The sequence below is a fragment of the Photorhabdus sp. RM96S genome (assembly GCF_042879335.1).
GTDB classification, from domain to species: domain Bacteria; phylum Pseudomonadota; class Gammaproteobacteria; order Enterobacterales; family Enterobacteriaceae; genus Photorhabdus; species Photorhabdus kayaii.
The window spans coordinates 1-40573 of record NZ_JBHFKT010000043.1 but is presented as its reverse complement, the minus strand read 5'-3'; the positions used below and the strand labels follow the sequence as shown (position 1 = coordinate 40573).

Below are 40573 nucleotides of genomic sequence, written 5' to 3'. Positions count from 1 at the left end.
TTTTTTTAAAGCAGAACGAGGCGGTATCATGACAGCGCTACCTTGCAGAGATGTACTGTGCCTACATTTTACTCAATTTTGTGGCTGTGAAAAGTTTTTAGAGGTTCCCATAGTTTGCTATGCTTCCGGGGATTCACGCCCTTTCCGTCACGATCCATCTGAAATCCATAGGGTATATAACTAAAATATTATACTACTGACTCACAACTTGATCTTTAGGGTCAAATGTAAATACAGCATCTGTTGCCTGTTTTACATTTATACCTTTAGGTAATTTGATTTTAACAACAGGTAAATTTTTGCCTATTGTTAAAATGCTACTACCAAGAACTTTAAATGAGGATGCATTATTCAAATTTAATATTAAAGATCAAGTTATTAAGCCATAAACGATTATTGGATTACTTTAAGCTCTATTTTTCATACTGAGCTTACTGTAATCCACTTATCCCAATCAATAAAAACAACCCTATTCATTACCACCGACTTGCCATACTTGAAATTGAATAATCAGAAAAAATAAACATCCATTAACAATCTCTGTTATTAATTAATGTTGTATATAAAAATCCCCCGCCCATAATTGTTTTGTTTCATTGGAAATTATTTAAATAACCATTGGTTAAATTTTTAAATATAAACAATAACATCTATAAATCATGTTATTGCGGTAGCTATACTTTTCAATAAAAACTAATGAAGGTAAAGAAATAAACGCTTTTTATATTTTAAATGCAAATAGTAAATAAAGGAAAAAATCATCAATTTCATTGATGAATAAAACAACTCAATATCATATACAAGGTGATAAAAATGGAAAAAGAATATAACCGGTCCACTTTAGAATCCAATATAGAGAATACCAATACTCTGGATCGCCATGAAATTGGTAAAACGCTTGGTCAGACTGATAATCCACATTCAGCGCTAAAACCGGGTGATGACTATACACAAACAATAAAAATTAACCCTGACGGCGGCTTAACAGCAGATAAAGATGGATTAAGTGTAAAAATTAAAGCGGGTGATGGTATTAAGGTAGACAGTAGCGGCATCAGTATTGATCCCAATAATGTACTGCCAAGAGGCATGATTATGATGTTCTCCGGTGAGAATGCTCCTACAGGCTGGGCTTTTTGTGATGGCAATAATGGAACCCCAGATTTAAGAAGCCGTTTTGTCATGTGTGGTGAAACTATTTCTGAGACAGGGCAAAGCAGTAGTAAAGCTAATGGTAGTGGCACCGAAAAAAGCTTTTCCAAGAATACAGCATCAACTGCGGTTTCGGTCAATGTTACTGTGGGAAATACAGTATTAACAGAGTTACAAATACCTAGTCATAAACATATTGGGGGTATGACTTATTATACTAGTTATGGAATGAAATATGGCTACGCCCCTGATAACAAAACCGAATATCAAATAAATAATAGCTATACTAGCTCAATATGGCTGAAACCTTCATTAGGAAAAGATCACTATGCATATACATCAAACACAGGAGGTGGACAAGGACATAACCATCCGGCAACAGCATCGTCCCCTTCACATAATCATAGCATTGATATCATTCCGCCTTATTATCTATTAGCTTTTATTATGAAACTTTAATTCCGTTGCACCAGAAAGATTTAAATTACCTCTTATTTTCTAATTACAAAGGATATATAACAATGAATATATCTAGTTATTTCTTCCTGAATGAAGAAAACATTAAGTTCAATAATCAGTGTTTAAATACATACATGGGTTACCCCCAACCCATCGGTAAAGATTGGCCCAACCTGCCTGCCGGGTTCCAAAGATATATTGACGATGTTATTAATTTAAATGGCTTTTTATATTTTTTTAAAGGTTCACTGTATCTTAAATTCGATATCGTGAAAGCACAAGTCTTTGATGGACCAAACTTCATTATAGATGGCTGGCCTGGATTAAAAGGAACAGAACTGGAAAATGGAATAGATGCTGCCATAGAATTGACTACCAACACCGTTTGTTTCTTTAAAGGCAGGCATTGTATAGATTACACCATTGATTCACACACAATTGAGATGAATACTATTTCAGACCGATGGGGAATGACTGGGAAATATGCAGCATTTAGTAGCAATCTGGATGCCATTATTTCATGGCCAGATATCGATGGAAATTTTATTTATTTTTTCAAAGGTGATTCTTTTATTCGGTTCGACCCAAATTTGAATGCACTTGATGCCGGGCCAATCATCATCTCCAGCGATAATCAGGGTTGGAGAGGGTTAACCTTCAAAAATATTCAAGCGGCAGTATCGGTCGATACCGATTTATTAGGCAGTCACCGAGACAATAGTGGAGGCAATAGTAAAGTCTGTAATGGAACATGTGGTACTAATGATACGGGTAAATATTGTTTCCAGTTACCTCACAGTATTCGATTCGGCTTGATAGCCTACACTAATACAAATATTCCGCAAACTGTAAAAGTATATATTGACGATTTTCTGGTAGATACATTAACCAGTACCAGTAAAGGACAAAATAATCTCATGGTAACTAAAGACTACACATCAGGTACAGGCAAAATCTGTATTGAGATTGAAGGGGATGGCAAACCATGTAAGCTACGTTATTTCGATAATATATTTGATGGAAAACCGGGAACAGCTATTATCAGCGCTGAAAATGGTACCAATAGTCATTACAATGATAGTGTGGTGTTCTTGAATTGGCCTCTGACATAAACTAAAAATACTCGGTTTCGAATAATTATTGCGCCCTCCGTGGCGCATTTTTTCCTACTCATATGACTACCGTAAAATAAATAGTAGTATTTGGAAGAAATACAGTAATTTTGTCGGACATTTATTCAAGCTCACTCTGGCTCAGACCGGTAGTTTTCATCACTGTTTCACGATCGATTCCGCTGTTCAGCAATGCATGAGCAATTTTTAACGTTGCTTCTTGACGCCCTTCCTGACGTGCTTTATGTTCCAATCTTTGTGCTATTGTCATCAGTACCTCCTCATACCTCGGGGACTGTTCTGCCAGTCGCCGTAAGATCCTCTTCTCACACGGATCGTTGAATGCTGATTGAGAACTCTCAAGACGAGTTAGTGGCGTATTTGCTCCAGTTCGTTCTGGCTCAGACCGGTGGTTTTCATCACTGTTTCACGATCGACTCCGCTGTTCAGCAATGCATGAGCAATTTTTAACGTTGCTTCTTGACGTCCTTCCTGACGTCCTTCCTGACGTGCTTTATGTTCCAATCTTTGTGCTATTGTCATCAGTACCTCCTCATACCTCGGGGACTGTTCTGCCAGTCGCCGAATAAAACCCTCTGGATCGGCGGTATCTCCCACCTGTAATAAGTAGTTTAGCACGCTTTTTAGCTGTTCATCCGTATAGTAATCATACGTCAGCAGTATAACCAACTCTTGCAGCAGCTCTGCCATATCTCGCTGTCGGATATGCTTTTGCACCATTTCCAGTAGCGCGACCCGTTTGTGCGTCAAGATTTCATCATCCGGGATTACCGTTACATCTACCAGCGGGAATTTATTGGAATAGATTTCCTCCGCCAGGGCCGGATCATCGAAACAGTTTAGCCAATTGGTACTCCAAGGATACGGCTGTATTTTACCGTGATAGAACAACACCGGAATGACCAGCGGCAATTTTTCATGTCCCTGCTCCAGATGCCGTTGCATGGCTGAAATACCGTAGCGCATTAATCGAAATGCCATCATTTTGTCCGGGGAACTTTGGTGCTCGATCACACAATACACATAACCGTCACCCTGAGCCGTTTTCAATGAATACAAAATGTCGGAATAATGCGCCCGCAGATTGTCTTCAATAAACGACCCTGATTCCAACCGCAGTGTATCCAGATCACAAACTGCCCGTAATGTCGCAGGCAAATGTATCTCCAAAAAGTCTCTGGCAGTATCAATATAACTTAAAAACTGTTTAAAAACAGCATCATGTGGCGTTGGTGTATTTTTTCTCTTCATTGGTGAATGGTAGCATACTTTCTTTTATATTGAAGGAATATTAAGCAAGAAACCAAGAGGACTGAGATGTCTTGAATTTTCTTTGACAAAAACTTTGATCGTATCTCAGATACTTTAATTTCCTTCTTAAGCGAAGTTCAGGTTAGTTACCTTTCCTGCAAATTTCCGCTATTTACCTGCTCCAATGATTTAAGTAAATGTTTTGCATTAGCGGATGAACGTAGTAAATAAGCAGTTTCTTCAAGGCTTGCATATTCTGCATTTGAAATAATAACGCAATCGCCACCGTTTTGTCTGGTGATCAATATTGGTGCACAATCCTGAACAACTTGATCCATTATCGAAGCAAGATTTCCCTTTGCAACGCTATATGTTGTCTTCCGCATAATATGCCTTTTTCACCGTAGTATAAATATCATACAAAGATTGCATGACAAAATAGTATAATATCAAGCTAAACATCTATACCCTATGGATTTCAAGATGCATCGCGGCGGCAAGGGAGCGAATCCCCGGGAGCATAGATAACTATGTGACCGGGGTGAGAGAGTGCAGCCAACAAAGAGGCAACTTGAAGGATAACGGGTATATATGTGCTATCCGTGGCCCAATCTCTTTATTCGCACGATCCCTATCCGCCCATATGTAAAAGTTGATAGCTTTATCTGATTGCAAATCACCTTTGATTTGCACTATGTTAATTGACCAATTCTAGTTGAAAGAATAAAATAATGGTCAAGAAACAGGAGATTTTATGAACACCGCAACCAAACAACGTAATTTGAATGAGCTACAAGTGTTACTGCAAAAACGCTTTGACATAATATTCGGCTCATTGATGCCTGAGTTTGCTGAAAAGGCGAAGGCCAGCAATGCTCTTGTTCTTCCGGATAGCGAACTTTTTGGGCTGCTGTACTCAACCGTACTTGAAAAGAGTGCGAGGACTCCCGATCGCGAACTCCGCAAACTAAAGCGTCGCGCTGAGAACCTGTCCAATTTTTATAAGGAAATTGAGCGCATGGGTGGCGTAATTAAAGCAGTAGATGTTGCTGATATTCTCGGTATCACGCGTCAGGCCGTTAATTTGCGAGTGAAGGGAAATAAGCTGCTCGCTTTCAAGAAGAACAGCGATCATGTCTTCCCGCTCTTTCAATTCAAAGAGGGAGGGCTGTTACCTCACTTTGAAAACGTCATGAAAGCAATGAGCAATGATATCGGGCCTATTTCCAGAATATCGTTTTTGACTACCCCCTTGAGCGACAAGAACGGTAAAGGGAAAACCCCTATTGAGATCATGAAAGAAGATAGCAGCATTGATGATGTTTCAAAAATGCTTCGTGCAGCGAAACAGATGGGCAAACAGATCGCCAGTTAAGAGAAGTCTCCTTTGTTTGCATTGTGAGGTACCCCCATAAATAAGTTTTGCCATAGGCTTCTCCTTAATGTTTTTTTGAAATGGTGTCGTGTGCTTGCCCACTGACACCGCTATGCCGTGATTGGCATCACAATTATACGACGATTAAAGTGGTTTTAAATTGATTGATTTTTTGGGGTTTATTGCATTAAAACTTGATTACAATGCTAGTCACACATAATTGCACATAAGGGTTGTAAGACGAAATTTCCGGCTTACAACCCCATTCAGGTGACTAAAATTAGTATGCCATTACACCTAGACGAAGTACGCCTAGTGAATAACGCGTATTTCTATTTGCAAAAGTGCCGTCAATTCAATCAAACACCGCTTGTAACACATTGTTTGGCCAATAAATATTATTTATGAGAGTAATATCTCGTTCAGATGAACAGGTATCTGCGGTCAATGGGGTAGTCTCAGAAAATGTCAATAGCCTTGGTTTTAGCTTAGAGGAAGTAGAAAAATCACAATATAATGCCAATGCGAGTACTCCATATAATCTATTTCTATTTATAGAATTAACTATATCGTCAAAATAGCCCGCATTTGAACCTGCATTATTCGACATTTCATATGCATAACTGCTTAGGCTTGACCACCGGTTGGTTAATCTGACCAAACCTCCTCCTATCTGCACATTATTATCATAATTGCTAGTTATAAACGAAGATATTCGGCTAAATCTAGCTGATTCAGCCACAGCGGTAATCAATGTCATAAAAGCTCTTGCTGCTAGAGGCTCTACTGTTCCTGAACCATTTTGCCGCCATAAAGTCGTAATGGCGCTATTGATGGTTTCATTGCTCACAATTGTTTCTTCTCTTGTACGGTTAGCCCGTCTAAATAAATCAATATAACTTGAAGAAATATTTAAATTTAAAAGGTTTGTCTCCGGAACTGTTATGTTGGAAAATTCAGTATCATTGAATCTGTAGAATATCCCAGCAGAGACAAATCCCACCATATACAAATTAGTATTTGATAATATAAGATCAATAACATCCCCATTATTACTTATGAGGTGAACCGATGTATATGGTTCAGTGGGATTAAGGACAAGTAATCCGGGAACATTAGGTAGGTGGCTCCCTACTATAGATCTAAGATTCTTAATGGATTTAATATAGTTTTGAGCATCTGAATAATCAAAATTGACGCTCTTAGAATATACTACGTTACTAAATAAAAAGAAAAATAAAATCAAGTACCTGTAAAAATTTTTCATTCCGCTCTCTTCTATGATTAGAACTTAACATTTCAATTAGTCTTAAAGTGTCAATTAAATGAAGAGCCCCGCCGCAAGCAGCGGGGTATCTTAAAACATTGAAACAGTACTACCCATCCCATTTACATTAAATTGAAAAACTTCTGCGGAAAGGATTCCCCTGAGCCGCTGTTTACAACAATGCCCTTTATTCTGGTATAACTTATTCACGGTAAAGTGTAACAGCATATAAAGGTTTGTACTCACTACCATCACCTTCGATGGTTATGTCTACTTTTGTACCAATAATTTGAGCTGTCCTTAACAAATGCATCATCTCCTGATTGCAGTCATCTAAATAGAAACCCTGTCCATATCCAATTGAATTTAAATATCCCCAGCAGTGTTTATCTGAATTAGCTTTAAGCCACTGAACATAGCCAGATATCGTGTACTGCCCCGAGAATGATGGTGCCGAAAATAAAGACAAGGCAATGAAAATAGCACTGATTTTTTTATTCATGAATATTCCATTAAAATAAAACTACTATAAGGTTAGTGAAAGGATATCGATTTACCCATCAGTCCAAAATTCTCCGCCCCAGAGTGTCCTTTTCATCTGAGGACAACGTTTGAATATTTCTCTTGTTGTCAAACTTTTTATCAGTGCGACAACCTTTGCCACGCTGTATATTGGTATTATACCCGTCATCTTTCAAGTTGCCTCTTTGTTGGCTGCACTCACTCACCCCGATCACATAGTTATCTATGCTCCCGGGGATTCGCTCCCTTGCCGTCGCGATCCATCTTGAAATCCATTGGGTATATTATGGCAGCTATAAAATTTGGATAGAAATCATCCATCCGTTCTATTTCAATCCTTTTTAATGGAGTAATTTGTTATTCTATCGTCTATATAAAATGGCAAATCCAGAACAAAAGCAATCTGTGCTTTCTGAACAGCATTATCATGAATTTCCACTTTTTTACCATCCTTAGTTAGGATGTAGTTATACTGGCCTACTACAATTCCCACCTCTTTCACTTTAACAAACTCCCCGTTAATAGATTTGCAGTCACTACAGTTGTTTGCCCAAGATTTATTTGCCAACAAGGAAAAACAAATTAGACTAAAAAAAGAAAGTTTCGAAAGAGTCTTCATACAACACCTCATCTCTGCTACATTTAATTTTAAAAAAAGAGTTTCGAAAGAAAATTATATAACACCTGTTTATGATATATTGAATATTAAAATTCAATATGTATATTTAACTACATTTTTCCTCGGTTTTTCTCCCATTGTACACTCAGGGCAAGATCGCGAATATTTTTAATCAAAAATAAATCCGAGTGTAGTGGTCAACTAATACCGAATCTAATAAGCAAAAAATAATGGTACAACCTCAAGCTAAATATCCATTGCGCCATCCGTGGCGCACTCTCTTTATTTTCCCTACTTACAATTACCGTAAAGCATCCATTTAATTAAGCGGTAGCATCTGAAATCAATTGGGTTGCCGGCACATCCTGTCCAAATCCTCGCAACCCTACCACATGCACATGTTCGTGGTTTTTAAACACTTTACGCACCAGTTTATAGGTGGTTCCTTTTTCAGGACTGATATTTTCCGGGGCAGCGATAATTAACTGCATTTGCAGTCGTTCGCATAGTTCAAACAGAGTGGCAATGGATTTGGCATCCAGACGCGCCGCTTCATCGAGGAATAGCAACCGACAAGGGGAAATATCTTTACCTCGCAAACGGCGGGATTCTTCTTCCCAACTCTGCACCACCATCACCAAAATGGACATGCCGGTACCGATCGCTTCACCAGTAGACAACGCCCCACTCTCTGCTTTTAACCAGCCATCAGATCCACGGTTAACTTCAACATCCAGTTCCAGATAGTTGCGATAATCCAACAACTCTTCACCTATGGTTTGCGGCAAGCGCTGCCCCATATCTACTTGCGGATTCAGACGCTGATAAAGTTTTGCCATTGCTTCCGAGAAGGTAAATCGCTGGCTGTTAAATAGATCCTGATGCTGTTCTTGCTGTTCAGAAAGCACATCCAGCAATATCGCGTGGCTTTCACGCACGTTTACATTCAACCGCACACCACGGACTTGTCCGAAGGAGACCGCTTGTAATCCTTGGTTTAGCATGCGGATGCGGTTCTGCTCACGTTGAATGGTTTTGCGGATAATATTCGCCACACTCTTCGAACTGATGGCTAATTTCTGCTCGCGAGCGGTCAGCTCTTCTGTCAAACGAGCCAGCTCAATTTCCATCTGTTCAATGGCATCAACCGGATCGTCAGTGCGGATAATATCTTGACGAATGCGTTCGCGCAGGTGCTGATAAACGGCAATAAAGAACTGAACTTTACGTTCAGGGCGTTTGGGATCTTCGGACAAACGCAAGGCATCACGCAGATGTTCGTTATCAGCCACCGCCAGACGCAATGCACCCAACGCCTTATCCGACATGGAACGTAACGCGCCACCGTCCATATAAGCCAGTTCACGGCGATGCAGACGACGCTCAACACCATTATCTTTCACCATCCGCATCACCGCGCACCAGCCCGCTTTGGCAGAAACCACCTGTTCACGGATTTGATGGTAATCGCGTTCCAGTTTACGCAGTTTCTTCTGCAAGCTATCCATTTCCGCTTCGCAAAAGGCGATCTGCTTCTCAAGCTGATTGACTCTGGAACGGTTAGTGCTGAGCGCCTCATGGAGCCGATCACGGCGCTCGCGGGCACGCATTTCAGCATTCGCATCCGCTTGAACACCAATCTCTTTCATCTCCTGTTCCAGCTCTTTCAGCATATCCTGTTTGGTTTCATAGGAACTTTTCAGGGATGCCAGCACTTGGTTAAATTGGGAATACTGCGCTTGCTGTTGACGCAGTTGTTCGCGGGCGCGGCTGCGATCCGATTCCGCGTGTTCCAGACGCTGACGCAGTTTGTCATTCAGATCCGCATTTTCACTGAGCATACCGGCAGAATCACTGTAGCTAAAATGCGCGCGACGCTGTACCACTTCCACCAGCGCAAAAGCCCGTTGTTTAGCCTGATGCTGGCTCTGTTTGGCCGTTTCATAGTCCCGTTGCAACTGTTCATGCTGCTGTGGATCGCTTTGCAGAACAGCAACCATCGGTTCCAACTTCGCTAATGACGAACCATGTTGTTGCAGGAAACGAGCCGCTTCCTGCGCTTCTTCCAGCTCTTCGCGTATCTCTTCTACGCGATCGATTAAGGTTTCATCCAGCAATAGCGTCACTTGAGGGATCAGGCGATTTAATGTCGTCAGGCTCTCTTTAGCCTGAGTATATTGCTGACGCTGTTGTTGGGTCTGCTCTTCAAACCGGGATAGTTCACGTTCGAGTTCTGTGTGACGCTGCCGCAGTTCGCGGATTTCGGCTTCCGGATCGGCATCAAATGCCACAGACAGGTGTTTACCCACAAACTGACTGAATGCTTGATGCGCACGTTGGATTTTCTGCACATCAAAAGAGAGCGTAGCATAACGCTCTGCCAAGGTATCTCGTTCCAGATTCAAGGCTTCTAGACGGTTTTCTCTGGCAGCACGGCCAAACAATGGCAATTCAGGATAACGGGAATAACGCCATTGGCGGTCAGAAGATTTGACCAATACCGCATTTTCCTGCTCTTCGGCACTAAATACGCTGTCATCAAAGGATTGCGGATCTCCTTCAATTAGATAGAGATCTTCCGGGCAATCTTCCAGCGCTTCAAGGTGTGGACGAACCAGAGAAAGATCGGGCACCACAATGCCATGTCGAGCTGGCCCATACAAGGCAGAGAAGTACGGTGCATCATCAATGGTGATGTCGTCATAAATTTCTGACAGCAAAACTCCACCGAAACGTTCCGCCAGCGCAATCATCCGGCTATCTTCCGCTCCGCTCGGTTGACTGAGGCGCTCGATCTGCTTTTCCAACTCACGTTTTTGCGCCGCAACTTCATCTCGCTCTACCGTGGCTTCACGTTCACGTTCAAGCAACTGCTGCATATATTCCGTCACGTCATTACTGCTCGCCAGCGCTTCACCATTCTGTTCACACAGTTGGCTCAGGGTATCCTGCGCAGCCAGCCAGACCGGGGCACGGGCAGTCAGTGACTGAATTTTCTGTTTCAGTTGTTCAAGCGCCTGACGCATCTCCATACGGCGTTCACCGCTTTCATTAACGCTTAGGCTTAGTGCTTCCTGACGAGCTTCAAGTTCATTTTGTAATCCTTCCAGATCTTCAACCTGATATTGCTGCCCCTGGCGTTTACAAAATTCGTTTAATAAAAACTCTGCATTTTGTTGGTTGGTCAGGCGCTGCTCCAGTTCAGCCAATCGCATTCGCAATGGCGGCACACGATCCGCAAGATGTTGCTGTGACGGCCAGTCACGCAGCAATTCACGAGCTCTCTGCCACGCTTCACTGCGGCTGATTTCACCAACCATGTTTTTCACCAGTTGATATGCCTGCTCAAACTGGCTATGAGCCGCATCAGCAACACTTAATTTCTGTTCCAGCGCCAACAGGGCTTCTGTCGCCTGTTGCTCTTTAGCCTGAAAGGTTTCCAGCCATGTTTCTGCATTATCAGCGGCAAGATCCGGTAACCGACAAAGCTCACGAGCACGTTCCAGCGCTTGTAACGCCTGTTGATACTGAATAGCGCGAGTTTGCTGAACATCCAGTGCTTGCTGGTAATCTGCCAACTGGTTTTTCAGCTCATCGACTTCCTGTTCCGCCGCTTCCGCTCTGGCTTCATATTCAGATTGAAGTTCCGCTGCTTCTTCAACAACCTCAGTTTGCTCTTCCAGACGGTAAGAAAGTTCTTCCAGATCTCCCTGATAACGGTCAATTTTTTCCTGCTGGCGCATGGCTGTCTGCACCAAATTCAGATGATCACTGGCGGCCTGATGATCAGCTTCTAAATCAACAGAAGCTCCACTCTGCTCCGCCAGTTCCCGCGCCATTTCGACATGGCGATACTGTTCGGTTGCCAGTTGCCTATGGCTACCAAATAGCTCTCCACGCAATGCCAGTGCCTGATCCAGATGGGTGCGACGCTCATTGGCATGGCGCATGTAATCAGCGGAAACGTAAGAAGTTGCTTCGGTAATCAAATGCTTAAACAGATCGCGATCAGATTGAGTTACCCGGATAGCCTCCAGTGTTATACGGTTTTCACGCAGCGCCGCTTCCATATCCTGAAATGCCTTGCGAACACCACTGTTTTCCGGCAACAGGTAATCGCGCAGGGAACGGGTAATGGCGCTGGAAATACCGCCATACAGGGAAGCTTCGATCAGACGATAAAATTTACTACGATCACTTGCTGAACGCAGGCGTTTGGGTATCACTCCCAAATCAAACATCAGCGCATGATAATCTGTGATGGAGTTAAATTGTTTGAACTGCACACCTTCCATCTCATCAAGGCGATCTTTCAGTTCATTCAGTGGCAATACCCGCGCCTGTCTTTCACCCACATTTTCAGTCAATAACTGCGTAGGTTGAATAGCGGTTGGCAACCCTTGAATCATAAAAGGTTTGATATCGACCTTACGGTCACGCCCCGCCACTTGTTGCAATCTCACCCCAACCACCACCCGCTGATGGCGGGAGTTAATCACATCCAAGGTTGAGTAACAGACCCCCGCCCGCAATTTGCCGTGCAAACCTTTATCACGAGAACCGGAAGTGGCACCGGCTTCGGTGGTGTTACGGAAATGCAACAAGGTTAAATCAGGGATCAGCGCAGTGACAAAAGCCGCCATCGTGGTGGATTTACCCGCCCCATTACCGCCTGATAAGGTGGTCACTAATTCATCAAGATCAAATGTTCTGGCAAAAAAGCCATTCCAGTTAACCAGCGTCAGTGAACGAAATTTACCGCGTTCAATCATAGTTGTTCATCTCCCGCACCTTCTGCTGAGTTATCCGGTGTTTCATCATTTTCACTGTCATCAAGCGACAAACCGCCTTCAATCGGCATTGCCTCACCGTCACGGATCATCCTCAGTTGTACTTCACGAGGATCGTCGCCACTGCGCACATCCGCACCAAAACGGAATACCGCCTCAGTAATGGTAAATTTGTTGTTGTCATTTGGCAGGATATAGACCATCCCCAGACGACGCAGACGGTTCAGTGTCGTGCGCACTTTTTCCTGCAATTTCTGTTTATCCAAATCGGAACCGGAGGAGCGTTGGTTGACAAACTTCATCAACTTGCCCTCATCGGCCAGTGAGATCAGCTCTTCGTACAGCTCTTGAGCAGTAAAAATCCCCTGATTAGCCAGACGTTCCGGGCTGAGATAGAGATAACAAAGAATTTTTCCTACCATCATATCCAGCTCTGATAATACCGAACGCGGGATCAATGTGGTTGAACGGGGCCGCAGATAGAAGAAACCTTCTGGCGCACGGATCAACTCCACATTATAGCGGGCGTAAAATTCCTCCAATTGCTCCTGAAAATCCATCAGATAAGCGTGATTATCAAGATCATCCATCCCGATATGACGACCCGCACGAAGCTGGCTATCCAGTTCCGGGAAAAGTGAATTGGCTAACGCCTGTGCCAGTTTAACTGGCATAAATTGTTCAATATGTGTCGATGACATGTGCCTGTACCTTGGCTCCGTAATCATTAATCGCTAACCATTCCGCTGGCAGCCCAGAGAAATCCGCTTCTGCCACACCCAATCGCACAGCCTGATCCACCAAAATACGCGCCACATCAAAGTGACGAGAGAGCGGATGCTGAGCAAGGTAATCCCTTAACACTGCACCTAAATCCAGTGGACGCTGTTCCTGCTGATATATCAACAGCGCTTTTTCAATCATTTCTGCCAGTCGTTCGTTTATTTCACTGAATTCTTCATATTCCAGCGCTAACGGCAGTTCACCCGTGACTTCTTCATTACGTAACGTCAATTCTTCGTCCCGCATATCCAGCAAACGTTCGGCGTTAGCAATGGTGAGGGTCCACGGGTTATCAAAATAGTGTTGAACTGATTGACGTAAGCGCTGAGAGAAAATACGGTTTTTATCCATATCAATCGCGGTACGGATAAATTTGTGAACGTGACGATCGTAGCCAATCCATAAATCAATCGCCTGCTGACCCCAACTGATAATACGATCCAGTTTGCTTTGCAGATCAAATACCAGTTTATCAACCAGTTCTGATCCACCACTGTCCATATTGGCTTCCTGAATGCGCAGCAAATTAGCCTGTAATTTGTCTCCAGCCGCTTCTAGTGTGTCCTGAAGTTCCCGCAACGTACCCGATGTTTCGGATAACAGTTGCTCACAGTTGGCAATCGCTGCCTGCCAATCTTGATTCAGCAACGCCGCAATATCTTCTTTAACCGAGCTTTGCTGCTCGTCCATTACGCGCTGAGACATGTCGATGCTGTCGAAGATTTCCGCCACAGAATATTTCAGCGGTGCAAAAACATTACGGTGCCAATGAAATTCATCTCCCTTTTCTTCTGCCGCTTCTGCTGCCCGGTGTAACTCACTCGCCACCACCGAAAGTTGCATCGAAAGACGTAAGGTAGAAAATTCCCGCTGACGAATGTAGTAGTCACTGATACTTATTCCAAGCGGGGTTAAGCGATAGATTGCATGGTTATCGGCCAATTCACTGGTGAAACGGTTAAGAAGTTTCTGACGCACCATGTCATTGATAGCATTGTTGGCCCGTACGGCGACAGATTCTGTGGTCTGCTCAAATCCTTTGCAAACTTCACGAAAAGCATCAACCAGCTCCCCTTCGCTCATCTCGCCATCCAGACGCTCGCTGTTCAACACCGCAATTGCCATCAGAAAAGCCAGCCTTTCTACAGGCAAGGAGATGGAAAAGTCGTTTTTCCTGGCCCAAGACACCAGTTCCGGGACAGTCTGGGAATATTCACTCATAATTTGTCCTTTAAACTGTTAAAGCTGGCTTGCGTGCCATAACATGAATGTAGCGCCCCAGGCTGATATAAGGCTCCTGTCGGCAATAACGCTGTTCTAATTCCAGCAACGCCGGAAAGTTTTCGCTCTGTAATTGGCGATTTTGCAAATAATCGTGAAAAACACGCACACCGGTTTTGCCGGTAATCGTCATATTTAATTCATCAAGCCATTGATATACCTGCTCTGGTGCCAATGGATTCTGAGGCGATAATGAACGTTTTCTGCGACGTTGTATATTGGGTGTCGCCAAATGAAAATTACCTAAAATAGCATTACGCATAACCAAACCATTGGCATTGTAAAACATTAAAGATAGAGCGCCACCCGGATTAATGATATTCATTAGCACTTCTATTACATATTTCTGATCGGTAATCCACTCAAGTACTGCATGGAATAATACCAAATCTACCGGTTGCTCTATATATTGGCTAATTTCTTGTACCGGACTTTGTATAAATTGCATATTTTGGCTGACCCCTTTCTCTTCCGCGGCCAGCCTTGCCCGCTGGATCATCTCTTCTGATAAATCACACAATATCACTTGATGACCCAATTCAGCTAATTGGCATGCTATATTTCCCTCACCACCACCCGCATCTAAAATACGCAGTGGACGTTGAGGTAATTGAGCCAGTAATTCGCTAATATCCTGCCAGACAACGGCTTGCCTGATTTTACCTTTGGTTGTGCCGTAAATATTACGAGAGAATTTGTCTGCAATATCATCGAAATTGCGATCCCGCATGAAAAACTGCCTCACTAATGGAATAGATCTGATTTATCTGTTGAGATTTCATTACGCTGACTGCTATTTTGGCACAGCATTCGTTGATATAACTACTTTTGACGACAAACTGTGAACCACATGGCTATAATTCAACCAAATTAAGGCAAATAGATGCAATTTTTATTTAAAAAGTACCTCGGTGCAATGGTGATGCCTCTGCCATTAATATTGCTAATTTCACTTGCTGCTTTATTACTGCTGTGGTTTACCCGTTGGCAAAAAACAGGAAAAATGGTTCTAACATTCAGTTGGCTCACGCTACTTCTGCTAAGTTTGCAACCTGTTGCCGATAAGCTGCTGTTACCACTGGAATCGGTTTATGCTAACAGCGACCAATCTGATCCCAATCACAATCCACCGGTTGATTATATCGTCGTTCTTGGTGGTGGCTTCACTTATAACCCAAATTGGGCACCCAGTTCAAACTTACTTAACAACAGTTTGCCACGAGTGACAGAAGGTATTCGCCTATATCGCCTGAACCCCGGCTCTAAAATGGTCTTTACCGGCGGTAAAGGGGCGAATGTTAAAAGTAGCGCTGAAGTTGCCGCTATCGTAGCCCAATCGCTCGGCGTGCCCGCAGAAGATACGATTGCACTAACAAAGCCAATGGATACTGAGCAAGAAGCCAATGAAGTTAAGAAACTGATTGGTAACCAACCCTTTATTTTAGTAACTTCCGCCAATCATATGCAGCGAGCAATCACTTTCTTTAAACAACATGGGTTGAACCCCATTCCCGGCCCAGCTAACCAATTAGCGATCACTTCACCATTACATCCTTGGGAAAAATATCTGCCCTCAGCTTACTTTCTATCTCATTCAGAGCGAGTATGGTATGAAACTTTAGGCATCCTCTGGCAACGCATTAAACCGTCGAAGGATCTGGAACACCCACAAAAGTCAGAGCATTCTCAGCCGTTAAATAATCCTCAAGCGACTTCTTGAAGCAAGAAGATGGATAGAGAAACGAAAGCGCGATAGAAATAAACAATATAGAAATAAACAACAATGAATGACGCGCTTTCGTTAATCAAAAAATAAGTTCAAACAACCAATCAGATTTCAGTAAACACTTTTCTGATTGCTGCCAAATCTTCCGGCGTATCAACGCCCACTCCCGGCGCTTTTAATGCAATCCCCACATGAATTTTTTCGCCATACCAAAGTACCCGCAGTTGTTCCAGCATTTCAATTTGCTCCAACGGGCTCGGCTTCCATTGCACATAGCGACGGATAAAACCCGCGCGATAGGCATAAATACCAATATGACGCAGGAAATTGTCCCCAATCGTTTCCCGTGATTGAATAAAACGGTCACGCTCCCAGGGAATGGTTGCTCTGGAGAAATAGAGCGCATAACCCTGTTTATCCATAACGACTTTCACAGCATTAGGGTTAAAAGCTTCCTCCGCATCATGAATCTGTACAGCCAACGTTGCCATTCCCGCTTTACAACCCGCCAAATTCTCTGCAACCTGTTTAATGATCTCTTCGGGAATTAATGGTTCATCCCCTTGAACATTAACGATAATTTCATCATCGGAAAATTGATATTTGTTGATAACCTCAGCTAACCGTTCAGTACCAGAATGGTGATTTTCCTTGGTCAGACACGCCTCTCCACCGGCAGCCACAACAGCATCAACAACGTCGTGATTATCTGTTGCCACAATGACGCGTGCAGCACCTGAACGCTTCGCCCGCTCCATAACACGGACAATCATCGGCTTGCCGTGAATATCGGCTAAAGGTTTACCGGGTAAACGGGTTGAAGCAAAGCGAGCAGGAATAATAACGGTGAACATCTCTTATTTTTCCTCATCCAGAGGTAATTCACGGGCTTCGTGCTCTAACAGGACGGGAATACCATCACGTACAGGAAACGCAAGTCGATCCAACTTACAAATGAGTTCAAAATTCTCTTTATCGTAACTGAGTTTTCCGTTACATACAGGGCAGGCAATAATTTCGAGTAAACGGTGATCCATACATCCTCCAATTATGGAGCTTTAATTTAGTGCAACTCAGAATAACATAAGCTTGGTATCATCGTTAACTCTTGTTATACCTGTTATCTTTCAAGTTGCCTCTTTGTTGGCTGCACTCGCTGACCCCGGTCACATAGTTCTCTATGCTTCCAGGGATTCGTCCTTGCCGTCGCGATGCATCTTGAAATCCATAGGGTATATTTACTTAATATTTTTATTCATCTCCAATAACGAACAAATCTTGTTCAGCATTATCTCTCCCTTTTCCTGAGGTAACCGAGCATCTACTGGTAAATACCACCAATTTGGCTGAGCAAAACTAAAACACTTAACCGCATCTTTTTCTGTCATCAGTAAATTCTGGTTGATATCAGCCAGATGACACAATTGATCTTCTGCGTACAGTTGATGGTCGGCAAATGCGTACTCCTTTTGTAGGTCAGCACCTAACTGCTGCAAGGTCGCAAAGAACCGAGGTGGATGGCCGATTCCAGCCATCGCAACAGCACAAGGTATCAGATTCACAGCTCGTTTTTCACCGCTCACCATATTCACAGCTAACTCGCCAGCTAATGTCATGGATAATTCACCTGGCTGAGGAGTACCACCGTTGGTGATAATAGCATTAACCCTGTTCAACCGCCCAGATAGTTCACGCATTGGGCCTGCCGGAAGCCACCAACCATTCCCAAAACGGCGCACGCCATCAATAACCGCAATTTCAAAATCCCGCTGCAAAGCATAGTGCTGTAAGCCATCATCAGTCACGATGATATCCAGTGGCGTGTCTGCCAGTAATGCTTTCACTGCTGCAACCCGTTTTGGCGCAACAGCCACTGGTGCGCCAGTACGACGATGAATTAATACCGGTTCATCACCGGCTTGAGCCGTAGTGATATTTTCAGTCACCAACAGAGGATAACTTTCCGCTTTACCCCCATAGCCGCGGGAAACAACACCAACCCGATAACCTTTTTTCTGCAACTGCTCCACCAGCCAAATAACCACCGGCGTTTTACCATTACCGCCGGTAGTTAGATTACCCACCACCACCACAGGCACAGGCGCTTTCCAGGCTTGCCTCAACCCTGTTTTATAACTCAACCACCGTAAGCCACTTATCAGCCCGTAAAGGGCTGAAAAAGGTAATAACAGCAAATAAAGCCATGAGCGGCCTGACCATATGCGCTCAATCATTGACCAAATTGCATCCGATGTAGTTGTGAGTAAACACCATTTCGCTCCAACAGAGAGAGATGGTTACCCCGTTCAACAATATGCCCATCTTCAATCACCAGAATTTCATCCGCGTTTTCAATGGTTGATAGACGATGTGCAATAACCAGCGAGGTTCTGTTTTTCTGCAATTCATCCAGTGCAGCCTGAATTGCCCGTTCAGATTCCGTGTCCAGCGCCGAGGTTGCCTCATCAAGAATCAAAACCGGAGAATCACGCAACAAGGCACGTGCGATAGCAATACGCTGACGTTGGCCGCCAGAAAGCAGTACACCATTCTCACCGATCATCGTATCCAAGCCGTTATCTAACTTCCTGATGAAGTCCATTGCATAAGCCATCTCAGCGGCTTTCTCAATCTCTTCACGGCTGTATCGGTTTTCACTGGCATAAGCAATATTATTCGCTACCGTGTCATTAAATAGATGCACATTCTGCGATACCAGAGCAACCTGTCCACGCAAGGAAGAGAGCGTATATTCCCGCAAGTCATGCCCATCCAGCAAAATATTACCTTCGTTGACATCATAAAAACGGGTCAGCAAATTCGCTATTGTGGATTTACCAGAACCAGAACGCCCTACCAAAGCAACAATTTTTCCCGCCGGGATATAAATGGAAATATTTTGTAACGCCGGTAATTCCTTGGTTGGATAGCAGAAAGTCACATTACGGAATTCAATATCACCGTTCGCTTTTTTCAGCTCCAGCTTACCGTCATCTTTTTCCTGTTCCATATCCAGAATCGAAAACAGAGTCTGACAGGCGGCCATGCCTCGCTGGAATTGCGCATTAACATTAGTCAATGATTTCAATGGACGCATCAACGCAATCATTGATGAAAATACGACCGTAATTTTACCCGCTGTCAGTGTTTCCATAATATCCGGGAAACTTGCTGCATACAGGACAAAGGCCAAAGCAAACGAGGCAATAAGCTGAATGATGGGATCAGAAATTGATGAAGCAGAAACCATTTTCATGCCTTGCTGACGCATATGGTTACTGACTTTATTAAAGCGCTCAGTTTCTACGTTCTGCCCGCCAAAAATGAGCACTTCTTTATGCCCTTTCAACATCTGCTCAGCACTGGCTGTGACTTGCCCCATGCTATTCTGCATATTTTTACTAATACTGCGAAATCGCTTCGATACCACGCGAATCACCAATGACACAATCGGCGCAATCACAATCAGGATCAGAGATAATTGCCAGCTATAGTAAAACATCAAAATAAACAGGCCGATTATGGATGCCCCTTCCCTGACCACAGTAATCAGTGCACTGGAAGAGGAGGAGGCCACTTGTTCAGAATCATAAGTGATACGGGAAAGCAGCGTCCCTGTAGATTGCTGATCAAAAAATGACACCGGCATCCCCATCATATGGCTGAACAGACGGCGACGCATCTGCATTACCACTTTACCGGAGACCCAAGATATACAATAACTTGATACAAACCCGGATAGCCCTCGCATAATCATTAAAGCAATCACAATCAGTGGCATCCATTTCAGTACATCACTGCTTGCTTTGCCGAAACCTTCATCAAGTAAAGGCTTAAGCAATGAAAGCATTAACGTATCACCGGCAGCATTAAGGATCAGTGCAACCGCAGCAACTATCAGCCCAATTCTGAACGGAGAGACAATTGGCCATAGTCGGCGAAACGTCTGCCAGGTAGAAAGGTCTTTATCATTCATTATTGAGTTACCAACACAAAAAGAAATAGCGGGTTATTCTACTCATGATCACTACGAATACCAAACCACTGATGATACCAACGTGACATAATTTGTTGCCTATAGCTCATCATTTCAACATGATCGCCATAAAAATAACCCGTTATCTGCCCGGATACCGCGGTACTACGCCATTCTGCCCCAATTTTACGATAACGTCGCTGCACTTTAACCGAAGGAAGTCGCCACGGGCTATAACGTGCAACAGAGGCCAGTGCATATTGTGGTGAGACGGTATGAATAAAAGCGGCTGTAGATGACGTGTTACTACCATGATGTGGAACCTGCAATACGGTCGATCTTAAATTCTCTTTTTCTATTCCCAATAGCTTATATTCCCCTTGCTTTTCCAGATCTCCGGTTAAAAGCAAGCTATGTTTGCCATCTTCTACCCGAATGACACAAGATTCGTCATTACCTGCGTGTAATGATCTTACCGGCGGCCATAATACACGGAAGCTCAACCCCTGCCAGAGCCACTGTTCACCGCGTATACATGGCAGATGTTGCTGATTAATTAAAGAACTTCTCACAGCAATACCTGGATATTTTTGTTGTAAGGATTCTAACCCACCGGTATGGTCAAGATGATCATGACTGATAATAATCTGTTCTGGCGTTAATCGATGCCAACGCAAATAAGGGATTATCACCCTTTCTGCCATACTGCCAGTTTCCCAACGATTAGCGGTATCAAAAATCAGCGCCTTGCCATCTTTTTCAATGATAACCGCAAGCCCGTGCCCAACATCCAGCATAGAAAATCGCCACAGATATTCTTCGTTGCGCCTCAGATAGCAGAGCATTATCCCTAAAGAAATGCCAATCAGTAACTTATATGATTGCCACCAAGCAAATCGCCAAATGATGACAACAAACCAGCCAATAAACGTTATTAATAGAGGAAAACGACCCGTTTCATTCCATGACTGTTGCAAAACTGGCAAAGGAATTAAAGAGAAGGTTACAGAGTAATCGACTAATTGCCATAATAACGCATGAATAAGAGAACAAAAATGACTTATTAATGCCAGCATAATCAACGGAACAGTAATAAAAGAGATGATTGGCACAGCCCAGAAGTTAGCAAATAACGCGGCAAAATTGACACCATGAAATAATAATAGCTGGAGAGGAATAAGCATCAGCATCATACCCATTTGCATATATAACCCGCGCAGCCATAGCCATTTCCAACCATAACGAAATGGCTCAATCAACGGCGCCCAAAAGAACCAGAACATTATCGCCATCACAGCAAAGAAGGAGAGCCAGAAGCTGTCAGAAAGCACAGTCAGGGGATCAAATAAGAGAATCATTGCGGCTGTCCACAATGCCCACTGCCAAGGGAAACAGAGAATATTTCTGTAACGTAAATATAGCCAGAGCGTTAAACCCAGTAATGCACGAATAGCCGGAATGCCCCAACCCGATAACCAGACGTAATTTATTGCCACTATCCAACCGATAATCAATGGAAATCTGTGCCCTATCCAGTGTACGGGAAAGAAGAGTTGTAATAATCTTGCCATCCACCAACCAAACATACTGGCAACAGTAATATGCAACCCTGAAATAGCCATAAGGTGAGCCGTACCTGTTTGTTGTAATAATAAATTATCCTCCTTACTTAACCACTGACGCTCTCCGAATGCTAATGCCATCGCAATACCACTATGCTTCAATTCACGAATATCCGGTGCAATATGACTGACCAATCGCTGACGTAAGTTACATTTCCCGTCAATTAATTCAGCATGAATGACTTTCCCTGTTAAAGGTCGGCGGATAGCTAATGCCCTACGCTGGCTATCATATCCACCTTGATTTAGCTGACTATGAACTGGCCGTAATTTCATTTTCAGCCGCCATTCTTGACCAGCACACAGAGATTCAGGCGAAATATCCCAATAAGCGGAAACATACAGTGGCGGAAAAATAACTTTGTTTTCATTCTCAATAATACGCAGGATAACCCTGCCTTTCTCTTCATTATCTAATGATAAACTTTCAATAATAACCCGTGATAAATGCGCTTTTTCACTAAAATAGATTATCTGTTCGAGCAAATGATTTCCCTGCCAGCACCCAATAAGAAATGCCAGTAACGAAATTGAAACTATCCGGCAAAGGCAAAATGGTAAGAATAAGCAGAATAGAGCCAGTAATAGCAATGTCATAACCTGCCATTTCTGTGGTAACTCAGGCAGAAAAAGCAAGGGTACAATACCGACAATAATAGCTATTGCGGCCTGATTCACGCTAATGATTGGTATAGGTTGTTTCCAATTTGTTGTTATCTTATTTATCACAACTGAAAACCACATCCTTATTCATCCTTACCCTTTTATTTTTCCAGCAGAGTATTCCTTATTTTTTACAAAGCAGCCAGAAGCACAAGAAAAATTATCAAACACCTTCGCAGATTAATTTCAGGTTAACAATCATTTCAAAAATATATGCGAACAGCTTCGCAAATACAGAAACTGCCACCTGCTAATTTTTGTTTTGTGATTAAGATCGCATTGATTAAATTTAAATAATACTAAATTAATATTTCCATTCTATTTTTATATGGAAAATAATCAAAAAATCATGTTAAATACAATAAGGTGGTTTTTATGAAAAACAAAATAATTGTATCTGACTCTCTGCAAGAACATCATCTTACTAAATTATTTAATAATGAAGTGTTAGCAATCCATATAAAGAAATATGTTGATAGTCCTATTGCAAACAAGCTCTCTGATTTTTTTCTCTCTCACGAAAATCTGGAATGTCATCCTCATGATTTGAAAAAAGGAGATGAAGTTGTTTTAGTTGATTATGGTGTTGATAGAATTGGCCAGTCTTACAACACAACTTTTGGCAAATCCAAAGATAGCGATAGCTATAAAAAATATTTTGAAAATGCGTTACCGGCCATCAGAAATGTCAGAAATTTCTGTGCTCCAATGTTAGCTCCTTTCGATAAATTTCGTTTAGAACTGGACGAGATATGGTCCGCCGGAGCCAGCATTGCAAACTTTGAAGGTAAAAAGATGCATGCGGGTATTGCCAGAGTGATGAGCAGGCCGGAACGCTCTTTCATGGTTGAAAAACAACCCCATTTTGATGGCCTTCAACAACAATCGGTCAATTTGTTGGGGCAATTCTCAGTGAATATCTATATAAAAATACCTGCAAATGGAGGAGAACTTGAGCTGTGGGATGTTCCTGAAATCCCTATTACCGAGTTAATCGAAGATAATGCAGAAAATGATTGGCGAGGCACACTTCCGCCATCCATCCTTATTAAACCAGAACAAGGAGATTTGATTATAATAAACACCAGGAAACCCCATGCTATTCGTAGTTTTTCTGAAGGGTGCAGAATATCATTACAAAGCTTCATTGGATTATCACTAAATAAACATCTCATGTTATGGAATTAATTATATGGTTGGTGTAATCAGTACATTAGGAACATTTTTTATTTTAGGATTGGGAGCTGCGGCTCCCGTTGGCCCTATAAATATAGAAATTATGCGTAGACACTTGAATATCAGTTGTCTTCACGCAGTAATTTTTGGCTTAGGTGCTTGTTTTGCCGATATAATTTATTTGTTACTTTTAGGTTTTGGTATATTACAATTGTTTTCCAATACTATTTTCATGCCTATTTTTGGGTTTTTAGGAGCATTGATGGTCATTTGGTTTGGTATTACCAGCTTCATAAATAAGAAAAATGAGGAAAATATCAATATCATCTCCAAACCCTATCATAGGCAATTTTTTGATGGTGTATTGTTGACACTATTAAATCCATACAATGTTATTTTTTGGCTGTCTGTCAGCGCACAACTCAACAATATTACATCAGGTAAATATAGTTTAGCTATTGGTGCAGCAGGGACAATTATTGGCGTCATTGTTTGGGTTGCCTTTATTAATACTGTGATATTCTTCTCCAGGAAAATGTTCAGTCATCGTGTTATCAAGTTTATTAATTACACCAGCGGTATCATTCTTATTATGCTTGGAATCTATTTCTTTTCATATTCAATAACATTATTTAATCTGAAATTTTCTTAAGTCAGGAAATGCTATGCCTGAAGGTCCAATAACGTTTTTAATCAAACAAAAAGTACGCATCTGGTAAGCAAACGACAATGGCAATTCAGGGTTAGCAACAGCGAAATTGGGATAATGCTTCCCAATGTTATTACTGGCCTCGCCGATGATCTCGAAGTTGCGGATCATGGCGTCTTGCACCAACCGGTTGTTTAGGAACGCCACACCACCGACAATGATGTAAGTGCCGGGATGTTTACCACAAGTAACCTTATCTCCTTCACGAGCCGTTGCTCGCCCATCAAATGTCATGGTGTGGTCACCAGTAATAATCTGGCCGCCACACGTTGTTTTATCACCAACCAGCAGGAAATACCCTATTGCCATCTATTCACTTCTCCATTGATTTATAGCATGAAGAGTGGTTCTAACTGAAATCATCATGTTTTCACCACTTATGGATTAATAAATATTCAATGATGCAATGGATTTCACCTAAAAATATATAGGAATATTCCGAAATTTATCGAAATTAAGTGGCTTGATGCCGGTATTACCTTATATTTTTAACAATTTTTATACATTTATTTATCAAAAGCGAATATCACGAATAAATTTAAAACCAATGACGATATTAATTTTGCATACGAGTGATTTCTGGAGACACAACGTCAGATTGACAGGATTATGGGGAAGGTTTTCTCAATATAAAATTCAGCTCTATTTTTATATGAGCCTTGATTGATCAAAAAAGTGCTGACCAAAAGGCCAGCACTTTATTACTAATCTAAAACAGCACCAAAGACACTGTTTAGAATAAGCAATAACTTGTATCTTCAAACTTAATCGTAGATATTCACGCGATCACGCAACTCTTTGCCAGGTTTAAAATGGGGAACGTATTTACCTTCCAGCTCCACTTTATCACCGGTTTTAGGGTTACGACCTACGCGCGGAGCACGGTAGTGAAGAGAAAAACTGCCGAATCCGCGCACCTCTATACGTTCACCATCTGCCAATGTTATTGCCATATGGTCGAGTATTTCTTTCACTGCATCTTCAACGGTTTTGGCCGAAATATGAGATTGCTGGCCAGCAAGTCTTTCAATTAATTCAGACTTGGTCATGAGTACCTCCCTAAACTACCGTACTTGGATAACACTTACGTGTTATCCACCGTTATTCACTCGAATTATTCGCCTTTCGCTGCTTTGAAAGCTTCAGCCATTGCATTGTTTGCAAAGTTTGCGTCTTCTTGTTTGTTCACAGAAGCGATAGCGTCTTTCTCGTCAGCTTCGTCTTTAGCGCGAACAGACAGGTTGATAACGCGGTTTTTGCGATCAACACCAGTATATTTAGCTTCAACTGCATCACCCACGTTCAGAACCAGCGTTGCATCTTCAACACGGTCACGAGAAGCTTCTGATGCACGCAGGTAACCTTCAACGCCGTCAGCCAGTTCTACTGTCGCACCTTTAGCATCAACTGCGGTAACTTTACCAGTAACAATAGCACCTTTCTTGTTTACAGATAGGTAGTTATTGAATGGATCTTCTGCCAGTTGTTTAATGCCCAGAGAGATACGCTCACGCTCTGCATCTACTTGTAGAACAACAGCCGCGATTTCATCGCCTTTTTTGTATTCACGAACGGCTTCTTCTCCAGCAACGTTCCAGGAGATGTCAGACAGGTGAACCAGGCCATCAATGCCGCCATCCAGACCAATGAAGATACCAAAGTCAGTAATAGACTTGATCTTACCTTCAACACGGTCATTTTTGTTGTGAGTTTCAGCAAATAGCTGCCAAGGGTTAGATTTACACTGTTTCAGACCTAAGGAGATACGACGACGTTCTTCGTCGATATCCAGAACCATAACTTCCACAACGTCACCAACGTTAACCACTTTAGATGGGTGGATGTTTTTGTTGGTCCAGTCCATTTCTGAAACGTGTACCAGACCTTCAACGCCTTCTTCGATTTCTACGAAGCAACCGTAATCAGTCAGGTTAGTTACGCGGCCAGTCAGTTTAGTACCTTCTGGATAACGCTTAGCGATTGCTACCCAAGGATCTTCGCCCAGTTGTTTCAGGCCCAGAGATACACGGGTACGCTCACGGTCAAATTTCAGTACCTTAACTGCGATTTCATCGCCCACATTGACGATTTCACTTGGATGTTTAACACGTTTCCAAGCCATATCAGTAATGTGCAGCAAGCCATCAACGCCGCCCAGATCAACAAATGCGCCGTAGTCAGTCAGGTTCTTAACGATACCTTTAACTTCCATACCTTCTTGCAGGTTTTCCAGCAGTTGATCACGTTCTGCACTGTTTTCAGATTCGATAACAGCACGACGAGAAACCACGACGTTGTTGCGTTTCTGATCCAGTTTGATGACTTTAAACTCAAGCTCTTTACCTTCCAGGTGAGTTGTATCACGAACTGGACGAACATCAACCAGAGAACCAGGCAGGAATGCGCGGATACCGTTCAGTTCAACAGTAAAACCGCCTTTTACTTTACCGTTGATGATGCCGGTAACTGTTTCTGCGTCTTCGTAAGCTTTTTCCAGCATCAGCCACGCTTCATGGCGTTTTGCTTTCTCACGAGACAGAACAGTTTCACCAAAACCATCTTCAACAGCGTCTAGCGCAACATCAATTTCATCACCGACCTGGATTTCCAGCTCACCCTGAACATTTTTAAACTGTTCTACAGGAATAGCGGATTCTGATTTCAGACCTGCATCAACCAATACAACGTCTTTATCAATAGCAACAACGATGCCGCGAACGATAGCACCTGGACGAGTTTCAATAGATTGCAGGGATTCTTCAAAGAGTTGAGCAAAAGATTCTGTCATGTTAATGATCTTCAAGATTTTAATTTAACGTCCATTATAGCTTCCCGCCGAATGGGGTTGTTTTACATGCCCTGCTACTATTCCCTGTAACAAGGTTGTTTGGTTTGCGGAAAAATTCGATACCCGCGTACCTAATTTTTAGTACATCGTCATCAATTATAAGCTAAAAACTTAAAACCGCTCAGGTAATTGAGAGAATTTTTTTCGCATAATTTAGCGCCTTGTCGATAACTTCTTCGATAGACATATTGGTTGAATCCAATATTAATGCATCTCCAGCCGGCGCTAACGGCGCTACTGCCCGGTTACGGTCGCGGTAATCACGTTCCTGTATCTCGGACAAAAGACATTCAAAGTTAACACTAAAGCCTTTTTCCTGCAACTGTAGCATACGTCTGCGCGCACGTTCTTCTGCACTGGCATCAAGAAATATTTTTACCGGGGCATCAGAAAACACCACAGTTCCCATATCACGGCCATCTGCAATCAAGCCCGGTGCAACCCGAAAAGCACGCTGACGCCGTAACAAGGCTTCACGAACTCGTGGGAAAGCAGCCGCCTGCGAGGCAGTATTGCCGACCGTCTCAGTCCGGATCTCATTACTGACATCCTCGCCCTCAAGCATCACACTGAGCTTCCCTTTTCTAGGGACAAAGCGCACATCAAGATTAGCAGCCAGAGGAACTAACGCGTCTTCAGACTGGATATCCACCTGATGATGAATCGCTGCCAGTGCCAACACTCGATAAATAGCACCTGAATCAAGCAGTTGCCAGCCTAAGACCTCTGCCAGTGCCTGGCATAATGTCCCTTTACCTGCACCGCTTGGCCCATCAACAGTTATTACTGGGGCTATCGCCACCATTATTGTTCTCCTTTAACATGGCAGGTTAACACTTCACCAGATGCTGAATATTTATTCAATAAAATAATCAATATCTGCCGTTTATTATACGCACTCACAGAGTGAACGAAATAAGCGCATGCCATGTAGATATACCCGTTATCTTTCAAGTTGCTTCTTTGTTGGCTGCTCTCGCTCACCCCGGTCACATAGTTACCTATGCTCCCGGGGATTCACTCCCTTGCCGTCGCGATGCATCTTGAAATCCATAGGGTATAGATTTTGATCAAAGAAATACGCTTTATTAAATCATAATAATCGATAATTATGACTTTCGCTGGCTTAATCTCTCCAATTGATTGAAATAGTCAGGAAAGGTCTTTGCTGTACAACCTGGATCGAGAATGGTAACCGGTGTATCGGACAACGCCACCAACGAGAAACACATCGCCATTCGATGATCATTATAGGTACCAATTTCAGCAGGTAACAATCTTGGTGGTGGTGTGATGCGAATGTAATCACTCCCCTCTTCCACCTCGGCACCGACTTTACGCAATTCAGTTGCCATCGCATGCAGCCGATCCGTCTCTTTTACCCGCCAGTTGTATATATTGCGAATGACGGTCTCCCCTGCCGCAAACAACGCAGTGGTTGCAATGGTCATAGCTGCATCAGGAATCTCATTCATGTCCATATCAATGCCAGTGAGAGAGCCTCGTTCACATTCAACAAAGTCATCACCCCAACGAATTTTCGCCCCCATTTTCTCCAGCACATTGGCAAATTTGATATCCCCTTGAAGGCTATTTTTACCAACTCCGGTCACCCGCACAGTACCACCTTTAATTGCCGCCGCCGCCAGAAAATAGGAAGCAGAAGAGGCATCACCTTCAACCAAATAGTGGCCCGGAGAAACGTATTGCTGTTGGCCTTTAATATGGAAAATCTGATATTGATCGTGATTTACGGTAATACCAAAACTTTTCATCAATGCCAGAGTGATATCAATATAAGGTTTGGAAACCAATTCCCCTTGAATATGAATCTCAGAATCATTTTCTGCCAATGGCGCAGCCATCAGCAATGCGGTCAGAAATTGGCTGGAAACACAGCCATCTACCGTCACTTTGCCACCAACAAAACCCCCTTTGATGTGTAACGGTGGATAATTTTCCTGTTCCAGATAATCAATTTCCGCTCCCCCTTGACGCAAAGCATCCACCAAGTGACCAATTGGACGCTCTTTCATCCGAGGTTCGCCGGTAAGAACGACGTCATTTTTTCCCAAGCATAACGCGGCGGTTAGGGGACGCATCGCTGTGCCGGCATTACCCAGAAACAGTTCTACCGGCCCTTTATGGGTAATCAATCCACCAATACCGTCAACTTCACAACGGGTACGATCATCAGATAAACGATAACTGACACCCAGCGCAGCCAAGGCATTGAGCATATGACGAATATCATCACTGTCCAACAAGTTAGTTAAGCAGGTAGTACCTTTAGCCAAGGCTGCCAGTAATAACGCACGGTTGGAAACACTTTTTGATCCTGGCAGGTTAATAGTTCCACTAATGGAAGAAATAGGTTGTAGCATCAGGGATTGCATAAATAACAGGCTCTCCGATTCTCAATTAGGTTATTTTTAATTATAAGTGAGTCATTGTTACGTTTGAGGAAATATTTTTTTCTACCCTGAGATAGGCCGGGAACCATTGTTCCCGGTAAAGTTGACAAATCAGCCGTTACGACGCTCAAAATCAGCCATAAAATCAACTAAAACCTGAACCCCTTCGACAGGCATTGCATTATAAATAGAAGCACGCATACCGCCGGAAACCCGGTGACCTTTCAATGCCTGCAACCCTTGTGCATCTGCTTCTGCCAGAAATTTGCTATCCAGTAAGGCATCAGCCGTCTTGAACGGCACATTCATCAGGGAACGATTTTCAAGGACGACTTGGTTATGGTAGAAATCACTGTTATCAATGGCATTATAAAGTAACTCAGCCTTAGCACGGTTACGTTTTGCCATCTCTTGTACCCCGCCTTGCTCTTTCATCCACTTGAAGACCAAACCAGAGAGATACCAGGCAAACGTTGGCGGCGTGTTGAACATGGAGTCATTCTCTGCCAGCACCGTATAATCAAGAATAGACGGGGTTTCTTTACGGGCTTTGCCTAATAAATCTTCACGAACAATAACCAGTGTGAGCCCCGCCGGACCAATATTTTTCTGCGCTCCAGCATAAATCATACCATAACGGCTAACATCTAACGGCCCGGAAAGAATAGAGGAAGAGTAATCCGCAATAATAATTTTATTATCATCAAAATCTGGATCTTTATGAATTGCGATACCGTCAATGGTTTCATTCGGGCAATAATGGACATAAGCCGCATCATTACTTAATAACCATTCACTCATTGGCTTAACGCCTTTCAAGCCATTAATTTCGGTTTTGATATTAATCACATTCGGCGTGCAATATTTTTCTGCTTCTTTGACTGCACATTCAGCCCAGTAACCGCCATCAATATAATCAGCTTTAACATTATCACCCAGCAGGTTCATTGGGATAGCGGCAAATTGACCACGGGCGCCACCATGGCAGAACAATACCTTATAGTTTTCAGGCACTGACAATAGATCTCGCAGATCATTTTCAGCTTCCTTTGCCACTGCGACAAATTCCTTACCTCGGTGACTGATCTCCATAATTGAAGTCCCAATACCATGCCAGTTACAGAGCTCTTGTTCAGCTCTACGCAATACTTCGACCGGTAACATAGCGGGACCTGAACTGAAATTATATACCTGATTCATTTACCTCACCTTATTCTGATTATTCTGACGAAATAACAATGATTGATAACAATAAATAATCTGATATATCGGTTGTACCATTCCCATTTCATTGCTGCAATGGTTATTCAAACGTTGAACAAAACTATCGCAAAAATAGCCAATAAACTTGTTCATTCAGCGCTATTACAGGTGAACCGCTTATTTTTTACCTTTTTTATCTACAGCTATGAGAGGAAGGAATAATGTGAATGGCGAATTGGGTAAAACAATAAAGCCATGATGTCGGTAAAATCGCACTGCATTATCATCTTTTGCGTCAACAAGCAGCGCATAAGACGCAATTTCGGCACGAATGGTCTCTCAATAGCATCAGCTAGCAATGCTCCACCGAGTCCCTAATTTCTAATTGCCTGATCAACGGCCAACCTCCCCATCCGTACTGCCGGCACTGTTGGGTATCGTGGCAGTTTCTTAATAGTAGCCGTAGGGAGGTTGGTCAACTGGATACCGGCAGCAGCCAGAGTATAATATCCCACTACCCGGTGATCATGAAGCGCAACAAAACAAGCTGCTACGCGGCGCCTAACATCCTGACCAACCTGCACCTGTGCGCTCTATTGTTATCCCTGAATCACAAATCAATATTTCACAAACATCTCGTGAATTTTTACTGGATCACGCGTTTCAGTCAGAGCTAATTGTAAAAGTACTCTGGCCTTTTGTGGGTTCAGACGTTCAGAAGCGACAAAGCCATGCTTGCTATCATCCACTTCCGCATCCTGAGTAATATATCCCATCGGTACACGACTTGATCTGACGACCACAACCCCATCTTTAGCCGCTTGAGCCAAAGTATCGAAAATCGCCTTATACATATTACCGTTGCCCACACCAGCGCTGACAATACCTTGGTAACCCGCACTCAAAAACGCTTTTGCTGGCAAATCAGACGCATTGGCATAGTTATAGACAATGCCTACTTTAGGCAGTTTATCCAGTTTACTGACATCAAAAATCGCCTTACTCGCTCTCGGTTTAGCGTCAGCGTAATAATTGACTTTGCCATTATGAACAAAGCCCTCAGCACCCGCATTAATTGGTTGGAATGCCTGAACTTCAGTGGTGCTCATTTTCACCACGGTGCGACCACTAATAACCGCATTATTCATTGCCATCAATACACCACGTTTGGCTGATGCTTTATCACCCGCAACAGCCACAGCGTTATACAGATTTAACGGGCCATCGGCACCAAGCGCCGTAGACGGGCGCATCGCACCAACCATGACAATCGGTTTCTGGCAGTGGGTAGTTAGATCGAGGAAGTAAGCGGTTTCTTCCATTGTGTCAGTACCGTGGGTGATAACAAAACCATCGGTCTTGCCACAATCCGCGTTGATTCTTTTCGCGAGTGTCAACCACACCTGATCATTCATATCCTGCGAACCAATACTCACCACCTGCTCACCTTTTAGGTTGGCGATATTTTTGATCTCAGGAATAGCATTGACTAATTCATCAATAGCAACTCTTCCAGCAACATAGTTGGATTGGATTGCAGACTTCCCACCACCCGCAATCGTCCCTCCCGTCGCCAAAAGCGTAATATTTGGTAAAGCAAAAGCAGAACCACTAATTAATGCTAATAAACTGGCTAAAGCTGTGTGTTTCATCTTTTTCATGCTTCTTCCTTAATAAAAAATATCCTATTAGATTATGGATCATGATAACAATAAATCTGTGATACATACCAGACTTTAGCTACTGAAAAAAAACTCGTATGATGAGCGCCCCATAACGCGCACTCATAAGTGAATACCATGACGCAAACCTTTATTCCCGGCAAAGACGCCGCACTGGAAAACTCAATCAACCGTTTTCAGCAAAAACTGCAACACCTTGGTTTTAATATCGAAGAAGCCTCATGGCTGAATCCGGTTCCCAATGTCTGGTCAGTTCATATCCGTGACCGCGATTGTCCTCTCTGTTTTACCAATGGCAAAGGTGCAAGCAAGAAAGCCGCTTTAGCTTCTGCTTTAGGGGAGTATTTTGAACGCTTGTCAACTAACTATTTTTTTGCTGACTTCTATTTAGGCGAAGCTATCGCTAACGGTGATTTTGTCCATTATCCGAATGAAAAATGGTTTGCTTTACCGGAAGATGATTCTCTACCAGCAGGCATTCTGGATGACCGGTTACACCAATTCTATAATCCTGAAAATGAGTTATGCGCCAGTCAGTTAGTCGATTTGCAATCAGGTAATGAAGAACGTGGTATCTGCTCGCTGCCATTTACTCGTCAGTCTGATCATCATACCGTCTATATTCCGATGAATATTATTGGCAATCTTTATGTTTCCAATGGTATGTCAGCCGGCAACACTATGAATGAAGCCAGAGTTCAGGGATTATCTGAAGTTTTTGAACGCTATGTGAAAAATCGTATTATTGCCGAAGGCATCAGCCTGCCAGAAATTCCCCAGGAAGTGATGAACCGTTATCCCGGCGTTGTTGCCGCAGTCAGCAAATTACAGGATGAAGGTTTCCCACTCTATTGTTATGACGCCTCTCTCGGTGGACAGTTCCCGGTTATTTGCGTAGTGCTGTTTAATCCTAATAACGGGACTTGTTTCGCCTCTTTTGGTGCGCATCCTGAATTTGGTGTAGCACTGGAACGTACTGTGACCGAACTATTACAAGGACGCAGTTTGAAAGATCTGGATGTGTTCAATGCGCCGACTTTCGATAATGAAGAAGTGGCAGAACATACCAATCTGGAAACTCACTTTATCGATTCGAGCGGTTTAATCAGTTGGGATTTATTCAAACAAGATGCTGATTATGCGTTCGATGACTGGAATTTCAGCGGCACAACAGAAGAAGAGTTCGCCACTTTGATGGCAATCTTCAAACAATTGGATGCCGAAGTTTATATTGCTGATTACGAGCACCTTGGTATTTATGCCTGCCGTATTTTGGTTCCGGGAATGTCTGATATTTATCCTGTGGAAGATTTACATCTTGCTAATAACACGATGGGAACGCATTTGCGGGAAGCTTTATTAGCATTACCGAATAGCCAGTGGCAAGCCGAAGAATATCTGGCACTGATTGAGCAATTAGATGAAGAAGGTTTGGATGATTTTACCCGTATCCGTGAGTTGCTTGGCATTGCGGTGGGTAAAGATAATGGCTGGAGCAATTTACGGATTGGTGAACTGAAATCCATGTTGGCGCTGGCTGGCGGTGATTTGGAACAGGCTTTAATTTGGGTAGAATGGACCCAAGATTTTAACGCCTCAATCTTTACGGCCGAACGCGCTAATTATTATCGTTGTTTGCAAACACTACTTTTACTTGCTCTGGAAGCGGATAAAGCGCCTACACAATATTATCAAGCATTCGTAAAAATGTACGGGCAAGATGCTGTTGAAGCAGCATCAGCAGCTATTTCTGGTGAACACTGTTTTTATGGTCTGTGGTCAGTTGATGCAGATTTAAAATCACTGCCCGCTCATCAGACTTTATTGGCTGCTTATGAGAAGCTGCAAAAAGCAAAATGCGATTTCTGGAACGCAAAATAAAATTGTAGAAAAGACAATTCATAATTAAAAGTAAAATTCAGGTTAAATTAAATTTATTTGCAACAACAAGTAAACAACAATTTGGCCTGTAATTTTACTTGTCAAACTTCCTACCAATGGTTAAATAAAAAAATATTATAAATTTTAAAATTTTTTTATTTCATTAAAATCAACATGTTAAGTTTAATTTGAACCGTTTTCACTCTCCAAAACAGAGTCCACTCTTAGGGAATTATGATCTATATCAAATTCTCCCCTTCACGCCTTTGTTACTATCATTACATACCGTAACTTATTAATGATAAAGAGAATGTTGGTATGAAAGCTGACAACCCCTTTAACCTATTACCACCTGCGGTAATGACACAAATCGCCAATGACATTGGTGTTTATAAAACCACTAAACCTGTTGCCATTACCTATCTGTCAGCAATAACTGCCGGGATTTTTATTTCCATTGCATTCGTCTTTTATATTACCGCGACTACAGGAACCACATCTGTCCCTTATGGGCTAACTAAATTAGTCGGCGGCATCTGTTTTTCCCTTGGATTAATGTTAGTAGTCGTTTGCGGAGCAGATTTATTTACTTCTACTGTGTTGACGATTATTTCCAAAGGCACCGGGCGTATAACCTGGTATCAAATGATTAAAAACTGGATTAACGTTTATCTCGGTAATTTGATTGGCGCACTATTTTTCGTCGCCATTATCTGGTTTGCCGGTCAATACCGCGTTGCCGACGGATTATGGGGCTTGAATGTCTTGCAAACAGCAAACCATAAAATGCATCACTCTTTTATTGAAGCGCTATTTTTAGGCATTCTCGCCAATTTAATGGTTTGTCTCGCTGTTTGGATGAGTTATGCCGGACGTAGTTTAATGGACAAAATATTCGCCATGATTTTGCCAGTAAGTATGTTCGTTGCCAGCGGTTTTGAGCACAGTATTGCGAATATGTTTTTAATCCCGCTTGGCATTGCTATTAAGCATTTCGCACCAACTGAATTTTGGATTAACGTAGGGGCAACGCCTGAACAATTTTCTCAACTCACCATTGCACACTTTATTACTAACAATTTAATTCCAGTCACTATTGGTAACATTATCGGTGGCGCCATTTTGGTGGGGTTAACTTACTGGTCAATTTATCTGCGTAGTGAGCAGAAACATTAATTAGCTCTCTCGCCTGATTTCTTAAAAGTTCGATTATTACAAAGGTAGAAGTATCATGACTGAATTAAATAAAAAGTTCTCTGTAGCATGGCAAGGTTTTAACCTGGGTGATTGGCAAAGCGCCGTCAATGTTCGTGACTTCATCCAAAAAAACTATACGCCATATGAGGGTGATGAATCTTTCCTGGCAGGTTCGACAAAAGCGACCGATACCTTATGGGAAAAAGTCATGGAAGGTATCAAAATCGAAAACCGCACTCATGCGCCGGTTGATTTTGATACTGATGTTGCTGCTACTATTACCTCCCACGACGCAGGTTATATCGAAAAAGATCTGGAAACCATTGTTGGCCTGCAAACGGAAGCCCCATTAAAACGTGCCCTAATCCCATTTGGCGGCATCAAAATGGTAGAAGGATCATGTAAAATTTATGGCCGTGAACTCGATCCTAAATTGAAACAGATTTTCACTGAATACCGCAAAACGCATAATCAAGGCGTTTTCGATGTTTACACACCAGATATTCTTAAATGCCGAAAATCTGGTGTTCTGACAGGTCTGCCTGATGCCTATGGCCGTGGTCGCATTATTGGTGACTACCGTCGTGTTGCAGTATACGGTATCGATTTCTTGCGTGATGATAAATTAGCTCAGTTCAATTCATTGCAGGAAAAACTGGAAAGCGGTGAAGATCTGGCAATGACTATTCAATTGCGTGAAGAAATCGCTGAACAGCACCGCGCTCTGGGCCAGATTAAAGAGATGGCGGCTAAATACGGCTATGATATTTCTGGCCCCGCCACTGACGCTAAGGAAGCGATACAGTGGACTTATTTCGCTTATCTGGCGGCGGTTAAGTCTCAAAATGGTGCCGCAATGTCCTTCGGTCGCGTTTCCAGTTTCCTGGATATCTACATCGAACGTGACCTGAAAGCGGGTAAGCTGACAGAAGTTGAAGCTCAGGAATTAATTGACCATCTGGTGATGAAACTGCGTATGGTTCGTTTCCTGCGGACACCTGAATACGACGAACTGTTTTCCGGTGACCCAATCTGGGCAACAGAATCGCTGGCAGGTATGGGGATAGATGGTCGCACGCTGGTGACTAAAAATAGTTTCCGTTTCCTGAACACCCTATACACAATGGGTCCATCACCAGAACCCAACATGACCATCCTATGGTCCGAAAAACTGCCGACAAATTTCAAAAAATTCGCGGCAAAAGTTTCCATCGATACCTCATCTTTGCAATATGAGAACGATGATTTGATGCGCCCCGACTTCAACAACGATGATTACGCTATTGCTTGTTGCGTCAGCCCTATGATTGTGGGTAAACAGATGCAATTCTTCGGTGCCCGCGCAAATCTGGCTAAAACGATGCTGTACGCCATTAACGGCGGTGTAGATGAAAAGCTGAAAATGCAGGTTGGCCCGAAAGAAGAGCCAATAAAAGATGAAGTGCTGGATTACGACAAGGTTATGTCCCGCATGGATCACTTTATGGATTGGCTGGCAAAACAGTATGTTACTGCACTAAACATCATTCACTATATGCATGATAAGTATAGCTATGAAGCTGCACTGATGGCACTGCACGACCGTGATGTTTACCGTACTATGGCCTGTGGCATTGCCGGTCTGTCTGTCGCCGCTGACTCATTGTCTGCCATCAAATATGCCAAAGTGACCCCGATCCGTGATGAAAATGGTTTAGCGGTTGATTTCAAGATTGAAGGTGAATATCCACAATTCGGTAACAACGACTCACGTGTTGATGATATCGCCTGTGATTTGGTTGAACGTTTCATGAAAAAAATCCAGAAACTAAATACTTATCGCAACGCGGTACCGACACAATCCGTTCTGACCATCACTTCTAACGTGGTATATGGTAAGAAAACGGGTAACACTCCTGACGGACGTCGTGCTGGCGCACCATTTGGGCCCGGTGCCAATCCAATGCATGGTCGCGATCAAAAAGGTGCCGTCGCCTCTTTGGCCTCTGTGGCTAAATTGCCTTTCGCCTATGCAAAAGATGGTATCTCTTATACCTTCTCTATCGTACCAAACGCGTTAGGCAAAGATGATGAAACACGCAAAACTAATCTGGCTGGTTTGCTGGATGGTTATTTCCACCATGAAGCAGAAATTGAAGGTGGTCAGCATTTGAACGTCAATGTGATGAACCGTGACATGCTGCTCGATGCCATGGAAGACCCTGAGAAATATCCTCAGCTCACCATCCGGGTATCAGGTTATGCCGTACGTTTCAACTCACTGACTAAAGAGCAACAACAGGATGTAATTACCCGTACTTTTACCCAATCTATGTAATAATTTGTTAGCAAAGGCCCTGAATTTTAGGGCCTCTATTTGTTTATCCTGCCAGTTTTGGAGTAAACCTGTTATGTCCGTACTTGGTCGTATCCACTCTTTCGAATCTTGTGGCACCGTTGATGGCCCCGGTATCCGGTTTATTGTTTTCTTTCAAGGTTGCCTGATGCGTTGTCTCTATTGCCATAACCGCGACACATGGGATACCCACGGCGGCAAAGACGTGACTGTTGAAGAATTGATAAAAGAAGCGACAACCTATCGTCATTTTATGAACGCATCCGGTGGCGGGGTTACTGCATCGGGTGGTGAAGCCGTTCTTCAAGCTGAATTTGTACGTGACTGGTTCCGAGCCTGTCGTGCCGAAGGTATTCATACTTGTCTTGACACTAATGGATTTGTCCGCCGCTATGGTCCGGTTATTGATGAATTAATGGATGCCACAGATCTCGTTATGCTCGATTTGAAGCAACTTAATGATGAGATTCATCAGAAATTAGTCGGTGTCTCCAATCATCGCACCTTGGAGTTTGCCCGCTATCTGGCTAAACGTAACCAGAAAACCTGGATTCGTTACGTTGTGGTTCCGGGTTGGTCCGATGATAATGAATCCGTTCATAAGCTAGGTGAATTTACCAAGGATATGAAAAATATTGAAAAAATCGAGCTTCTACCTTATCACGAACTGGGTAAACATAAATGGACAACTATGGGGGAAAAATATCAGTTGGAAAGTGTAAAACCGCCAGCAAAAGAGACAATGGAGAGAGTGAAAAACATTTTGGAAAGTTATGGTCATAAGGTTGTCTATTAATTAAATTAGTTAACTTCCATCTCTGAAATGACGTTTAAAAACAGTAGGAAAAACCATCTTAAATATCAAACTCTGGCTTGCCAGGATCAAACTATATATCCGTTATCTTTCAAATTGCCTCTTTGTTGGCTGCTCTCGCTCACCCCGGTCACATAGTTTGCTATGCTCCCGGGGATTCGCTCCCTTGCCGCCGCGATGCATCTTGAAATCCATAGGGTATAGATTAACTTCTCAGGTAAGAAGGAATATGCAATAGAAATAATAACTACTACAGAAGATAAAACCATATAAAAACCAATCATATTCTCTGTAGAAAAATAGGGCAATACTATTCATATAATAAACAATGAAACAAAAATCAATCTATAAAACCTATTCCCTAACAAATTAATTCCATCATAATATAAAAAGAAAACAATCCACATAATCAGAAAAATATTTATCACGATGATGCTATATTTTTATATTTCTTCATAAATATAAATGAGTTAACTGGCATCAAGAAAAGTGCAATAGGCATTGAAATAACCACAGCAAATAAAACTCCATAAAGATTAATCACAGTCTCCATTAAAACAATAAGGGGTCGCTTCAGAAGATAAAGCTAATCACCCCACTCTTTCATTCCAGAAGTGACATTTTAAAGTCGTAATAACAACTTCAGAATATCATGGCTTTTAATATTGCATTATGTGGCAAATTCCCCGGTACCAGAATTTGTAAATTTTGATACCTTACAACAAAGGAGTTCATGAACTCTGTTTGGATACCAAAATCAGTAATAAACGGTCATATCAGGCACATGAACATTAAGGTTTTAACGAAACAGAGCGAATCATTTGTTTCCGCAAACAACTCACTTAATCGCGCTCCCCATGTTCTTAGGGTGTCATTTCGCCCCCGATAAAGTTGCTTCCGTCTGATAGGTTTCAGCTTCGCCGGACAAACGTAAAAGTCCCTTGTATAGCTATCATCCTGTAAGAACAAAAATGCCGATCTTGAATATCGGCATTTTGCTGTAAAAGAGAAGATTAATTTAATGCTTTAACGCTTCAATTTTATCCCGGCTCAGTCCGGTACTGGTGACAATAATGTCCAGACTCACGCCATGCCGTAATAAGGCACGAGCCGTTTCCAGTTTACCTTCCTCTCTACCTTCAGCTCGGCCTTCTGTTCGGCCTTCTGTTCGGCCTTGCTCAATACCTTGCTTGATACCTTGCTCGCGCCCTTTTTGTTCAAGCTCTTCTGCAATAGTCATCAACATCGTTTCATGCTCCGGAGATTGTTACTTCAGTCTGACCGGTTTCAGCTTCGCCAGGCAAACGTAAAAGTCCCTTGTATAGCCACCATCCTGTAAGAACAAAAATGCCGATCTTGAATATCGGCATTTTGCTGTAAAACAGAAGATTAATTTAATGCCTTAACGCTTCAATTTTATCCCGGCTCAGTCCGGTACTGGTGACAATAATGTCCAAACTCACGCCATGCCGTAATAAGGCACGAGCCGTTTCCACTTTACCTTTCTCTCGGCCTAGTTCAATACCTTTCTCTCGGCCTAGTTCAATACCTTCCTCTCGGCCTTCAGCTCGGCCTTCTGTTCGGCCTTGCTTGATACCTCGCTCAAGCCCTTTTTGTTCAAGCTGTTCTGCAATAGTCATCAACATCGTTTCATGCTCCGGAGATTGTTCAATCAGTTGATGGACAAATTGTGAG

General features: G+C 42.7%; 36 protein-coding genes and 4 pseudogenes. 11 read left to right on the top strand and 29 right to left on the bottom strand.

Annotated features, from left to right (window positions below; translation table 11 throughout):
- From ACGF49_RS20490 to ACGF49_RS20480, 3 genes are all read left to right on the top strand, one after another.
- Nucleotides 1–184: hypothetical protein (locus tag ACGF49_RS20490; RefSeq protein WP_387492508.1), on the top strand; the 184-nt coding region annotated here is incomplete at its 5' end.
- Between the two features lie 629 nt (nucleotides 185–813).
- The gene (locus ACGF49_RS20485; RefSeq protein ID WP_113043174.1) at nucleotides 814–1611 is read left to right on the top strand and encodes a tail fiber protein; all 798 of its coding nucleotides are present in this window, start codon (nucleotides 814–816) and stop codon (nucleotides 1609–1611) included.
- Between the two features lie 62 nt (nucleotides 1612–1673).
- Complete coding sequence (locus ACGF49_RS20480; RefSeq protein WP_387492505.1) at nucleotides 1674–2723, top strand: fucose-binding lectin II; 1050 nt, start codon at nucleotides 1674–1676, stop codon at nucleotides 2721–2723.
- Between the two features lie 121 nt (nucleotides 2724–2844).
- On the opposite strand, the gene ACGF49_RS20475 is transcribed toward ACGF49_RS20480, so the two are convergent.
- The 3 genes from ACGF49_RS20475 to ACGF49_RS20465 all read right to left on the bottom strand — a co-directional run bounded on the left by ACGF49_RS20475 (nucleotide 2845) and on the right by ACGF49_RS20465 (nucleotide 4381).
- On the bottom strand, nucleotides 2845–2994 hold the full coding sequence (locus ACGF49_RS20475; protein WP_387492501.1) for a hypothetical protein: 150 nt from the start codon (nucleotides 2992–2994) through the stop codon (nucleotides 2845–2847).
- 98 nt (nucleotides 2995–3092) lie between these two features.
- Complete coding sequence (locus tag ACGF49_RS20470; protein ID WP_271859619.1) at nucleotides 3093–3995, bottom strand: Rpn family recombination-promoting nuclease/putative transposase; 903 nt, start codon at nucleotides 3993–3995, stop codon at nucleotides 3093–3095.
- A 146-nt stretch (nucleotides 3996–4141) separates the two neighbouring features.
- Nucleotides 4142–4381 (bottom strand): type II toxin-antitoxin system prevent-host-death family antitoxin, encoded by a 240-nt coding sequence (locus tag ACGF49_RS20465; RefSeq protein WP_262978308.1) that lies wholly within the window; start codon nucleotides 4379–4381, stop codon nucleotides 4142–4144.
- 368 nt (nucleotides 4382–4749) lie between these two features.
- On the opposite strand from ACGF49_RS20465, the gene ACGF49_RS20460 reads away from it, so the two are divergent.
- Nucleotides 4750–5370 carry a DNA-binding protein gene (locus tag ACGF49_RS20460; RefSeq protein WP_113043178.1) on the top strand — a complete coding sequence of 207 codons (621 nt, stop codon included), beginning with the start codon at nucleotides 4750–4752 and terminating at the stop codon, nucleotides 5368–5370.
- Nucleotides 5371–5725: 355 nt separating this feature from the next.
- Here ACGF49_RS20460 and ACGF49_RS20455 read toward each other — a convergent pair whose 3' ends face one another.
- The 8 genes and pseudogenes from ACGF49_RS20455 to cmoM form a co-directional block, all read right to left on the bottom strand.
- The gene (locus tag ACGF49_RS20455; RefSeq protein WP_113024945.1) at nucleotides 5726–6637 is read right to left on the bottom strand and encodes a ribosome-inactivating family protein; all 912 of its coding nucleotides are present in this window, start codon (nucleotides 6635–6637) and stop codon (nucleotides 5726–5728) included.
- Nucleotides 6638–6839: 202 nt separating this feature from the next.
- Nucleotides 6840–7139, bottom strand: a complete 300-nt coding sequence (locus tag ACGF49_RS20450) for a hypothetical protein (protein WP_113024944.1) — start codon at nucleotides 7137–7139, stop codon at nucleotides 6840–6842.
- A gap of 54 nt (nucleotides 7140–7193) precedes the next feature.
- Nucleotides 7194–7316, bottom strand: a pseudogene (locus ACGF49_RS20445) (transposase); the annotation flags it as partial.
- 174 nt (nucleotides 7317–7490) lie between these two features.
- Complete coding sequence (locus ACGF49_RS20440) at nucleotides 7491–7778, bottom strand: hypothetical protein (protein WP_113024943.1); 288 nt, start codon at nucleotides 7776–7778, stop codon at nucleotides 7491–7493.
- Between the two features lie 323 nt (nucleotides 7779–8101).
- Nucleotides 8102–12550, bottom strand: a complete 4449-nt coding sequence (mukB, locus tag ACGF49_RS20435; RefSeq protein WP_262978309.1) for a chromosome partition protein MukB — start codon at nucleotides 12548–12550, stop codon at nucleotides 8102–8104.
- Nucleotides 12547–13269, bottom strand: coding sequence for a chromosome partition protein MukE (gene mukE / locus ACGF49_RS20430; protein WP_262978310.1), 723 nt, complete (start codon nucleotides 13267–13269; stop codon nucleotides 12547–12549). Before mukE ends, mukB begins: the two co-directional genes overlap by 4 nt.
- Nucleotides 13250–14572: a chromosome partition protein MukF gene (gene mukF, locus ACGF49_RS20425; RefSeq protein WP_113043181.1), complete on the bottom strand. Its 1323-nt coding sequence runs from the start codon at nucleotides 14570–14572 to the stop codon at nucleotides 13250–13252. Before mukF ends, mukE begins: the two co-directional genes overlap by 20 nt.
- Before the next feature lie 10 nt (nucleotides 14573–14582).
- Nucleotides 14583–15362, bottom strand: a complete 780-nt coding sequence (gene cmoM / locus ACGF49_RS20420) for a tRNA uridine 5-oxyacetic acid(34) methyltransferase CmoM (protein WP_112894781.1) — start codon at nucleotides 15360–15362, stop codon at nucleotides 14583–14585.
- A gap of 153 nt (nucleotides 15363–15515) precedes the next feature.
- Here cmoM and elyC point away from each other — a divergent pair, with 153 nt between their 5' ends.
- Nucleotides 15516–16352: an envelope biogenesis factor ElyC gene (elyC, locus tag ACGF49_RS20415; RefSeq protein WP_113043182.1), complete on the top strand. Its 837-nt coding sequence runs from the start codon at nucleotides 15516–15518 to the stop codon at nucleotides 16350–16352.
- A 110-nt stretch (nucleotides 16353–16462) separates the two neighbouring features.
- On the opposite strand, the gene kdsB is transcribed toward elyC, so the two are convergent.
- The 5 genes from kdsB to ACGF49_RS20390 form a co-directional block, all read right to left on the bottom strand.
- Nucleotides 16463–17212, bottom strand: a complete 750-nt coding sequence (gene kdsB, locus ACGF49_RS20410) for a 3-deoxy-manno-octulosonate cytidylyltransferase (RefSeq protein ID WP_262978311.1) — start codon at nucleotides 17210–17212, stop codon at nucleotides 16463–16465.
- Nucleotides 17213–17215: 3 nt separating this feature from the next.
- Nucleotides 17216–17395, bottom strand: a complete 180-nt coding sequence (locus ACGF49_RS20405) for a Trm112 family protein (RefSeq protein WP_011145924.1) — start codon at nucleotides 17393–17395, stop codon at nucleotides 17216–17218.
- Nucleotides 17396–17596: 201 nt separating this feature from the next.
- Nucleotides 17597–18592: a tetraacyldisaccharide 4'-kinase gene (lpxK, locus tag ACGF49_RS20400; RefSeq protein WP_113043184.1), complete on the bottom strand. Its 996-nt coding sequence runs from the start codon at nucleotides 18590–18592 to the stop codon at nucleotides 17597–17599.
- A complete protein-coding gene (gene msbA / locus ACGF49_RS20395; RefSeq protein WP_271859623.1) occupies nucleotides 18589–20337 on the bottom strand; it encodes a lipid A ABC transporter ATP-binding protein/permease MsbA in 1749 nt (582 codons plus the stop codon). The genes lpxK and msbA overlap by 4 nt, the downstream gene beginning before the upstream one ends.
- A 35-nt stretch (nucleotides 20338–20372) precedes the next feature.
- Nucleotides 20373–22700, bottom strand: a complete 2328-nt coding sequence (locus tag ACGF49_RS20390; RefSeq protein ID WP_113043186.1) for a ComEC family protein — start codon at nucleotides 22698–22700, stop codon at nucleotides 20373–20375.
- A gap of 294 nt (nucleotides 22701–22994) precedes the next feature.
- Between ACGF49_RS20390 and ACGF49_RS20385 the strand changes: the two genes are divergently transcribed.
- Entirely contained in the window at nucleotides 22995–23807 is an 813-nt protein-coding gene (locus ACGF49_RS20385; RefSeq protein WP_113043187.1) for a 2OG-Fe(II) oxygenase, read from the top strand.
- 4 nt (nucleotides 23808–23811) lie between these two features.
- Complete coding sequence (locus tag ACGF49_RS20380) at nucleotides 23812–24447, top strand: LysE family translocator (protein ID WP_113043188.1); 636 nt, start codon at nucleotides 23812–23814, stop codon at nucleotides 24445–24447.
- Here ACGF49_RS20380 and ACGF49_RS20375 read toward each other — a convergent pair.
- The 10 genes and pseudogenes from ACGF49_RS20375 to ansB form a co-directional block, all read right to left on the bottom strand.
- Complete coding sequence (locus tag ACGF49_RS20375; protein ID WP_262978315.1) at nucleotides 24424–24651, bottom strand: DUF86 domain-containing protein; 228 nt, start codon at nucleotides 24649–24651, stop codon at nucleotides 24424–24426. The genes ACGF49_RS20380 and ACGF49_RS20375 overlap by 24 nt on opposite strands.
- A pseudogene (locus ACGF49_RS20370) lies at nucleotides 24646–24813 on the bottom strand (PAAR domain-containing protein); the annotation flags it as partial. The pseudogene ACGF49_RS20370 and the gene ACGF49_RS20375, both read right to left, overlap by 6 nt.
- A gap of 455 nt (nucleotides 24814–25268) precedes the next feature.
- Nucleotides 25269–25553 (bottom strand): integration host factor subunit beta, encoded by a 285-nt coding sequence (ihfB, locus tag ACGF49_RS20365; protein ID WP_011145915.1) that lies wholly within the window; start codon nucleotides 25551–25553, stop codon nucleotides 25269–25271.
- A gap of 65 nt (nucleotides 25554–25618) precedes the next feature.
- Nucleotides 25619–27292 (bottom strand): 30S ribosomal protein S1, encoded by a 1674-nt coding sequence (gene rpsA, locus ACGF49_RS20360; protein WP_113043189.1) that lies wholly within the window; start codon nucleotides 27290–27292, stop codon nucleotides 25619–25621.
- Between the two features lie 181 nt (nucleotides 27293–27473).
- Complete coding sequence (gene cmk, locus ACGF49_RS20355) at nucleotides 27474–28157, bottom strand: (d)CMP kinase (RefSeq protein ID WP_113043190.1); 684 nt, start codon at nucleotides 28155–28157, stop codon at nucleotides 27474–27476.
- On the bottom strand, nucleotides 28157–28345 hold the full coding sequence (locus ACGF49_RS20350) for a hypothetical protein (RefSeq protein ID WP_146748108.1): 189 nt from the start codon (nucleotides 28343–28345) through the stop codon (nucleotides 28157–28159). Before ACGF49_RS20350 ends, cmk begins: the two co-directional genes overlap by 1 nt.
- A 116-nt stretch (nucleotides 28346–28461) precedes the next feature.
- Nucleotides 28462–29748 carry a 3-phosphoshikimate 1-carboxyvinyltransferase gene (gene aroA / locus ACGF49_RS20345; protein WP_113043191.1) on the bottom strand — a complete coding sequence of 429 codons (1287 nt, stop codon included), beginning with the start codon at nucleotides 29746–29748 and terminating at the stop codon, nucleotides 28462–28464.
- A 129-nt stretch (nucleotides 29749–29877) separates the two neighbouring features.
- A complete protein-coding gene (serC, locus tag ACGF49_RS20340) occupies nucleotides 29878–30966 on the bottom strand; it encodes a 3-phosphoserine/phosphohydroxythreonine transaminase (protein WP_228900627.1) in 1089 nt (362 codons plus the stop codon).
- A gap of 377 nt (nucleotides 30967–31343) precedes the next feature.
- Nucleotides 31344–31553, bottom strand: a complete 210-nt coding sequence (locus ACGF49_RS20335) for a hypothetical protein (protein ID WP_262978312.1) — start codon at nucleotides 31551–31553, stop codon at nucleotides 31344–31346.
- Between the two features lie 33 nt (nucleotides 31554–31586).
- Nucleotides 31587–32630: an L-asparaginase 2 gene (gene ansB / locus ACGF49_RS20330; RefSeq protein ID WP_262978313.1), complete on the bottom strand. Its 1044-nt coding sequence runs from the start codon at nucleotides 32628–32630 to the stop codon at nucleotides 31587–31589.
- Nucleotides 32631–32768: 138 nt separating this feature from the next.
- Here ansB and ycaO point away from each other — a divergent pair, with 138 nt between their 5' ends.
- From ycaO to pflA, 4 genes are all read left to right on the top strand, one after another.
- On the top strand, nucleotides 32769–34532 hold the full coding sequence (ycaO, locus tag ACGF49_RS20325) for a 30S ribosomal protein S12 methylthiotransferase accessory factor YcaO (protein ID WP_113043194.1): 1764 nt from the start codon (nucleotides 32769–32771) through the stop codon (nucleotides 34530–34532).
- A 318-nt stretch (nucleotides 34533–34850) separates the two neighbouring features.
- Nucleotides 34851–35708, top strand: a complete 858-nt coding sequence (focA, locus tag ACGF49_RS20320; protein ID WP_113043195.1) for a formate transporter FocA — start codon at nucleotides 34851–34853, stop codon at nucleotides 35706–35708.
- A gap of 55 nt (nucleotides 35709–35763) precedes the next feature.
- Nucleotides 35764–38046 carry a formate C-acetyltransferase gene (gene pflB / locus ACGF49_RS20315; RefSeq protein ID WP_113043196.1) on the top strand — a complete coding sequence of 761 codons (2283 nt, stop codon included), beginning with the start codon at nucleotides 35764–35766 and terminating at the stop codon, nucleotides 38044–38046.
- Nucleotides 38047–38119: 73 nt separating this feature from the next.
- Complete coding sequence (gene pflA / locus ACGF49_RS20310) at nucleotides 38120–38860, top strand: pyruvate formate lyase 1-activating protein (protein ID WP_113043197.1); 741 nt, start codon at nucleotides 38120–38122, stop codon at nucleotides 38858–38860.
- Between the two features lie 86 nt (nucleotides 38861–38946).
- Here the strand turns inward: pflA and ACGF49_RS20305 are convergent, their stop codons facing one another.
- From ACGF49_RS20305 to ACGF49_RS20295, 3 genes and pseudogenes are all read right to left on the bottom strand, one after another.
- Nucleotides 38947–39147: a hypothetical protein gene (locus tag ACGF49_RS20305; RefSeq protein WP_271859621.1), complete on the bottom strand. Its 201-nt coding sequence runs from the start codon at nucleotides 39145–39147 to the stop codon at nucleotides 38947–38949.
- 749 nt (nucleotides 39148–39896) lie between these two features.
- Nucleotides 39897–40145: pseudogene (locus ACGF49_RS20300) on the bottom strand (ISNCY family transposase); the annotation flags it as partial.
- 127 nt (nucleotides 40146–40272) lie between these two features.
- Nucleotides 40273–40573: pseudogene (locus tag ACGF49_RS20295) on the bottom strand (ISNCY family transposase); the annotation flags it as partial.

Bases quoted from the DNA above. Each gene is read 5' to 3' on its own strand.
- ACGF49_RS20475 (WP_387492501.1), bottom strand. From the start codon at position 2,994: ATGACAATAGCACAAAGATTGGAACATAAAGCACGTCAGGAAGGGCGT.
- ACGF49_RS20485 (WP_113043174.1), top strand. From the start codon at position 814: ATGGAAAAAGAATATAACCGGTCCACTTTAGAATCCAATATAGAGAAT.
- rpsA (WP_113043189.1), bottom strand. From the start codon at position 27,292: ATGACAGAATCTTTTGCTCAACTCTTTGAAGAATCCCTGCAATCTATT.
- pflB (WP_113043196.1), top strand. From the start codon at position 35,764: ATGACTGAATTAAATAAAAAGTTCTCTGTAGCATGGCAAGGTTTTAAC.
- ACGF49_RS20460 (WP_113043178.1), top strand. From the start codon at position 4,750: ATGAACACCGCAACCAAACAACGTAATTTGAATGAGCTACAAGTGTTA.
- ACGF49_RS20470 (WP_271859619.1), bottom strand. From the start codon at position 3,995: ATGAAGAGAAAAAATACACCAACGCCACATGATGCTGTTTTTAAACAG.
- focA (WP_113043195.1), top strand. From the start codon at position 34,851: ATGAAAGCTGACAACCCCTTTAACCTATTACCACCTGCGGTAATGACA.
- ACGF49_RS20450 (WP_113024944.1), bottom strand. From the start codon at position 7,139: ATGAATAAAAAAATCAGTGCTATTTTCATTGCCTTGTCTTTATTTTCG.
- ACGF49_RS20465 (WP_262978308.1), bottom strand. From the start codon at position 4,381: ATGCGGAAGACAACATATAGCGTTGCAAAGGGAAATCTTGCTTCGATA.
- ACGF49_RS20385 (WP_113043187.1), top strand. From the start codon at position 22,995: ATGAAAAACAAAATAATTGTATCTGACTCTCTGCAAGAACATCATCTT.
- ihfB (WP_011145915.1), bottom strand. From the start codon at position 25,553: ATGACCAAGTCTGAATTAATTGAAAGACTTGCTGGCCAGCAATCTCAT.
- mukB (WP_262978309.1), bottom strand. From the start codon at position 12,550: ATGATTGAACGCGGTAAATTTCGTTCACTGACGCTGGTTAACTGGAAT.
- cmoM (WP_112894781.1), bottom strand. From the start codon at position 15,362: ATGCGGGATCGCAATTTCGATGATATTGCAGACAAATTCTCTCGTAAT.
- lpxK (WP_113043184.1), bottom strand. From the start codon at position 18,592: ATGATTGAGCGCATATGGTCAGGCCGCTCATGGCTTTATTTGCTGTTA.
- ACGF49_RS20440 (WP_113024943.1), bottom strand. From the start codon at position 7,778: ATGAAGACTCTTTCGAAACTTTCTTTTTTTAGTCTAATTTGTTTTTCC.
- pflA (WP_113043197.1), top strand. From the start codon at position 38,120: ATGTCCGTACTTGGTCGTATCCACTCTTTCGAATCTTGTGGCACCGTT.
- cmk (WP_113043190.1), bottom strand. From the start codon at position 28,157: ATGGTGGCGATAGCCCCAGTAATAACTGTTGATGGGCCAAGCGGTGCA.
- ycaO (WP_113043194.1), top strand. From the start codon at position 32,769: ATGACGCAAACCTTTATTCCCGGCAAAGACGCCGCACTGGAAAACTCA.
- mukF (WP_113043181.1), bottom strand. From the start codon at position 14,572: ATGAGTGAATATTCCCAGACTGTCCCGGAACTGGTGTCTTGGGCCAGG.
- aroA (WP_113043191.1), bottom strand. From the start codon at position 29,748: ATGCAATCCCTGATGCTACAACCTATTTCTTCCATTAGTGGAACTATT.
- ACGF49_RS20390 (WP_113043186.1), bottom strand. From the start codon at position 22,700: ATGTGGTTTTCAGTTGTGATAAATAAGATAACAACAAATTGGAAACAA.
- ACGF49_RS20380 (WP_113043188.1), top strand. From the start codon at position 23,812: ATGGTTGGTGTAATCAGTACATTAGGAACATTTTTTATTTTAGGATTG.
- kdsB (WP_262978311.1), bottom strand. From the start codon at position 17,212: ATGTTCACCGTTATTATTCCTGCTCGCTTTGCTTCAACCCGTTTACCC.
- ACGF49_RS20480 (WP_387492505.1), top strand. From the start codon at position 1,674: ATGAATATATCTAGTTATTTCTTCCTGAATGAAGAAAACATTAAGTTC.
- ACGF49_RS20455 (WP_113024945.1), bottom strand. From the start codon at position 6,637: ATGAAAAATTTTTACAGGTACTTGATTTTATTTTTCTTTTTATTTAGT.
- elyC (WP_113043182.1), top strand. From the start codon at position 15,516: ATGCAATTTTTATTTAAAAAGTACCTCGGTGCAATGGTGATGCCTCTG.
- serC (WP_228900627.1), bottom strand. From the start codon at position 30,966: ATGAATCAGGTATATAATTTCAGTTCAGGTCCCGCTATGTTACCGGTC.
- ansB (WP_262978313.1), bottom strand. From the start codon at position 32,630: ATGAAAAAGATGAAACACACAGCTTTAGCCAGTTTATTAGCATTAATT.
- mukE (WP_262978310.1), bottom strand. From the start codon at position 13,269: ATGTCATCGACACATATTGAACAATTTATGCCAGTTAAACTGGCACAG.
- ACGF49_RS20305 (WP_271859621.1), bottom strand. From the start codon at position 39,147: ATGGTTTTATCTTCTGTAGTAGTTATTATTTCTATTGCATATTCCTTC.
- ACGF49_RS20405 (WP_011145924.1), bottom strand. From the start codon at position 17,395: ATGGATCACCGTTTACTCGAAATTATTGCCTGCCCTGTATGTAACGGA.